Raw genomic sequence first — 49914 nt, 5'->3', positions numbered from 1 at the left:
GTGTGTCACTTTGGGTGGAAAGTGACACACTTTTTCAGACCCCATACCCCACCCCCCCTCTCCCCGCTCGATGGTCGTCCCGGGCCGGGAAGCCGCACCGCGCCCCGGGGCAGATACAGCAGGCCGCTCCTGCTTACCCCCTGGAGACCTGGCGGGCGCAGCCTGCTCGCCCCGCTCGCTCCCGAGGGGATCCATCCACTCGGGGTTGGCCGCTGAGGCGGCGTGGCGTGCTGGCGAGACGCTGACGCGCATCCTCTCCGCTGGTTGCGTACGCAGCCGACGTGAGGGGTCGGCATGCCTCGGCCCCCCATTCCTCTGGGCCGCTCGCTCGCTTCTCAAACGGGCTGGAGCGGACCTAGTCAAGGGTGGCCCGCAGGGCCATCGGCGAAGCCGACGCGGAGCGAAGCGCAGCGCCCTTTACTCGGTCCGCGGAAGCCCGACACTGACAAGAAGCGAGTGGCCAACCAGCACCGTCAAAACTCCGCCGGCACGAACACCGGCGTCAGTGCACATCCCCCATAAGCTCCCGCACCTTCTTCCGGTACATCCACACCGCCGCACCAGCAAGCACCGCAAGAACAGCCTGCAACGCGACAATGCCCGTCTTGTTCAGGTCCACCCCGGCGATCGACAGCAGACCCGTCGTCGCGTCGCCCGCCGTGACCGCGAGGAACCAGACGCCCATCATCTGGGAGGCGTACTTGGCCGGAGCCATCTTCGTGGTGACGGAGAGGCCGACGGGGGAGAGGGTCAGTTCGCCGACCGTCTGGACGAAGTAGATCGCCACGAGCCACATCGCCGCCGCCTTGTGACCGCCGTCGGCGATCGCGAGCGGGGCCAGGAAGAGGAAGAAGGACGCGCCGATGAGGATCAGGCCCATCGAGAACTTCGTGGCCGTGCTCGGCTCCTTGCCGCGGCGGGCCAGGGCCAGCCAGGCCCAGGCGAAGACCGGGGCGAGGGCCATGATGAGGACGGGGTTGACCGACTGGTACCAGGAGACCGGGAAGTCCCAGCCGAAGACGGTGTTCTTCGCGGAGGAGTCGGCGAACAGGGACACGGTCGAGCCGCCCTGGTCGTAGATCATCCAGAACACGGCCGCGGCGACGAAGAACCAGATGTACGCGGACATCTTCGACTGGTCGGCGCGGTCGAGGGTCTTGTCGCGCTTGATGCGGGCGATGACCAGGACCGGGATGAGCAGGCCGGCGACGGTGATCGGGACGAGCAGCCAGTTCAGCGTGTAGTGGCCGGAGAGGCCGACGACCGCGTAGAAGACGATCGCGACGGCCGCCCAGAGGCCGGACTTGCGGAGCGTGGCGGACTTTTCCTCGGCGGACAGCGGCGTGGGGACGACGTCCGAGCGGGAGCTGAGGTGGCGGGTGCCGAGCAGGTACTGGGCGAGGCCCAGCGCCATGCCGACCGCGGCGAGCGCGAAGCCGAGGTGCCAGTTGACGTTCTCGCCCACGGTGCCGATGACCAGCGGTGCGGCGAACGCGCCGAGGTTGATGCCGATGTAGAAGAGGGTGAAGCCGCCGTCGCGGCGCGGGTCGTCGGGGCCCTCGTAGAGGTGGCCGACCATCGTGGAGATGTTGGCCTTGAGGAGACCCGAGCCGATCGCGACCAGACCGAGGCCCGCGAAGAACGTGCCCGAGGTGGGGAGCGCGAGCGTGAGGTGGCCGAGCATGATGATCACGCCGGCGACCGCGACGGTCCTGCGGGGGCCGAGGACGCGGTCCGCGAACCAGCCACCGGGCAGGGCCAGCAGGTACACGAGGGACAGGTACACCGAGTAGATCGCGGTAGCGGTGGCCGCACTCAGGTGGAGGCCGCCGGGGGCGACCAGGTACAGGGGAAGCAGGGCCCTCATGCCGTAGTAGGAGAAGCGCTCCCACATCTCGGTCATGAAGAGTGTGGCCAGTCCGCGGGGGTGGCCGAAGAAGGTCTTCTCGGAACCGGGGGTGCCCGGAGTCACCGAGTCCTTCGTCAGGCTGGACGCCATGGTCGATCCTTGCTGGTCGGGCCTTGTTGGCCGGGGGCCGCACACAAAAAAGACCTTCAGCAGTAAATGCTCGCCAAAGGTCCCCGGTGTCACTACAAGCGGTCAGGTCACCATACGGCAGGACAGTGCCGGATATGGAAGGACTTGAGACACGGATCACAGGGAGAAGTAGAACCGCGGGCGCCGATTCGAAGGTGGATATCAGGATGACATCCCACAGGCACAGGTTCCGACCGCATCCTTCACCGAAGCACACCCGACTTGCCCCAAGGTAAGAATCACTCGTGGCGATCACACCCCGACCGCCGTCCGAGGCGGACTACCATCACCTCATGACCCGTGTACTGCTCGCCGAGGACGACGCGTCCATCTCGGAGCCGCTGGCCCGCGCTTTGCGACGGGAAGGTTACGAGGTCGAGGTGCGCGAGGACGGACCGACAGCCCTCGATGCCGGCATCCAGGGCGGCATCGACCTGTGTGTCCTGGACCTGGGCCTGCCCGGCATGGACGGCCTGGAAGTGGCCCGCCGACTGCGCGCCGAGGGCCACACCGTCCCGATCCTCATCCTGACCGCGCGCGCCGACGAGGTGGACACCGTCGTAGGCCTCGACGCGGGCGCCGACGACTACGTCACCAAACCCTTCCGGCTCGCCGAACTGCTCGCCCGTGTCCGGGCCCTGCTGCGGCGCGGCGCCGCCGAGCCCGCGCAGCCGCCCGCCACGCACGGCGTGCGGATCGACGTCGAGTCGCACCGCGCGTGGATGGGCGACGAGGAACTCCAGCTCACCGCCAAGGAGTTCGACCTGCTGCGGGTTCTGGTGCGGGACGCCGGGCGGGTGGTGACTCGTGACCAGCTGATGCGCGAGGTCTGGGACACCACGTGGTGGTCGTCCACCAAGACCCTCGACATGCACATCTCCTGGCTGCGCAAGAAGCTCGGCGACGACGCGGCCAACCCCCGGTACATCGCCACGGTGCGGGGTGTCGGGTTCCGGTTCGAGAAGAGCTAGCAGCCCGTGCGTCGTCGGCTCATCCAGTCCACGCTCGCCGTGGTGCTCGTGGTCATCGCCGTGTTCGGTGTGTCCCTTGTCATCGTCGAGACGCGCACGATCAGCAACAGCGCCCAGGAACGCGTGGATTCCGAGGCGCTCCGGCTGGCCAGCATCGTGGACAGCCGGATCCTCGGCGCGGAGATCGTCGACTCGGAGGTGCTGCGCACCCAGGTCACCGAGGATCGCTACGCCGTGATCCGCATCCCGGGCGACCCGGTGATCGAGGTCGGCACCAAGCCGGCCGGTGACGTCATCCGCTCCACCGCCAAGGGCGAGGAGAGCGAGACGGTCACCGTGATGGAGCCGCGCTCGACGGTGACCCGTGAGGTTGGGCGGACGCTGCTCATCATCGGCGCCGTGGCGCTGCTCGCCGTCGTGGCCGCCGTACTGCTCGCGGTACGGCAGGCCAACCGGCTCGCCTCGCCGCTCACCGACCTCGCGGAGACCGCCGAGCGGCTGGGGTCGGGTGACCCGCGGCCCCGGCACAAGCGCTACAGCGTTCCCGAACTGGACCGGGTCGCCGATGTCCTCGACTCCTCCGCCGAGCGCATCGCCCGCATGCTCACCGCCGAGCGCAGGCTCGCCGCGGACGCCTCGCACCAGCTGCGTACGCCGCTGACCGCGCTGTCCATGCGCCTTGAGGAGATCACCCTCACGGACGACCCGGACACGGTGAAGGAGGAGGCGACGATCGCGCTGACGCAGGTCGAGCGGCTCACCGACGTCGTGGAGCGCCTGCTGACCAACGCGCGTGACCCCCGTACCGGCTCCGCCGTCTCCTTCGACCTCGACGAGGTCATCCAGCAGCAGCTGGCCGAGTGGCGGCCCGCCTACCGCAGCTCCGGCCGCGCGATCGTCAGCTCCGGCAAACGGCATCTGCAGGCGGTCGGCACCCCGGGTGCCGTAGCGCAGGTGCTGGCCGCGCTGATCGAGAACTCGCTCATGCACGGCGGCGGTACGGTCGCCCTGCGCACCCGGGTCACCGGCAACCAGGCCGTCGTAGAGGTCACTGACGAGGGTCCGGGGGTTCCGACCGATCTCGGTGCGCGGATCTTCGAGCGGACGATCAGCGGCCGTAACTCCACCGGGATCGGTCTCGCGGTCGCGCGTGACCTCGCGGAGGCGGACGGTGGACGGCTGGAGATGTTGCAGGCGCAGCCGCCGGTGTTCGGGCTGTTCCTCTCGCGCACGCCGCCGACGAAGCGGCTGCCGGCGGACGAGGAAGAGCCCACGGTCCGCTGAAGAGCGAGGTCCGGTTCAGCTGACGCGCTGTTTGGGGCGGGGCAGCGGCTGCGGCTCCGCCGGCTTAGGGAAAGCGTCGGCCTCCACGACCGGCTCCTCGGCCGGCAGCGCCTTGAACACCCAGGTGCGGTACGACCAGAAGCGGAACAGCGTCGCGATGCCGATGCCGAGCACCTTGAAGACGTTGCGCTGCAGCGAGCTGTCCCAGCCGAAGCCGTAGATCGCCGCGAACAGGACGCCGTTCTCGATCACCAGGCCGACCAGGCTGAACGCCAGGAACAGGGTGAGTTCCTTGGTGCGGGCGCTCTTGTCGCGGTCACGGTAGGTGAAGTAGCGGAAGCCGATGTAGTTGCACCCGATGGCGACGATCGTCGCGATCACATTGGCGCGCACGGCCTGCAGGCTGGTCAGATGCCACAGCAGGTTGGAGACCGCGAAGTTCACCACGGTGCCCACGATGCCCACCGCGCCGAACTTGGCGACCTCGCGCGAGAGCCGTTTGAAAGGCCCTTCGGAACCACGTTCCATGGGTGTGCAGGCCCCTGTCATCTCGGATGTCATCGCGGATTCGTCGACCCGGCCATGCTAACCATCGCTTTCCCCCGGCGCTCGTGAAGGGGCTCACAGGTCGGGAAGAGACCCGGAAAAGAACGGTAAGAGGTACGGAAATCGGGCCGCCGGCGCGTGACCGATACCCTGGGGGAGTGACGTTCCCGGTAGTCGGCATGGTCGGCGGGGGGCAGCTCGCTCGTATGACACACGAGGCGGGCATCCCGCTCGGCATCAGATTCAAGCTCCTCAGTGACACCCCTCAGGATTCCGCGGCGCAGGTCGTCGGCGATGTCGTCATCGGCGACTACCGCGACCTCGACACGCTGCGTGACTTCGCGCGGGGCTGCGACGTGATCACCTTCGATCACGAACACGTACCCACCGAGCATCTGCGCGCCCTGGAGGCGGACGGTATCCCCGTGCGCCCGGGCCCGGACGCGCTCGTGCACGCCCAGGACAAGGGCGTGATGCGGGCCAAGCTCGTCGAGATCGGTGTGCCGTGCCCGAGGCACCGCATCGTCGCCGACCCGGCGGACGTGGTCGCCTTCGCGGCGGAGGGGGACGGTTTCCCGGTCGTCCTCAAGACCGTGCGCGGCGGCTACGACGGCAAGGGTGTGTGGGTCGTCGAGTCGGCGGAGGAGGCGGCCGACCCCTTCCGTGCCGGTGTCCCCGTGCTCGCCGAGGAGAAGGTCGACTTCGTACGGGAGCTGGCGGCGAACGTCGTCCGCTCCCCGCACGGCCAGGCCGTCGCCTACCCGGTCGTGGAGTCCCAGCAGGTGAACGGCGTCTGCGACACCGTCATCGCACCCGCCCCCGACCTCGACGAGTCCCTCGCCCTCCAGGCCGAGGAGATGGCGCTGCGCATCGCCAAGGAGCTCGGTGTCGTCGGCCATCTCGCCGTCGAACTGTTCCAGACCGGCGACGGCCGCATCCTCGTCAACGAACTCGCGATGCGCCCGCACAACTCCGGTCACTGGACCCAGGACGGCGCGGTCACCAGCCAGTTCGCCAACCACGTCCGCGCGGTCCTCGACCTCCCGCTGGGCGACCCGCGCGCCCGCGCCCCCTGGACCGTCATGTGCAACGTCCTGGGCGGCGACTATCCGGACATGTACTCCGCGTACCTGCACTGCATGGCCCGCGACCCCCAGCTGAAGATCCACATGTACGGCAAGGACGTGAAGCCCGGCCGCAAGGTGGGCCACGTCAACACCTACGGCACCGACCTGGCCGACGTCCTGGACCGCGCCCGCCACGCAGCCGGCTATCTGAGAGGCACGATCACCGAATGAGCCCCGTCGCAGGACCCGTCGTCGTTGGAATCGTTATGGGGTCGGACTCCGACTGGCCCGTCATGGAGGCCGCCGCGAAGGCGCTCGACGAGTTCGAGATCGGCTACGAGGTCGACGTCGTCTCCGCGCACCGCATGCCGCGCGAGATGATCACCTACGGCGAGCAGGCCGACGGCCGCGGCCTCAAGGTGATCATCGCGGGCGCGGGCGGCGCCGCCCACCTCCCGGGCATGCTCGCCTCGGTGACCCCGCTGCCGGTGATCGGCGTCCCCGTACCGCTGAAGTACCTGGACGGCATGGACTCGTTGCTGTCGATCGTGCAGATGCCGGCCGGTGTCCCCGTCGCCACCGTCTCGGTCGCCGGCGCGCGCAACGCGGGACTGCTCGCCGCCCGCATCCTGGCCACCCACGACGAGGAACTCCTCGTCCGGATGCGGGAGTTCCAGCAGGAGCTGAACGACCAGGCCACCGAGAAGGGCAAGCGGCTGCGTGCCAAGGTCGAGAGCGGCGCGGGCGGCAGCGGCTTCGGCTTCGGGAAGTGACCGGCATGACCTCGCTGGACCGGGCCCGGGAACTGCTCCGCGAGTTCCCGGTCGTCGACGGGCACAACGACCTGCCCTGGGCGCTGCGCAAACAGGTCGGCTACGACCTCGACGCCCGCGACATCGCCGTCCACCAGAACGCGCATCTGCACACCGACCTCCCGCGCCTGCGCGAGGGCGGTGTCGGTGCGCAGTACTGGTCGGTGTACGTCCGCTCGGACCTGCCCGACCCGGTGCCGATGACGCTCGAACAGATCGACTGCGTACGGCAGTTGCTCGCCCGCTATCCGCAGGAGCTGGCGCCCGCGCTGACCGCCGCGGACATGGAGGCGGCGCGCGCGGAGGGCCGTATCGCCTCGTTGATGGGTGCGGAGGGCGGGCACTCGATCGCCAACTCCCTCGGCACACTGCGGGGGTTGTACGCCCTCGGGGTGCGCTACATGACGCTCACCCACAACGACAACGTGGCGTGGGCGGACTCGGCTACGGACGAACCGGGGGTCGGCGGGCTGTCGGCGTTCGGCCGTGCGGTCGTGCGGGAGATGAACCGCGAGGGCATGCTCGTCGACCTCTCGCACGTGGCGGCGACGACGATGCGTGACGCGCTGGACGCGTCGACGGCCCCGGTGATCTTCTCCCATTCGTCGGCGCGGGCCGTCTGCGACCATCCGCGCAACATCCCGGACGACGTGCTGGAGCGGCTGCCGGGCAACGGCGGTATGGCGATGGTGACGTTCGTGCCGAAGTTCGTGCTCCAGGCCGCCGTGGACTGGACGGCCGCGGCCGACGACAACATGCGGGCGCACGGGCTGCACCACCTGGAGACCACCGAAGAGGCGATGAAGGTCCACCGCGCCTTCGAGGAGCACCACCCGCGCCCGGTCGCCACCGTCTCCACGGTCGCCGACCACCTCGACCACATGCGCGAGGTCGCGGGCGTCGACCACCTCGGCATCGGCGGCGACTACGACGGCACGGCCTTCACGCCTGACGGCCTGAACGACGTCTCCGGCTACCCGAACCTCATCGCGGAACTGCTGGACCGCGGCTGGTCCAGGGCCGACCTGGCCAAGCTGACCTGGCAGAACGCCGTACGGGTGCTGGGCGCTGCGGAGGACGTGGCCCGGGACATCCGGGCCACGCGGGGGCCGTCCAACGCCACGATCGAGTCGCTGGACGGCTGAACGACGGGTGAGCTGCGCGGCGCGGGAGCGCCCACTCCCGCGCCGTACCCCGAACGCCCCGCCCACCAGGAAGCCCCTACGTCGGCGTGCGACGGTGACCGTACTGCCGTAACGACGTACGGAGCCCGCCATGGCCGACCTCCAGGACCAACTGCACGCGACGACCGAGGTCGGCGAGCTCGACGACTTGGTCCACGAGCCCTTTCCCGCCGGGCCCTTCCCGCCGGACAGCGCGGAACCGTACGACCCCGTCTCCGACCCGGCGGCGGAGCCTCTGGAGCGCGCGCACGCCATCCTCGCCGCGCACCCGGTCGCCGACGGCTACAGCGGGCTGCCGTGGGCGCTTCGGCATCTGCCGTGGTTCGACCTGGAGCTGGGGGAGAGTTCCGTGGACACCGATGTGCCGCGGCTGCGGGAGGGACATGTCGGCGCGCTGTTCTGGTCGCTGCATCTGCCGGAGGGGCTGGCCGGGGACCGGGCGGTCGGCGCCACGCTGGAGCAGCTCGACCTCGTGAACACCGTGGTCCGCGCCCACCCGGAAGGGCTGCGGCTGGCGTACACCGCCGGGCAGACCACCGACGTGCGCAACTGCGGCCGTATCGCCGTGCTGCTGGGCCCCGCCGGAGCGCCCGCGCTCGGCGACTCGCTGGGCATCCTGCGTTCGCTGCACGCGCTGGGGCTGCGGGTCCTCACACTGTCCGGGGTGTCCTGGGCGAGCGAGGCGGGTCTTACCCGGTTCGGCGAGGAGGTCGTGCGGGAGATGAACCGGCTCGGCGTGCTCGCCGACCTCTCCGGCGCCTCCGAGGAGACGATCCGCCGCGCGCTCGCGGCGTCCAAGGCGCCGGTGCTGTTCACCCGTTCCGCCGCCCGCACCCTGCGCCCGCACCCGGCGAACCTCTCCGACGGACTCCTCGCCGCGGTCGGCGCCGCCAAGGGCCTGTGCATGGTGCCGCTCACCGCCGAGCAGACCGGGCCGTCCGTCCGGGACGTTGCCGACCACCTCGACCACGTCCGCCGGATCGCGGGCCCGGAGTCCGTCGCCCTGTCCGGCACCTACGACGCCGGCACCGCCCACCCGCAGGACCTCGCCGACGCCTCCTGCTACCCGAACCTGTTCGCCGAGCTCCTCCACCGCGGCTGGTCCGAGCCCGACCTCGCCCTGCTCAGCTGGGGCAACGTCCAACGCGCCCTGCGCAGCGCCGACTTCACGGCCCGCGCCGCACAGCAGCGCCGCGAGCCGTCGACGGCGAAGATTGCCGAGCTGGACGGATAGATCTCCGGTCAGTGGTCGATCCGGCAGAGGCAGAACGGATGCCCTGCCGGATCGGCGTACACCCGGAAGTCCTCCTTGTCCTGCCGCTCCAACAGCCGCGCGCCGAGCGCCAGTACGGCCTTCTCGGCCGCCTCGATCTCCTCCCACGTCGACCCGGCGTCGAAGTCGAGGTGGAACTGCTGCGGCCGGTCCGCGCCCGGCCACTCCGGCGGGGTGTACCGCTCCACCCGCTGGAAGGCGATGCGCGGGCCGTCGGGGATGTCGAGGACGACCCACTCGTCGTCGGCGGCCCGGGGCGTGCCGCCCAGGACGCCGGCGTAGAAGCCGGCGAGCGCGAGCGGGTCCGGGCAGTCGATCACGGTGGAACGGAAGCGAATGGCAGTCACGAAGACCTCCTGAGTCAGCAGGCGCAGAGGCAGAACGGGTGCCCCGCCGGGTCGGCGTACACCCGGAAACTGCGCGAGCGGTTCTCGGTGTCCAGCGGGGTCGCGCCCAGCGCCAGGACGCCCTTCTCGGCCGCGTCCAGGTCCTCGACGGTCAGATCGAGGTGGAACTGCTGCGAGTCGCCGGGCGCGGGCCACTTCGGCGGTACGTGCCCGGGTGCCTGCTGGAACGCCAGCGACTGTCCGCCGGGCACCTTCAGATCCACCCACTCTCCCTCGCCCTCCACTTCGACCGTGCCGCCCAGGACCCCGGCGTAGAACGCGGCGAGCGCGCGCGGGTCGGGACAGTCCAGGACGACGACACCCAGCTCGGCGATGGCCATGACGGACTCCTTCGGGTTACCCATATGTGGCGTCAGCCGGTAACGGTTACCTCATGCTCCCGCATTGGAGGTAACGTCGCAAGCATGAGTGAGAGAGTTCCCGCGCCCGGCGACCTGGCCCTGATCGAGGCCCTGGTGAACACGCTGGACATCGAGGCGGGCGCCGACGCACTCGACACGGAGGACGGCCGGGCCCCCTTCGGACTCACGGCGCACGACGTCCCACAGGCCCGCGAACTCCGCGAGTCCCTGCGTGCCACCCTGCTCGCCCACGCGGGCCACCCCGCGCACCAGGACGTGACCCCGCTCGGCGAACTCCTCGCGCGCGCCCCGCTGTTGATCGCGCTCGACGCCCGTGACGGCTCTGCCCGCCTCACCCCCGCCGACGCGGAACCCCTGCTCTCCCGCGTCGCGGCGGCGATCGCCCAGTCCCTCGTCGCGGGCACCTGGCCGCGCCTGAAGGCCTGCGAGGCGCCGACCTGCCACTGGGCGTACTACGACCGCAGCCCGGCGGGCCGGGGCCGCTGGTGCTCGATGGCGGTGTGCGGGGCGCGCGCGAAGATGCGGCGTTACCGGGCCAAGTAGCCCTCGTCGGGGGCGACTTGAGTGGTCCTCGCGCCGAGCACGGCCCAGTGGTGCAGAATGCAGCAAGACGCCGGTCCGGCCGACTGAGCCTCGGCCGGACCGGCGTCGCCCGCCTGCGTGAGTGTTGTGCGGTGGTACGCGTGGGTCAGGCGGTGGGGCGGCCCGCCGATCTAGCCTCGGCCGGATCGGCATCCCCCTGCCCGGCCTCGTGCCCCGCGTCGCGGTGTCGCCCCCGCCTCGTCCGCCCCCCCGATCGCCTGCTACGCGGTGGGACGTCCCATCGCGCGGAACGTCCAGCCCGCCTTCCGCCACAGCTGCGGGTCGAGCGCGTTGCGTCCGTCGAGGACCACCCGGGCGCGTACGGCCTCGCCGAGCTCCGCCGGGTCCAGCTCGCGGAACTCCCGCCACTCCGTCAGGTGCAGGACGACATCGGCGCCCCGCACGGCCTCTATGGCGGTGTCGGCGTAGCCGAGCGTCGGGAACAGCCGCCGGGCGTTGTCCATGCCCTTCGGGTCGTAGACCGTGACCTGGCCGCCCTGGAGGTGGATCTGGCCGGCCACGTTCAGCGCGGGGGAGTCGCGGACGTCGTCCGAGTCGGGCTTGAAGGCCGCGCCGAGGACGGCGACCCGCTTGCCCAGGAAGGAGCCGCCGCCGAGCGCCTCGCGCGCCATCTCGACCATCTGTCCGCGCCGCCGCATGTTGATGGAGTCGATCTCGCGCAGGAAGGTGAGGGCCTGGTCGGCGCCCAGTTCGCCGGCGCGCGCCATGAACGCCCGGATGTCCTTGGGCAGGCAGCCCCCGCCGAAGCCGATCCCGGCCCGCAGGAACTTGCTGCCGATCCGCTCGTCGTGCCCGATCGCCTCCGCCAGCTTCACGACATCGCCGTCGGCGGCCTCGCAGACCTCGGCCATGGCGTTGATGAAGGAGATCTTGGTGGCGAGGAAGGAGTTCGCGGCCGTCTTCACCAGCTCGGCGGTCGGGAAGTCGGTCACCACGAACGGCGCCCCGGCCCCGACCGGCACCGCGTACACCTCGCGCAGCAGCTTCTCGGACCGCTCGCTGCGTACACCGACCACGATCCGGTCCGGACGCAGCGTGTCCTGGACGGCGAAGCCCTCGCGCAGGAACTCCGGGTTCCAGGCCAGCTCGGCATCCGCGCCGGCGGGCGCGTGCTCGGCGAGATAGGCGGCCAGCCGGTCCGCCGAACCGACCGGCACGGTGGACTTGCCGACGACCAGCGCGGGGCGCGTGAGGTGCGGGGCGAGCAGTTCGAAGGCCCGGTCGACGTACGACATGTCGCAGGCGTACTCGCCGTGCTTCTGCGGGGTGTTCGTGCACATGAAGTGGACGTCGCCGAACTCCGCGACCTCCGCCCAGTCCATGGTGAACCGCAGCCGCCCGCTGGATCCCTCGATGCCCGCGACGTGCTTGCGCAGCAGCTCCTCCAGCCCCGGCTCGTACATCGGGACCTCGCCCCGCTGGAGCATCGCGATCTTCTCGGGAACGACGTCAAGACCCAGCACCTCGAAGCCCAGCTCGGCCATGGCCGCGGCGTGCGTGGCGCCGAGATAGCCGGTGCCGATCACGGTGATCTTGAGGGCCATGGATGCTCCAGAAGGTCTACGGGCGGATGCGCGCCCGAGCATAGTCGGACGCTCTGACGGGCAACTTTCCCCCTGTCGCCAAGCTCACGTATCACTCCCGTGGGCGGGCCCCTAAAATTTGGGTTACTTAACAGTAATTAGCACCGTCATCACAGCGTCCTTGGAGCGTGAGAGACCTTGGCCGGATCGGCTGACTTCGACCTGTACCGCCCGTCAGAGGAGCACGACATGCTCCGCGACGCGATCCGCTCACTGGCCGAGGCGAAGATCGCGCCGTACGCCGCAGCGGTGGACGAGGAGTCCCGCTTCCCGCAGGAGGCGCTCGACGCCCTCGTCGCGAACGACCTGCACGCCGTGCACGTCCCCGAGGAGTACGGCGGCACCGGCGCGGACGCCCTGGCCACGGTGATCGTGATCGAGGAGGTGGCCCGCGTGTGTGCCAGCTCCTCCCTCATCCCGGCGGTGAACAAGCTGGGCTCGCTCCCGGTGATCCTCTCCGGCTCCGAGGACCTGAAGAAGAAGTACATGACCCCGCTCGCCAAGGGCGACGCGATGTTCTCGTACGCCCTCTCCGAGCCGGACGCGGGCTCGGACGCGGCCGGCATGAAGACGAAGGCGGTCCGCGACGGCGACCACTACGTCCTCAACGGCGTGAAGCGCTGGATCACCAACGCGGGCGTCTCCGAGTACTACACGGTGATGGCGGTGACGGACCCCGAGAAGCGCTCCAAGGGCATCAGCGCGTTCGTGGTCGAGAAGTCCGACGAAGGTGTCTCCTTCGGCGCCCCGGAGAAGAAGCTCGGCATCAAGGGCTCCCCGACCCGCGAGGTCTACCTCGACAACGTCCGCATCCCGGCCGACCGCATGATCGGCGCCGAGGGCACCGGCTTCGCCACCGCGATGAAGACCCTGGACCACACCCGCATCACCATCGCGGCGCAGGCCCTCGGTATCGCGCAGGGCGCCCTCGACTACGCCAAGGGCTACGTCAAGGTGCGCAAGCAGTTCGGCAAGCCGATCGCCGACTTCCAGGGCATCCAGTTCATGCTGGCCGACATGGCCATGAAGATCGAGGCGGCCCGCGCCCTGACGTACCAGGCGGCTGCCGCCTCCGAGCGCGGCGACAAGAACCTCACCTTCCAGGGCGCGGCGGCCAAGTGCTTCGCCTCGGACGTGGCGATGGAGGTCACCGTCGACGCGGTCCAGCTCCTCGGCGGCTACGGCTACACCCGTGACTACCCGGTCGAGCGCATGATGCGCGACGCGAAGATCACGCAGATCTACGAGGGCACGAACCAGGTCCAGCGCATCGTCATGGCGCGCAACCTGCCGTAACAGCACATGAGGAAGGGGGCCCTTGTCCGACAAGGGCCCCCTTCCTCATGTCACCGGTCGCGTCAGTTGCCGGAGACCGTGACCTTCTGGTCGTTGTTCAGCTCGTTCACCAGCGTCTTGACCTTCGCCTTGTCCCACAGGAGGTTGCCGCCCGTGGAGCCCGAGATCGGCATGTTCATCGAGGTGCCGTCGCCGCCGCTGACGCCCTTCATCGCCCAGAACATGGACGCCAGGTCCCAGAGCGACATGTCCTTGTCGACGGACAGCGAGTCCAGGCCGGCGCCGAGCGTCGGGTAGAGCTTGAAGGGGTTCAGCAGGGTCCCCGGGGTCGCCACCTGGTGGGCCAGCGCGGACAGGAACTTCTGCTGGTTCTTCGTGCGCTGGAGGTCGGACGCGGCGAACGCGTGCCGGGTACGGACGAAGGCCAGGGCCTCCTCGCCGTTCAGCGTCTGCTTGCCCGCCTTGAAGTTGGCGCCCGAGTACGAGTCCTTGAAGCCCTTGTCGATGGTGAGCGTGACCCCGCCGACCGCGTCCACGATGTCCGCGAAGCCGTTGAAGCCGATCTCGACGTAGTGGTCGATGTGCAGGCCCATGTTGTACTCGACGGTGCGGACGAGGAGCGTCGGCCCGTCCTCCGCGTACGCCGCGTTGAGCTTGGTCTGCCGGCCCGTGTTCGGGTACGTCTTGCCCGAGGTGGAGCCCACGTACGACGGGATCGTGACGTTCGAGTCGCGTGGCAGCGAGATCAGCGTGTCGCCGCTGGAGCCCACGTGCAGGATCATCATCGAGTCGGTGCGCTTGCCCTCGGCGGAACCGGTGTGCAGCTTCTTCTTCTCGGCGGCCGTCAGCCCCTCGCGGCTGTCGGAGCCGACGATCAGGTAGTTCGTGCCGTCGCCGCCCGCCGGCCGGTCGATCACCTTCGAGAGGTCGACGTCGCGGTTCAGCTTGGAGTCGGCCCAGAAGTAGGTGCCGACGGTGGTCACGACCAGCACGGTGACCACGGTGATCGCGGTCCACTTGATACGACGGCGCCAGTTCGGCGCGCGCCGCGGACCGCGCCCGTCGTCCGGGCCCTCGGGGCCGACCGGGCCACCGCCGCCGTAGACCTGGCCGGTGTTGTAGCCGTCGTACCCGTTGTTGTCGTAGCCGCCCTGGCCGTAGCCGTTCTGGCCCTCGTCATAGCCCTGGCCGCCCGTGTACGACGGCTGCGGCGGGACTCCGGCGCCGTACGGCGGGGCCTGCGGGCCGCGTCGTACCTGGCGCATCACGCGTGCGCTCTCCGGCTGTGCGTTCGCGCTACCGCGTCCGTACTCGTTGCCGCGGTTGCCGCCGGACCATCCCTCGGGCCAATCGTTCATGGGGCCCAGTGTGCAGGTAGCGGCCATGTCGTTTACAAGGGTCGTAGGAAAATCAGGGCACTGCTGTTGCGAAGCCAACACAAAGTCCGCAGATGTCCACCCCGGCATAGGGTGGCGGCCATGACAGACCTGCCGGGCAAGCCGACGTCCGCCTCCCGGACCACCCTCAGCCACATCATGACGAACGCCGACACGAACCTGCTGGGGACCGTGCACGGCGGTGTGATCATGAAGCTGGTCGACGACGCGGCGGGCGCGGTCGCCGGGCGGCACAGCGGCGGACCGGCCGTGACCGCGTCGATGGACGAGATGGCGTTCCTGGAACCGGTCCGCGTCGGCGACCTCGTCCATGTGAAGGCCCAGGTCAACTGGACCGGCCGGACCTCGATGGAGGTCGGCGTGCGGGTCCTGGCCGAGCGCTGGAACGAGTCGACCCCGGCCACCCAGGTCGGCTCCGCGTATCTGGTGTTCGCCGCCGTCGACGCCGACGGCAAGCCCCGGGCCGTACCACCGGTGATCCCCGAGACCGAGCGCGACGAGCGCCGCTACCAGGAGGCCCAGATCCGCCGCACCCACCGGCTGTCCCGCCGCCGCGCCATCATGGAACTGCGCGAGAAGCGGGCGGCGGAGGGCCTCGACGACTGAGGCCCGCCCGCCGACGCTGTTACAAAACACCCCACTTCACTACGAACACCCCACCTCGTCCCCGGTCACCACCCCGAACTCGCCCTGCTGCACATCCGCCGCCCGCACCCGGGTGACCTGCTTGAAGTCGCTCCCGGCGATCACCTTCAGCAGCGGCCCCTGCCCCTTCACCGCCCGCAGCTCGCTCCCGGGCAGCGCCGCCGCGAGGGACTTCGCGGACCGGTCCCAGCGGGGGTCGTAGGCGATCACCGTCCGTCGTACGGCGTGGTCGGCGGCGCTCACCGGCTGGTGCGTCGTACGGAAGCCGGTCGCCGCCAGTGCCGCGTCGACGCGCTTGCCGAGGCCGGCGGTCGCCGTCCCGTTCTCCACCTGGACCTGGATCTGCTGCGGGGCCACGTCCACCTTCACGGCATTGGCGCGCGGCGCCCGGTGCACGGTCAGCGGCTTGTCGTCGCGCAGGGACTCGAAGAGCTTCGCCGCCTTCGGCTCGTCCCACTTGAGGGTGGAGCCGATGCCCTTCACGACGTAGCCCAGCTGCCCGATGGGCACGGTGGTGAACTCGGAGGAGGACGGCGAGAAGGAGCGCATCGCGCGGCCGAGGTCGAGGAGTTCGTCGGTGCCGAAGCCCTGGTCCGCGCGGACCGAGCCGAGCACGGCGTGGGTCACGTCGCGGAACTTCAGCGGGTTCAGCAGCACCCCGGAGGAGGTGGCCTGGTCGATCAGCGCCGCCAGGAAACGCTGCTGGCGCTTCATCCGGCCGAGGTCGGAGGCTCCGTCGACGTGCCGCGAGCGGACGTACTGGAGTGCCTGACCGCCCATCAGGGTGTGCGAACCGGCGGGGAGGTCGAGGCCGGTGTAGGAGTCCTTCAGCGGTTCGGCCGTGCAGATCTTGACTCCGCCCAGCACGTCGACCGTCTTCATGAAGCTGGTGAAGTCGACCTCCAGGTAGTGGTCGATCTTCACGTGGGTCATGGACTCGACGGTCTGGACGGTGAGGTTGGGGCCGCCCTCCGCGTAGGCCGCGTTGAGCTTGATGGGGTGCGCGGGACGGCCCTGGACCCCCGGTACCTCGGCGTAGGAGTCACGCGGCAGGCTGACCACGCTGGCCCGCTCCCGGTCCTCCGAGATGTGCACGATCATGATGGTGTCGGTGCAGTGGCAGGGGGCGCCGCCGAGGTGGTACCTGTGCCGCTCCGCCTCGGTGATTTTGTCCCGCCCGTCGGTGCCGACCAGCAGGACGTTCATGCCGTTGCCCGCCCGCGGCCGGTTCTTCATGTCCTTGAACGGGTCGACGCGGGCGATGTCCGCGTCGAGGCTGCTGACCACCGCGTGCCCGATCCCGGCGGACGCGAGCACCACCACGGACAGCGTCGTCGCCGCCCGCATGGCCCAGCGCGGCTTCTTCGGCCGTACGGGGGGCCGCGGGCGGCGCTGTGGGGGACGGGCGGCGGGGGAGCGGCGGGGCGGCGTGGGCATGGGGGACACCTCCGCGAGGGCCGTACGTGGGATCTTGAGCACCGTAGGCCCATACGATCTGATACCGCCGCAGCCGCCCGGGCGGGGCGCGTCCGTGTCCCCCGTTCGCGGTAACGTGAGCCCTCTATGAACGCCAAGCCCGACGTGCGGCTCCCCGCCGTTTCTGTGATCATGCCCGTCCTCGACGAGGAGCGGCATCTGCGTGGAGCCGTCCAAGCGATCCTCGCGCAGGAGTACGCCGGCGAGATGGAGGTCGTGCTCGCCCTCGGTCCCTCGAAGGACCGCACGGACGAGATCGCGGCCCAGCTCGTGGCCGAGGACCCTCGCGTCCACACCGTCCCGAACCCGGCCGGCCGCACCCCCGCCGCCCTCAACGCCGCGATCAAGGCCTCCCGCCATCCGATCGTCGTCCGCGTCGACGGCCACGGCATGCTCTCCCCGAACTACATCGCCACCGCCGTACGGCTCCTGGAGGAGACCGGCGCGCAGAACGTCGGCGGCATCATGCACGCCGAGGGCGAGAACGCCTGGGAGGACGCGGTCGCCGCCGCGATGACCTCGAAGATCGGCGTGGGCAACGCGGCCTTCCACACGGGTGGAGAGGCCGGGTCCGCCGAGACGGTCTACCTCGGTGTCTTCCGCCGCGAAGCCCTCGAACAACAGGGCGGCTACAACGAGGAGTTCATCCGCGCCCAGGACTGGGAGCTGAACTTCCGCATCCGCGAGGCCGGCGGCCTGATCTGGTTCTCGCCGGAGCTGAAGGTGTCGTACCGCCCCCGCCCGTCGGTGAAGGCCCTCGCCAAGCAGTACAAGGACTACGGCCGCTGGCGGCACGTCGTCGCCCGCTACCACGAGGGCTCCATCAACCTGCGCTACCTCGCCCCGCCGACCGCCGTGTGCGCGATCGCGGCCGGTTTGGTGATCGGCGCGGTCCTGACGCCCTGGGGCTTCCTGATCCCCGGCGGCTACCTCGCGGCGATCGCGCTCGGCTCCCTCCCGGCGGGCAGGGGCCTCTCCCTGAAGGCCCGCCTGCAGATCCCGGTCGCCCTCGCCACCATGCACATGTCCTGGGGCTACGGCTTCCTCACCAGCCCCAAGTCCCTTGCACGCAGGGTGATCGCGTCCCGGCGCCCCGCGGTACTCAGCCCGACCGGCAGCTGAGCACCGCGGGCGTCCCGCCCGAGAACCGCTCAGCCCTCCTGGGCCCTACGACGCCGCTTCCGCGACCTGACGACGGCGACTACCGAGGCCACGACGACGAGCATCACCATGTCCTCGGCCAGCGTCTCCAGCGCGCTCGCGACGGAGTGGCCGAAGGCGACGGCGGTCGCGAAGTGCGCGATCGCGACGGCGACGAGCCCGAGGACGACCTCGGTCCCCCAGGGCCGCCCCGGCAACGGTCCGCTCACCAGACGTAGTTCGGGTCGACGTGCATACAGGCCGTGGTGTCCGAGCCGTTGAGGGCGTCGGCCGATGTCGGGGTCGTGTCGTCCGAGGCCGGTGCCTTGTACTTGGTGCCGGTGCTCCAGTCCGCGCCGACGACCAGGGTGACCCCGGAGACGCTCGTCGACTTCTTCACCGCGCTCGTCGGGATGCCGAGCGCCTTGGCGACCCGCTGGGCGTCGCCCTCCAGATCGGCGCTCGGATAGCGGACGACCGTCGTGGCCTCGCTGAGGATCGCCGACGAGTCCGCCACCGCCTCCTTGAAGCCCTTGCCGACGAGGAGTCCGGCCACCGCGGTCGCCCGGCCGCGCACCGCGCCCGTCGTGCTGGTGCGGGTGCCGTTCTCCACCTGTACGGCGATCTTGTCGTCGGCGGCGGCCGGATCGGTGGACGCCTGCACGGTCGTGGTCTTCTTCTTGTCCTTGCCGTCCAGCGCGATGTCCTCGCGGACCAGCCGGAACAGCTGCTCCGCGTCCGTCGCCTTCGGCACCACCCGGCCACTGCTGCCCGAGTACACCCACGGCATCGTCGTCATGGTGATCCGCTTGGTCGGAACCTTCTTCAGTTCCTTGCTCAGGTCGTAGAGCTTGGCGACCGTCCCGAGGTCGTTGTCGACCGTGATCGCCTTCGTGGCCGTCTCGGCGAGGCTGCGCAGCTTGGCCGGGTTGCTCAGCGTGGCGTTCTCGCGCAGCTGGCGGACCATCGAGTTCATGTACTGGTGCTGCGCCTTGGTGCGGGCGATGTCGGTGTCGTCCTCGAAGCCGTAGCGGGTGCGCAGCCACTGCAGGGCCTGCTTGCCCTTCACGGACGTGGTGCCCTTCTTCAGCTTCAGGCCCGAGCCCTTGCCGGAGGAGGTGTGCGAGTAGATGTTGGCGTCCACGCAGACCGGTACTCCGCCGATCGCGTCCGCCATCGACACCACACCCGAGAAGTCGACCATCATGAAGTGGTCGATGTGGATGTCGGTCAGCTTCTCCCAGGTCGCCACCGTGCAGCCGGGGCCGCCGCGGCCCAGGGAGTCGTTCGTGATGACGTTCGTCTCGGCCGCGTACGTCTTCTTGGTGTCCGGGTCCGTGCACTTGGGGATGTCCACCAAGGTGTCACGGGGCATGCTCACGACCGACATGTTGGAGCGGTCGGCGGAGACGTGCAGCAGCATCTGGACGTCGGCGCGGGCCGGTGTCCCGAAGGTGTCCTTCGCGCCGCCGAGCTTCTGGTTCTCCGCGGAGTCCCGCGCGTCCGAACCGATCAGCAGGATGTTCAGCGGGGTCTGCCCGGCCGCGTTGGCCTTGGACGCGGCGGCCCGGTCCTTCTCGTCCCCGAGGTTCAGGGGGTCTTTGTTGATGTTGTCGTTGAGGTGCTGGTAGTAGAGGTATCCGGCGCCGGCCGTCCCGAGTATGACCACCGCGAGAACGATCGCCGACCAGCGCAGCGCCCGGCGTCTGCCGCCCTTGCGTCTGCCCCCGCCGTCCGCCCGTCTCTTCCCGTCCGCCGGCGTGAGCGACATCGTGTCCTCAACCGCCGGCCCCTCCCCACGCACGCTGCTCTGAGTCAAGTCCCCACCCCTCCCACGCCGCGCCCCTGACGCACGGGTCCGCCCCGCGCCCTGTTAGACGCGGAACGGACCCGTGTGGTCACTTACTTGGCGCACTCAACCTTGTCCGCCGTGGACTTCTGGACCCCCTCCGGCGTCGACCCCGCGGTCGAGGTGAGCGGGACGCCGGCTCCCTTGAAGTCCTTGCCCAGGGTCAGCGTCATCGCCGGGAGTCCCTGGGAGTTCTGCACACTCTTGCCCGGCTTCATCGCGGACCCGGAGAGGCCCATGATGGCGGCGAGCCGTCGAGCCTGGTCCGCCTGGTCGGGTGCGTACTCAAGAGTCGTCTTCGCGAGCGCCGCCGGAGCGTTGCCCGCGTTCTCGGACTTGAGGACGCCCTCATCATTCTGCAGCCACGTAAGAGTTTCCTGTGCGCTGCCGGCGACGGCCCCTCCGTTGAGGATCCGCACCCGCACCGCGGAGGCGGCGGACTTGGTGCCCTTGAGCCGGGCGGCCACGGCGGCCTTCTCCTTCGCGGCCTTCTGCTTGACCGCGGTGAAGGAGGTGTCGCTCTTGATGAGGGAGAACACCTGCGGGGCGGTCGTGTTGTTGAGGACGACCGTCACCGGGGTCTTCTCCGCCGGGTTGTCGACGACCGGCACGGTGGTGAAGGTGAGGTTCTTCGGGTTGAGCTTGCCCAGTTCGAGACCGAGGTCCTTCAGCTTGCCGATGGAGTCGAGGTTCTCGTCGACGGTCAGGGCCTTGGTGCCGGCCTCGGCCAGCTTCAGCATCTTCGAGGGGCTGGTGAGCGTGGAGTTGGACTTCAGCTTCCGCATCAGCGCGCTGAGGAACTGCTGCTGGAGCGTGATCCGGCTCAGGTCACCGCCGAAGCCCACCGAGTGCCGGGTCCGCACGAAGGCCAGCGCCTGCTCGCCCGTGAGATTGTGCGTGCCCTTGGACAGCTTCAGGTGCGAGTCCGAGTCGTCGATGTTCTTCGCGAGACAGACCTCGACCCCGCCGACCGCGTCCGTCAGCGTCTTCACGGCGTTGAAGTCGGCCACCATGAAGTCGTCGGGCTGGATCCCGGTCAGCTCGGTGACCGTCCGCACCGTGCAGCTCGCCGTACGGCCGTCCTGGCCGAGGCTGGTGTTGAAGCGGACGCCCGTCGAGCCCGGGATGACCTTGGACGTGCCGTCCGACTGGGCCGTCTGGCAGTCCGGGACGTCGGTGATCAGGTCACGGGGGATGCTCAGCGCGGTCGCGTTCGAGCGGTCCTTGGACACGTGCAGCAGGATCGTGGTGTCCGCGTGGCCGACGCTGCCGGCGTCGCCGTAGCCCTCGTTGCCCGCGCCCGTGCGCTTGTCGGTGCCGATCACCAGCAGGTTGATGGCCTTGCCCTTGCTGAAGCCGCCGGTGCTCGCGCCGTCGTCGGAGACGGCCGTGATGTTGTCGTTGAGGTGCTTGATGTAGAGGTATCCGGCCGCCGAGACGGCGACCAGCACGAAGGCCAGACCGCCGCCGGTCCACATCAGGATCTTCTTGCCCTTGGCCTTCTTCTTCACCGGCCGGCGACCGCGCCGGGCGGGTGGTTCCTCGGGCGCGCCCCGCCGTCTGCGCGGCGCCGGCACCTCACGCCCGGGGCTCTTCGGGACCGTCTCCCGCTCCGGAGCCACCGTGCTGTTGCGCACAGTGGCTCTACGGGGCCCCGGCACCGCTGACTGCGGTGTGGAAGGAGTCAGTCGCAGTTCGTATTCACCAGTGTTCGGATTGAGTACCCACTGGTCTGCGGGGTCGATGTTGTCCGCCCGCCCACGGCCTTGCGCGTCCACGGTTTACCGAATCCTCCGTCGGGGCCACGCGGCGCCTTCCCCCTGCAGGCGCTCGGGTCTCGTTCATCCGATGCGCAAGCACACCGGATCGCTCACACTATCCGGCCAGTTGAGCGTCAAGTGACGGCGGTGACAAATTCCACGTCCCTACAACCGGTCAATCCGCCCTATTTTTCGGAACAAAAGTTCGTCGACTTGGTGCGCGCTTTACCCGCAGCCGTCTTCGGCGGCGGTGTTCCCGCGAAATGTCGGCGCGGGCGTGGCCCCCGAACCGGCCGCCGGAATAAGGGTGTTTGCACCGGAATCCCGTGGAACTTCGGGAACTTCCCCGGCCACCGCGACCGTCGCGTCCGTGCGAATCCGGGCGAACAGCTTTTCGGCCTCGGGCTCCACGAGTTGGTCGCGATTCGCGTTGTAGATGTACGACTCCCGTGGAACGGTAAGGAATTGCACATGTTCGGTGGGGATGTCCCGTACGCCGCGCACCAGTTCGTACAGACCGCGCAGACTCGCGAGATCCGGATCGGTCGTCAGCGACGAGGTGGCCGCGTCCAGCACCGGATACAACTTCGCCGGATTGAACAGCACATCGTCGCTCTGCACCTTGTTGACGAGCGCGCCCAGGAATCGCTGCTGACGGTCCATCCGGTCGGTGTCACTGCCGTTCCCCAGCGACTTCCGCGCCCGCACGTACCCCAGCGCCTGCTCCCCGTCGAGCGTGACCCGCCCCGCCGGCAGTCTCAACCTGGCGGCCTTGTCACGAATAGGAGCCTTGAGACAGACCTCCACCCCGTCCACGGCATCGACCATGTCCTTGAACCCATGGAAGTCCACCACCATGTGATGGTCGATCCGCACGTTCGTCAGCTTCTCCACGGTCCGGATCGTGCACCCCGAACCCCCCACCTGGAACGCGTAGTTGAACATCGCGAACATCGGCTCGGTCCGCGTCCCGTCCGGCCGCAGACACCCCGGCACGTCCACCATCAGATCCCGCGGCAACGACACCGCCGTGGCGCTGCGCCGGTCGGCCGCCAGATGCAACAGGATCGTCGTGTCCGACCGCTCGGTCCCCGAGTCCCGCCCGTACTCCGCGTTCCCGTCCCCGGACCGCGAGTCGGACCCGATGAGCAGAATGTTCTGCGCCCCCTTCACGAGGGCGGTCGGCCGCTCCTTCTCGTACCGGGCGAGCTCGGCCGCGGCGGCGTTGTCCGGCGTGATGTTCCCGTCGAGCTTCACGTAGACGGCCCACCCGGCCCCCACGGCCCCGAGAACGACCACCCCGACCCCGACCCCCACCCCGCGCACCCACCGCCGACGCCGCCGCCGTATCAGCCCCGCCCCGGACGCGGAAGCCCCCGCACCCGGCCCGAGAACCCGTCCTGCGGTGTCGTCGAACACGTGCGGTTCCACCCCTCATGGCCGTCGCGGGAGTGCGTGGTTCTGCTTCTACGACCATGGCGTGGATGGGGTGGGGGAGGCGGGCGTTACTGGCCCATCCGGGTGACTGGATGCACCTGGGGGCGCGGGGAACTGCGCGACCGGCCACAACGGACCCCCACCCGCCGTACGACCCCCGCTACCCCCTTCAGAGGCGCGTAACGGTCACCCGCTCACTCTCAACGCGCTTGGCCAAGGACTCCTCACCCAGCTGATCGAGATTCCGGCACAACACCACGGACCCCCCAGAGGCGAGCGGCCCGTACAACCCCGCGCTCAGCCCGTCCCACGTGTCGTACGGCAGCCCCGACAACACCCGGGCCCCCACCTCCCCATCGGCCCGAGCCCGCTCGACAACCTGCGCGCCCGTCAACTCGACCCCACCCACGACCAGCGCGGGCTCCTCGGCATCGACCGCCGAGAACGCGACGAACCGATCCCCCTGACTCGGCACCTCGACCGCATAGTCGGCAAACCCGGCCGGAGTCTGCGGAAACCGCCCCCCAAGAGGCCGCAACGCAAGAGCGACCCGCTCCCCACGACAAGCCCGAGCCGCGTCCAACGAGTCGGGCCCACTGACCACCACGTCGGCCGCCGCAGGATCCCCGCCCACGTCCGCGACAGCCCCCACCGACGAACAGGCCAGCAACCACACCGCCGTCTGCCAGTGCGCCGGCAGCAACAACGCGACCCGATCACCGGGCCCGGCACCGAGATCCCCCTGAAGGAGATTCGCGGTCTTGGCCACCCAATTGGCGAAGGTGGCCACGGACAATTCGACACGTTCCCCCGTGGCGTCGTCGTAGAAGGTCACCAGGGGGCGGCCGGGATCCGCGGCGAGCGCGGAACGCAGCAGGTCGGCAGGGGTGCGATCGGTGGCGTTCACCCGCGAAAGCGTACGCGGGCGCGCGACCGTGCGCGGAGCGCGGGACCACCGGTTCGGGCGAACGGCAGCCGACGGTCCGTCAGATCCCAAATAGACAGATATGTATGACTATGTTCAGGATCAGGGGCATGCGTGGATTTCTTGCTTCCTCGATCGGCGTCACCTGCGCCGCCGCACTGGCCCTCCCGCTCACCCTGCCCGCAGCGGCCGCGCCGACCAAGGCTCCGGCTCGGGCGGTACAGCCGACGAGCGGCGCGAGATCCGCGCCGACCGCCGCCGAACCGGACCTGCCCGGCAGCACCCAGTCGCTGCCCCTCGCCCCCACCACCCGCGACCGCACCCTGGGCGCGGCCCCCGAACAGGGCCTGACCCGGGACGACGTCCACCGCTTCTCCCTCGTCGGCGTCACCTGGACCGACCCGGACACCGAACTGCGCGGCCGGGTCCAGGTCCGCACCCGGGCCACCGGCACCGGTGAGTGGTCCGGCTGGCAGGACGTCGACACCCGCAACGAGGACCACGGCGCCGACCCCGGCACCGCCGAACGCGACTCGGGCCACGTCCACGGCTCCACGGCCCCGCTGTGGGTGGGCGACTCGGACGCGGTGGACGTACGCGTAAGAGCGGACCGCGCCACGACACGGGCCGTGGAACCCCAGGCGTCCGCGCTCCCCACCGGCCTGCACCTGGAACTCGTGGACCCGGGCGCCGAACCCCCGCCCGCGGGCGCCCGCCCGACCGCCCGCCGCGCCGCCGTGCTGCCCCTCGCCGCCGCCGAGCTCCCGGCGCTGAGCCGGGCGGCCACCGAGCGGGAGGCGGTCGCGATGTACGGCCGGTCCCAGCCGTACATCGGGCCGCGCCCGCGCATCATCACCCGGCGCGGCTGGGGCGCCGACGAGAAGCTGCGGGAGAAGGGGTTCGTGTACACGAAGAAGGTCAAGGCGGTCTTCGTGCACCACACCGCCTCCGGCAACAACTACAGCTGCTCGCAAGCCTCTTCAGTCATTCGTGGTATCTACCGCTACCACGTCGAGAGCAGTGGCTGGCGCGACATCGGCTACAACTTCCTCGTGGACAAGTGCGGAAACATCTACGAGGGGCGCGCCGGGGGAGTGGCGAAGCCGGTCCTGGGCGCGCACACCCTCGGTTTCAACACGAACAGCATGGGGATCGCCGTCCTCGGAACCTTCGGCACCGCCAAACCGTCCTCGGCGGCAGTGACGGCCATCGCCCGCCTCGCCGCGTGGAAGCTCGGGCTCTACGGAGTCAATCCGCGCGGCAAGACATACCTGAAGTCCGCTGGTGGCAATCTCTACCGAAAAGGAAAGAACGTACGACTCAACGCGATCTCCGGCCATCGGGACGGTTTCGCCACGGAGTGCCCAGGACGGCAGCTCTACGGCAAGCTCGGCTCGGCCCGTTCCACGTCGGCCCGGTTCCAGGGCCGCTGAGGGAGCGGACCGGGAGGGGAACCGGGGTTCTGCATAGACTGGCCGGCCGAAACGGACAGTTCGGCCGGTCCCGGCAGGAAGCAGAGACGACAGGTGACAGAAGCGATCCTCCTGGTCGGCGGCAAGGGCACCCGGCTGCGCCCCCTCACGGTGCACACCCCGAAGCCGATGGTCAGGGCGGCGGGGGTGCCGTTCCTCACGCATCAGCTGGCGCGGGCGAGAGCGGCGGGCGTGGAACACATCGTCCTGGCCACTTCCTATCTGGCGGAGGTGTTCGAACCGCACTTCGGTGACGGTTCGGCCCTCGGCCTCCACATCGAGTACGTCACGGAGGACGTGCCCCTCGGCACGGGCGGCGCGATCCGCAACGTGGCCTCGCGCCTCCACTCGGCCCCCGACGACCCGGTCCTGATCTTCAACGGCGACATCCTGACCGGCCTGAACATCAGGGCGCTCGTGGACACCCACGAGGCGACCGGCGCGGACGTCTCCCTCCACCTCACGAAGGTGACGGACCCGCGTGCCTACGGCCTGGTCCCGACGGACGACACCGGCCGAGTCCTGGCCTTCCTGGAGAAGCCCCAGACCCCCGAGGAGATCGTCACCGACCAGATCAACGCGGGGGCGTACGTCTTCCGCCGCTCGGTCATCGACACGATCCCGGCGGGCCGCCCGGTGTCCGTGGAACGCGAGACGTTCCCCGACCTCCTCGCCGCCGGCGCCCACCTCCAGGGCCTGGTGGACTCGACGTACTGGCTGGACCTGGGCACTCCCGCGGCCTTCGTCCGAGGCTCGGCGGACCTGGTCCTGGGCCGCGCCCCGTCCCCCGCGATCCCCGGCCGCTGCGGCGACCGCCTCGTCCTCCCCACGGCCCGCGTCGCCCCCGACGCCAAGCTGACCGGCGGCACGGTGGTGGGCGAGGGCGCGTTCGTCGCGGAGGGCGCGCGGGTCTTCGGCTCGACGATCCTCCCCGGCGCCGTCATCGAACCCGGCGCCGTCATCACCGACTCCCTCATCGGCACCCGAGCCGTCGTCGGCGAACGCTCCGTCCTCACCGGCACGGTCATCGGCGACGGCGCGATCATCGGCGCCGACAACGAACTCCGCGACGGCATGCGCGTGTGGTGCGACGCACGGATTCCGGCGGGGGCGGTGCGGTTCTCTTCCGATCAGTAGTTCGTGCGGGTGGGGAGGGGCGCCCTTCCAGGGGCTGAGCCCCCGGACCCCCACCCACCCGCACGCTCACAACTTCCCGATGTCCCCGCGAGGCATCTTCGGCGCCCGTCGCGCCGGAGTCCGCCCGCTCAGCAGAATCAACCGCGCCGCCCGATGCCGCTGCCCCGCATACGGCTCCAGCAACGACAACATCACCGCGTCGTCCGCGTCCCGGTCCCCGGCCAGCGCCCACCCCACGATCCCCGGCAGATGCAGATCCCCCACAGTCACCGCGTCCGCCGCCCCATGACTCCGCTGCACGGTCTCCGCGGACGTCCACGGCCCCACCCCCGGTACGACCTCCAGCCGGGCCCGCGCCTCCTCCGCCGGCATCGACACCGCCTGCTCCAGCCGCGCGGCGACCCGTACGACACGCAGGATCGTCGACGCCCGCTTGTCGTCGACCCCGGCCCGGTGCCACTCCCAGGACGGAATCAACGCCCACGCGCGCGGCGCCGGCATCACCCACATCCGCCCGCCGACGGGCCCCGGTGCCGGCGATCCGAACTTCCGCACCAGCGACCGCCAGGCCCGATACGCCTCGTCGGTCGTCACCTTCTGCTCCAGCACCGACGGAATCAACGACTCCAGCACCAGCCCGGTCCGCGTCAGCCGCAACCCCGGCCGCCGATGCTGAGCAACAGCGACCAGCCGATGCCGAGGCACGAACGCGTCCGGGTCGTCGGCGGCCCCGAGCATCTCCGGCAACCGCTCCAACAGCCACTCGCCCCCCGGCCCCCAGGCCTCCCCGCGCACCTCACCCCCGTGCGCGGCCACCCGCAGGGTCCCCGGCCCGACCGGCGTGAGACTGGCCCGCCACACCGACCCGTCCGCGTCCACCCGAAACGTCGGATCCCCGGGCCCCCGCCGCAACGGCCCTAGCACCAGCCCGAGATCGAGCGGCCACTCCGGCACCCACCTCCGCACCCGCCCAGGGGCAGCAACCTGCCGAGGTACACCGCCGGGTACGGCGACATGCCCACCCCGCACGGTCGTACGAGTGGGCCGAGGAGCGAAACGTCCGGCCACGGTGAGATCCAGGGGTGAGGTGAGTTACCTGAAGAGTCTGACGAGCCTAGACCTACAGGGGCGCGGGACTGTATCGATATGCGGCTCCGCCGCGTGGGCGTGCTCAGCAACAAACGACCCGCCCCGCAACCGGGACGAGCCCCCGCGGCGATTCACCGCACCTCGACAAAAGCCAACGCATCCCGCTCAGCCCGAGCCGGGGGCTCACCCGCCGCATGCCCCACAGCCACCGCCCCCATCGGATCCCACCCCTCCGGCAGCCCCAACACCTCCCGCACGACATCCCGGCAGAACATCGTCGAAGACACCCACGCCGACCCCAACCGCTCCCCGGCAAGCGCCACCAGGAAGTTCTGCACCCCCGCCCCCGCGGCCACCACGAACATCTCCCGCTCGGCCCCGTCCCGCCGCGCGTCCCCGTACGTGTGGGACCCGTCCATGACGAGACACGGCACCACGAGATACGGCGCCCCGCGCAACACGTCCCCGCGCCGCACCCGCTTCGCGATGGACTCCTCGGACTTCCCGTCCCGCCGCAGATCCGCGACCCACGCGTCCCGCATCGCGTCCAGCAACCGCGTCCGAGACTCGGCCGACTCCAGCAGCACGAACCGCCACGGCGTCGTGTGATGCGGCGCCGGCGCGGTCACCGCCGCGGCCACGGCCCGCCGTACCGCACCGGGGTCGACCGGCTCATCGGTGAAGGCCCGCACGGTACGACGCTGGGTCACCGCTTCGCGTACCGCCTCCGACGTCCCCAGCCGGAACATGTCGTCGCGCCCGCCCCGCACCATGGCCCGCGCCCCCGCCCCGTCGCCCTCGGAGGTCACGACGTGCGGCAGCCCCCGCACCACGGCGACCGGCAGCCCCGCGGCCTTGCCCTTCACCAGATCACCGGCGGCGGCCAGCTCGTCCGCCGTCGCCACGACCGTCGCGCTGAGCGGATTGCCGTAGGCATCCGTGCCTCCGCGCAGATCGTCCAGTACGTGTACGCCCGCGGCGCCGATCGCCACATCCGTGAGCCCCGTGCGCCAGGGCCGCCCGAAGGTGTCGGTGACGACGACCCCCACGTGGACGCCGAGCGAGTCCCGCAGCCCGTCGCGGATCGCGCGCGCGGACGCGTCCGGGTCCTCGGGCAGCAACAGCACTGTCCCGGCAGGGGTGTTGGAGGCGTCGACCCCGGCGGCGGCCATGATCAGCCCCTGCCGGTTCTCCACGATCCGCAGGGGACCGCGCCGCGCCACGACCCGTACGGTCTCGGCGTCGATCGCGGCCTCCCGGTCGGCCGCCTCGACGATCCGCCCCTCCGCCTTGGACACGATCTTCGAGGTGACGAGGAGCACGTCCCCGTCGACGAGCCCGGGCTCGGCGGCGGCGATCAGCTTGGCGAGGTCGTCCCCGGCCGCGACCTCCGGCATCCCGGGCACGGCCCAGACCCGGTATCCCTCCACGGGCGGTACCTCGCTCATGCGGCGCGCACCTCCTCCGCGAGCGCCAGCGCCTCCCGCGCCATCCGCGCGGTCGCCTCGGTGTCGGTCATCATCAGCGGTACGGCCCGGCAGCGGATCCCGGCCGCCTCGACGTCCGGTACGGAGGCGGCGTCCACGGTGTCGACGAGCCAGCCGTCGAGCAGCCCCGAGCCGTAGTGCTCGGCCACCGCGGTCGCCGTGGACTCCACGCCCACCGCCGCGAGCACCTTGTCGGCCATCCCGCGCACGGGCGCGTCCCCGACGATGGGGGAGAGGCCGACCACGGGCACCCCGGCCTCGGCGATCGCCTCCCGGATGCCGGGCACGGCAAGGATGGTGCCGACGGACACGATCGGGTTGGACGGCGGGAAGAGGATGACGTCCGCCTCCGCGATCGCCTCCAGGACGCCGGGCGCGGGCTTGGCCTGCTCGGCCCCGACCGGTACGACGGCCTCGGCGGCGACCGAAGCGCGCAGCCGTACCCAGTACTCCTGGAAGTGGATCACCTTGCGCTCGCCGTCCAGCTCGACGGCGACATGCGTCTCGACGCGGTCGTCCGTCATGGGGATCAGCCGCACCCCCGGCTGCCAGCGGTCGCACAGCGCCTCGGTGACCGCGCTCAGCGGATACCCGGCGCCGATCATCTGCGTCCGCACGATGTGCGTGGCGAAGTCCCGGTCGCCGAGCCCGAACCACTCCGGCCCGACCCCGTACGCCCCGAGCTCCTCCTTGAGGTGGAAGGTCTCGTCGGCACGGCCCCAGCCCTGCTCCTCGTTGATGCCGCCGCCGAGCGTGTACATCACCGTGTCGAGGTCCGGGCAGACCTTCAGCCCGAAGAGGTGGATGTCGTCCCCCGTGTTGCCGATCACCGTGATGTCCGCGTCCGGCACGGCCTGCTGAAGACCGCGCAGGAACCGGGCACCACCGATACCTCCTGCAAGAACCACAATGCGCATGGGCACAAGTCTTGCAGGCGGGTACGACAACGCGTCAGGCAGTCACGGCATCGACGGTCTCGGACCCGGTGCGGCGCGCGCAGGCGGTGTGCATCGGCATCTCGGTGAGGCCGGGGAAGTAGACGTGCAGGCTTATGGCCGGTTCGAGGGTGTCGTTGACGACCTCGTGGACGTACCCCGGCGCGAACACCCGCTGCGCGCCCGCCCCCAGCGCGCGCGTGCCCCGCTCGGTGCGCTCGGTCAGCGTGCCGTCCAGGACGGTCAGCACACCGGAGGAGGGGCCGTGGTCGTGCAGTCCGCTGCCCTGTCCGGGCACCCAGGACAGCAGCCACACCTCGTAGCCGGGGCCGGTGCTCAGCCGGTGGTACCAGCGGGTCGTCGCGTCGTACTCGACGAGGTGTTCCCACTGGGCGCGGTCGGCGGCGATCGAGCGCGCCAGGCCGACGAACTCGGCCACCGTGGCCGGGTGTTCGCGCCGGGCCTGGAGGAGGTGCGGGACTTCGAGGATGTCGCCGGCGATCTGGAGGTCGCTGTCGCTGTTCATGGGGGTGTGGTGGTTCCTCGGCGTAAGAAGTAACGGCGGGGGATGGGTGTCACCAAAAGAAGAGCAAGCAAGTGGGGCCGGAGCGCGTAGGGCTCAACAGCCGGAACAGCAACAACAGCTGCAGCGAGCGTGGGCAGCACCGAGGGACCCGGCGGAGCGGGTCGAGGTGAGTGCCAAGTTCGCGAGCATGCCCACAAGAACATCGGTTCACACCCGCACTGTCAACTCGACGCCCGGTATGTGGGACATGTTTCACCTCATCCGGTTCATCTGAGAGGTGAAAGGTTTGTTCAGGAGGCTATCGGGACACATGGCGCACAACCGGGCGCACAAACCCCGTGGAACGAGATCGAACTCCTGAGCGTCCTCCCCCGTACAGGCCCTGTCTCGGGGTAGGAGGCCCACGAGGGTCTCCGCTGCCTGTCAAGGTTTATGCCGATTTGAACACTTTCCGCTAGGCCTTGGTTCCGCAGAGTGAATAAGGGGCCCAATAGCAGATCTCGGCTTGACTCGCCCGGAGCAGCACACTTGTAATTTCACTCGTGTCGTTCAGCCGACATCGGTAACGGCTACATCACGGGGACGCGAAAGACAGACGAGGGGCGCACATGACCGAGCTGGTGCAGCAACTGCTGGTCGACGACGCGGACGAGGAACTCGGCTGGCAGGAGCGCGCGCTGTGCGCCCAGACCGACCCCGAGTCCTTCTTTCCCGAGAAGGGCGGCTCCACCCGCGAGGCCAAGAAGGTCTGCCTCGCCTGCGAGGTCCGCTCCGAGTGCCTCGAATACGCCCTCGCCAACGACGAACGCTTCGGCATCTGGGGCGGCCTGTCCGAGCGCGAACGCCGCCGGCTGAAGAAGGCCGCCGTCTGAAACCGCACGGCACACCTCGGGACATACCTCGGGACCTACCTCGGGACCTACTGAACGGCCCGTCGCGACTGGGTTATCCACAGGCGGCGGGCCGTCGCTGTGCCCAGCCGATAGTGTGGGCGCTCGTCCGAGACGTACCGCAGTCCCCTCGGGACGCATGCGTCCACCGCAGTCCATCGAACCGGGGCCCGTACCTCGATGTCCGTGCACAGCCACACGGCAGCCCAACACGACGCTGCCACTCCTGAGTTCCCGCGTCACGTAGTCACCGCGGTGCTCGTCTCCCACGACGGCGCCCGCTGGCTGCCCGACGCGCTCGCCGGGCTGCTCGGCCAGGAACGCCCCGTGCAGAGCGTCATGGCCGCCGACACCGGCAGCGCGGACGACTCCGCCCAGTTGGTCACCGACACCCTCGGCGCCGACCGCGTGCTGCACCTCGCCCGCCGCACCGGCTTCGGCCAGGCCGTCGAGGAGGCCAACCGCACCGCCCCTGTGCTGACCCCGGACGACCTGCCGTACCTGAAGCGCCCCAGCGGCTGGGACCCCGTCACGCGCACCTGGCGCGACGACGCCTACGACATGCCGGAGCTCCCGCACGGCGAGCCCGTCCAGTGGCTGTGGCTGCTGCACGACGACTCCGCCCCGGAGCCCGACGCCCTGGCCCAACTGCTGCGCGTGGTGGACCAGGAGTACGAACTCGGCCGCGAGGACGTGGCCGTCGTAGGGCCGAAGCTGCGCGGCTGGTACGACCGCCGGCAGCTCCTGGAGGTCGGCGTCACCATCGCCCACTCCGGGCGCCGCTGGACCGGCCTGGACCGCCGCGAACAGGACCAGGGCCAGCACGACCACGTACGGCCCGTGCTGTCCGTGTCCACCGCCGGCATGCTGATCCGGCGCGACGTCTTCGACGAACTCGGCGGCTTCGACCGCCGGCTGCCCCTGATGCGGGACGACGTCGACCTGTGCTGGCGCGCCACCGCCGCGGGCCACCGCGTCCTGGTCGCCCCCGAGGCGGTCGTACGGCACGCCGAGGCGGCCTCCCGCGAGCGCCGCGCGGTCGACTGCGCGGGCCGCACCGTCGCCTCCCCGCACAAGGTCGACAAGGCCGGCGCCGTCTACACCCTGCTCGTCAACAGCCGTACGGCCGTGCTGCCCTGGGTCCTCGTCAGGGTCGTCGTCGGCACCGTGCTGCGCACCCTCGGCTATCTCGTCGGCAAGGTCCCCGGACAGGCCCTCGACGAGATCCGCGGTCTCCTGGGGACCCTGCTGCGCCCCGAGCGGATCATCGCGGGGCGGCGCAGGCGCGGCACCCCGCAGATCGACAAGGCGGAGCTGCGGCCGCTCTTCCCGCCGCCCGGCGCGACCCTGCGGGCCACCTTCGAACAGGCCGCCGCCAGCTTCGTCGACACCTCCGACCCCGAGATCACCTCGGGGGCCGGCCGGCACGGCGGCGCGGTCGAGTCCGGACCCGGCGGCGACGACGCGGACTTCCTGGAGATCGAGCAGTTCGCGCGCGTGAAGCGCATCGCGCGCAAGCCCGGCCCGGTGCTGTTCCTGGTGCTGCTGCTCGTCTCCCTCGTCGCCTGCCGCGACCTGCTCGGCAGCGGCGCGCTCACGGGCGGCGCGATGCTGCCCGCGCCCGGCGACTCCGGCGAACTGTGGTCCCGCTTCCTGGACTCCTGGCACCCGGTCGGCGCCGGCGGCACCCCGTCCGCGCCGCCGTACCTCGCGTTCGTCGCGATGCTCTCCTCGCTGCTGTTCGGCTCGACCGGCCTCGCGGTCACGGTCCTGCTGGTCGCCTCGGTGCCGCTGGCCGGGTTCACCGCCTACTTCGCCTCCCGCCCGCTCGTCGAGTCCCGTCTGCTGCGCGCCTGGGCGGCCGTCGTCTACGCCTTCCTGCCCGCCGCCACCGGCGCCCTCGCGGGCGGCCGCATCGGCACCGCCGTACTCGCCGTGCTGCTCCCGCTGGCGGCCCGCGCGGGCATCGCCGCCAGCGGTCTGACGCACTCCTCGGGCGCCCGCGGCAGCTGGCGCGCCACCTGGGCCTACGCCCTGCTCCTGACGGTCACCACCGCTTTCACGCCGATCATCTGGCCCATCGCCCTGATCCTCGGCATCGCGCTGCTGGCCGTGCGCAGGAGCGACATCACCGCCTACGGCCTGCGCTTCCTGGCCCAGCTGGGCACCCCGCTGCTGATCCTGGCGCCCTGGTCGCTGACGCTGCTCCCGTTCGGCTTCTTCCAGCAGGCCGGCCTGGAGTACGGCTCCGGGTCCGCGTCCCCGCTCGACCTGCTCGGCGCCAGCCCCGGCGGCCCCGGCACGGTCAACGGCCTGATGCTCATCGGCATCGTGCTGGCCGCCCTCGCCGCCCTGCTGCGCAGCGAGCGCACCTTCGGCATCCGGGCAGCCTGGGGCGTCGGCCTGGTGGGCCTCGTCTTCGCCGTCCTGTCCAACAGCTCCACCTGGGCCGGCCCGGCGACCCTCGTCTACGGCCTCGCCCTCCTCGCCGCCGCCGCGCTCGGCGCCGACGGGGCACGCGCGCGTGTCGCCGAGCAGAGCTTCGGCTGGCGCCAGCCGGTGGCCGTCCTGATCGCCTTCGCCTCGGCCGCAGGACCGCTGCTCGTCGCCGCCGGCTGGATGCTCGGCGGCGCCGACGGCCCCCTGGAGCGCCGCGACCCGACACAGGTGCCCGCGTTCGTCGCCGAGGAGAGCGACACCCAGGACCAGGCCCGCACCCTCGTCCTCGACAGCGACTCCGCCGCCCACGTCGGCTACATGCTGGTGCGCGGCTCCGGCGCCCGCATGGGAGACGGCGAGTTCGCCGCGGCGGACGGCGAGAACAGCAGGCTCGACAAGGTCGTCGCCAACCTCGTCGCCGGCTCCGGCGCCGACCAGGCCGACGAACTCGGCGGCTTCGCCGTGCGCTACGTCCTCGTCCACAAGGGCGCGCCCCGCGAGGTCAGCCGCGTCCTGGACGCCACCCCCGGCCTCAGCAGGCTCAGCCAGGCCGACGGCAGCGCCCTGTGGCGGGTGAACGCACAGGTCTCCCGCGCGGCGATCGTCGCCGGGACCGCCGCCCCGAAGCCGGTCGCCGCGGGACCCGTAGACATCCACACCACGATCCCGTCCGGCGCCACCGGCCGCGTCCTGCGCCTCGCCGACTCGGCCACCGCCGGCTGGACGGCCACCCTGGACGGCAAGCCGCTCACCCGCACCACGGTCGACGGCTGGGCACAAGGCTTCCAACTCCCGTCCTCGGGCGGCAGGTTGGACGTCACCTACGACGACCCGATCGGGCACACCGCCTGGCTGTGGACCCAGGGCGCGCTCGCCCTCGTCCTCGTCGTGCTCGCCCTGCCGGGCCGCCGCCGTGACGTCGACGACGACCTCCCCGAGGAGGAGCTGATCCCGGCCGAGGCGGTCGCGGGCGAGGGCCGCAGGGCCCGCCGCCTGCGCGCCCAGGCGGAGACCGAGGCCGCCGACCAGGCGGACGAGGCGGCGGACATCGCGAGCACCGGGGAGTTCGACGCGTTCGGCTCGGGCACCACACCTCCTCCTGCGGAGGAGGAGGCCGCCGCCGCGATCCCGCAGCAGCAGTCCTACGGAGAGTGGGACGCCGCGAGCTACGCGGGCGCCGAGTACGGCACCTACGGCGGTGATCAGTACCAGGCCAACGAGCAGTACCCGGCGGGCACTTACGACCAGTCGTACCAGGCGGACCCCTACCAGGGCGGCCAGTACGACCCGTACGCGTACGGCGGCCAGCCCCCGGCACCGGGCTACGACCCGGCGTACGACCAGGGCTACGACCAGAACCAGAACCAGGGGCAGGGGCAGAGCCAGGGCTACGACCCGAACTACGACCCCGCCTACGACCCGGCGTACGACCCCGCCCAGCAGCATCCGCACGGCAGTGAGCGCCCCGACGGGAGCCAGCAGTGAACCGCACCACCCTGTCCTTCCTCGCCGGCGTGGCCGCGCTCGCCGCCGTCACCGGGTTCGCCGAGCTGAAGACACCGGCCGCGCCCGGCGCGCACACCGCCGAGGCGGCCGCCCAGCTGCCCGTGGAGCGCACCAGCCTGCTCTGCCCGGCGCCGAGCACCTCCGACCTCGCCGACACCTCGTACACGTCCTTCACGCCCGTCACGACGGGCACGGACGACAGCGGCAAGGCCGAACTCCAGGCCGCGGGCGCGCAGTCGGGCGACGGCGCGAGCAGCAAGGGCAAGAAGAAGGCCGCCAAGCCCGTCCTGGCCCCCAAGGCCCCCGGCACGCCGGCCACGGGCGACAGCTCCGGCGCCGACTCGCCCGCGCTGCTCGGCACCGCCGAGGGCAAGTACGCGCCCGGCTGGACCGTCCAGGAGACCACCGAGGTCGCCGCGGGCAACGGACGCGGCCTCCAGGGTGTCAACTGCACCGCCCCGGACACCGAGTTCTGGTTCCCGGGCGCCAGCAGCTCCGCCGACCGCACCGACTACGTGAACCTCACCAACCCGGACGACTCCGCCGCCGTCGTCGACATCGACCTCTACGGCAAGGACGGCGACCTCAAGTCGACGGTGGGGGAGGGCATCACGGTCGAGCCGCACGCCGACGAGCCGATCCTGCTGTCCACGCTCACCGACGACCAGGAGACCGACCTGACCGTGCACGTGGTCGTGCGCAGCGGCCGGGTCGGCGCGGCCGTGCAGGCCCTCGACGCCAAGCTCGGCGGCGACTGGCTGGCCGCGTCCACCGACCCGGCGGGCAGCCTGGTCATGCCGGGCATCCCGAAGGACGCCACCTCGGTACGGCTGATCGCCTTCACGCCGGGTGACTCGGACGCCGACCTGAAGGTGCGGCTCTCCTCGCCCACCGGGATGATCACGCCGGCCGGGCACGAGACCGTGCACGTCAAGGCGGGCATGACGGTCGGCGTCGACCTCGGTGACGTCACCCGCGGCGACCCGGGCTCCCTGGTCCTGACGCCGACCGACCAGTCCGTGCCGGTCGTCGCCGCGCTGAAGGTCGTACGGGGCAAGGGCAGCAAGCAGGAGACGGCGTTCATTCCGGCGACCACCGCGGTCGGCACGCGCGCGACGGCCGCCGACAACAGCTCCAAGGGCTCCACGCTGTCCCTGGTGGCGCCCACCCGCACCGCGACCGTCAAGGTCACCGCGTCCGCCGGCAGCGGCGGCGGTACGCCGGTCTCCAAGACGTACACGATCAAGGCCGGCACCACACAGGACGTCGAACTCCCGGTCCCCGGCGGCCTGAAGGGCACCTACGCGCTGACCGTCGAGCCGCAGTCGGGCGGCCCGGTGTACGCGGCCCGGACCCTCTCGGCGACCGAGGAGGGCGTGCCGGGCTTCACGATCCAGACACTGCCCGACGACCGGGGGACGGTGTCGGTGCCGCAGACGGACGAGGACCTGTCGGTCCTCCAGAAGAAGTAGCGGCCCGCGGCCCCACGCGCGCGGGGAGGGTTCAGTCCTCCCCGTAGCGCGGATCGACCGTCTCCGGGGTGAGGCCCAGCAGTTCGGCGACCTGCTCCACGACGATCTCGTGGACCAGGGCCGCGCGTTCGTCGCGCCCCTTCGTGCGGATCTCGACCGGCCGCCGATAGATCACCACGCGCGCGGGATGCCCCTCACGGGCGGCGATCGTGCCCCCCAGGGGCACCGACTCGTCGTTCCAGCCCTCGCCCGCACCACCCAGTCGAGGGACTTCGAGGACGAGGAAATCGATGTCTGCCAGCTGCGGCCAGCGTCGCTCCAGACGCTCCACGGAGTCCTGCACCAGATCCGCGAACGCCTCGGCCCGGCTCGCGGCCAGCGGAACCTGCGGCGGTGCGATCGGGCCGCGCATGCCCCGGCCGTGGCGATCGCGGCGGCGGGGCCCGGGGCCGGCGGCGGGGGGCGGTACGGGGGTGTCCATCACTGGTGAAGCGTAGTCCCCGTCAGCTCCCGCCGCCGGACTCCACTCGCCGTCCGGGCGCTCGGGCGCCATGTCGCCGGATGACCATTCCGGCCAAGGTTGGGCTCGATTCCGTATGTCTCCAAGACCGTCGCTCTCAAGGCAATTGACGGTGTTTGTGCCGAGTGATGACCGGACCCGACCCTGTTCGAGATCCCGAGAAGGGGTGTTCGCGCAGGTCAGTGGTGTGTTGCCGGAGAGGTGTGTGGGGCGTTTCACACCCCGACACGGTGGAGTGACCTGGGGGAGAGTCGTCGCGGCCCGCTCAAGAGTGCGGTACCGTCCAACGTCGTGAGCCCTGTACGTCGCTGTTCGCGCACCGCTTGCGGCCGGCCCGCCGTCGCGACGCTGACGTACGTCTACGCCGACTCGACCGCGGTCCTCGGCCCGCTCGCCACCTACGCCGAACCCCACTGCTACGACCTGTGCGCCGAGCACTCCGAGCGCCTCACCGCGCCCCGCGGCTGGGAGGTCGTCCGCCTCCTCGACAGCTCCGCTCCGGCCCGCCCGAGCGGCGACGACCTGGAAGCGCTTGCCAACGCGGTCCGCGAGGCGGCTCGTCCGCAGGAGCGGGCGGCCGGGGCCGGCGGAGGGGGCATGGGTGGGGCTCGTACGGCGGATCCGATGGAGGTCGCGCGCCGGGGGCATCTGCGGGTGCTGCGCTCGCCGGACAACTGACGGGGCCTGTCGGGGAGTTCGTTCAACGATCCCCACCGTGCCCGTGCCCCTGAGAGGGGCCCGCCGTGCGTGGCGTTGCCCAGAGCTCAGGTAAGAGTCTGTGGACGGCTCAGTTTCCGCGCGTCGCGCTGTCGGTCCCTGCGGGTAGTTTGGGGCGACCGATAGGACTTTCCGGAGGGATGGCCGTGTCTGCTGATTTGTCGCAGCTCGTGAAGGCGTACGACGTACGGGGCGTCGTCCCGGACCAGTGGGACGAGTCCTTGGCCGAGTTGTTCGGGGCGGCCTTCGTCCAGGTGACCGGCGCCAGTGCGATCGTGACCGGGCACGACATGCGGCCCTCGTCCCCCGGCCTGTCCGCCGCCTTCGCACGCGGGGCGGCGGCGCGCGGCGTCGACGTGACCGAGATCGGCCTGTGCTCCACGGACCAGCTGTACTACGCCTCGGGCGCGTTCGACCTCCCGGGTGCCATGTTCACGGCCTCGCACAACCCGGCGAAGTACAACGGCATCAAGATGTGCCGGGCGGGCGCGGCCCCCGTCGGCCAGGACACCGGCCTCGCCGAGATCCGCCAACTCGTCGAATCCTGGCTGGACTCGGGCGCCCCGGAGGTCTCCGGCCCGACGGGAACGATCACGAAACGGGACACGCTGGAGGATTACGCGGCGCACCTCCGCGGCCTCGTCGACCTGACCTCCATCCGCCCCTTGAAGGTCGTCGTCGACGCGGGCAACGGCATGGGCGGCCACACGGTCCCGACCGTGTTCGCCGGCCTGCCGCTCACCCTGGTCCCGATGTACTTCGAGCTGGACGGCACCTTCCCGAACCACGAGGCCAACCCGCTCGACCCGGCCAACATCGTCGACCTCCAGGCGCGCGTCCGCGAGGAGGGCGCCGACCTCGGCATCGCCTTCGACGGCGACGCCGACCGCTGCTTCGTGGTCGACGAGAACGGCGACCCGGTCCCGCCGTCCGCGATCACCGCCCTGGTGGCCGCCCGCGAGCTGGCGAGGAACGGCGGCTCGGGCGTGATCATCCACAACCTGATCACCTCCTGGTCGGTCCCCGAGGTCGTAAGGGAGAACGGCGGCACACCGGTACGCACGCGCGTGGGCCACTCCTTCATCAAGGCCGAGATGGCGAAGTCCGGCGCGATCTTCGGCGGCGAGCACTCCGCGCACTACTACTTCAAGGACTTCTGGAACGCCGACACGGGCATGCTGGCCGCCCTCCACGTCCTCGCCGCGCTGGGCGGCCAGGACGGCCCGCTCTCCGCCCTCGTGGCCCAGTACGACCGCTACGTGGGCTCCGGCGAGATCAACTCCACGGTGGATGACCAGGGGGCCCGCCTCGCGGCGATCCGCGCCACCTACGAGGGCCAGGACGACCTGACCCTCGACGAACTCGACGGCCTCACCGTCACCTCCGCCGACTGGTGGTTCAACGTCCGCCCCTCGAACACGGAACCGCTGCTGCGCCTCAACACGGAGGCACGGGACGAGGCGACGATGGGGAAGGTGCGGGACGAGGTGCTGGGGATCATCAGGGGCTGACGGTTTCCTCTCGATGCCGGTCGGGAGGTTTCCGTTCGTCCGGCGTTCGAGGACGATGCCGTTCAGGCCGACGGGGGCCCGGGGGCGCAGCCCCCGGGGACGTCCTCCCCAACCCCGGCGCACACCTCCCACCGGCGGTACCCTGACCAGGCACATCCGCCAAAGCGTCGCAGACAGTCGAAGACACCCCCTCGGAGGGACACCCCATGCCGCTCGAAGCCGGCCTCCTGGAGATCCTGGCCTGCCCGGCCTGCCACGCCCCCCTCAAGGAGCAGGACACCGAGCTGATCTGCACCGGTGAGGACTGTGGCCTGGCCTACCCCGTACGGGACGGCATCCCCGTCCTCCTCGTCGACGAGGCCCGGCACCCCGCGTAACCGACGACGACGCGATCGGAGGCCGCCGCCCATGCTCGACGAATCGCTGCTCGACTCCCCGGACGCACTGGCCGAGGCCGACCGCCGGGCCCTGCTCCGCGGTGCCGCCGAAGCCGGTGCGAGGGTGCGCACAGCCGCCCGGCACGCCGCCGAGGCCGGCGTCAACGACCTGAAACCGGACGGCCGCCCCCGCGCCATCCTGATCGCGGGCCCCGGAGCTGCCGCCACCTGCGTCGCCGACCTGCTCGGCAAGCTCGCCGGCGCCAGCAGCCCCGTCACCCGCCTGGCGCCCACCGGCGTGGCCCCTGCGGCCGGCGCCCTGCGCTGGGAACTCCCGGGCTGGGCGGGCTCCGTGGACCTGCTGCTGATCACCACCCCGGACGGCAGCGAACCCGGCCTGTCCCTGCTCGCCGAACAGGCCTACCGCCGCGGCTGCACCGTCGTCGCCGTGGCCCCGTCCCGCAGCCCCCTCACGGAGGCCGTGGAAGGCGCCCACGGCCTCTTCGTACCGATGGCGACCGCACCGTACGAGCACGACGAGCCGCTGGCCGCCTCCGCCCCCGGAGTCCTCTGGGCGCTGCTCACCCCACTGTTCGCGATCCTGGACCGCACCGGGCTGCTCAGCGCGCCTCCGGAGGCCCTGGAGAAGGTCGCCGACCGTCTCGACCAGGTCGCCGAGCGCTGCGGGCCCGCCGTCGTGACGTACAGCAATCCCGCCAAGACCCTGGCCGCCGAACTCGCCGACTCGCTCCCGGTGATCTGGACGGAGGGTGCGTCGGCAGGTCCGGCGGGCCGTCGATTCGCCGCCGCGCTCGCCGAGTTGGCCGGCCGCCCCGCGCTCGTCGCCGAACTGCCCGAGGCGCTCGCCGAGCACAACGCCCTGCTGGCCGGCCCGCTCGCCGCGAGCGCCGACCCGGACGACTTCTTCCGCGACCGCGTCGACGAGGCACCCGCGCTGCACGCGCGCGTGGTGCTGCTCCGGGACCGTCCGATCGGCGGCCTCACCGCCGCCCCGACCGCCCGTGACCTGGCCCTCAGCCACGACACGCCGATCAGCGAGCTGGAGCCCGAGGACGGCGGCGAGTTGGAGACCCTCGCGGAGCTGATCGCCATGACGGATTTCGCCGCCGTTTACCTGGCGCTCGCTTCAGGCGCCTGATCTTGTCGTCGAAGCCCTGAGCGCCGTAGAACGGCGTCCGGGGTGCGAACCCACGTCATACCCCAGTCGTACGCAGAGAGAACCGGTAGAGACTCGTATGGACCGCCTCGACAACACGATCCGCACCTACGCCTGGGGTTCCACCACCGCCATCCCCAGGCTGCTCGGGGTGGAGCCGAGCGGTGAGCCGCAGGCGGAGATGTGGATGGGCGCGCACCCGGGCGCACCCTCGCGCACCGCGCGCGGGACGCTCGTCGAGGTCGTCGAGGCCGCTCCGGAGCGGGAGTTGGGCGAGAAGGCGGTCGCGAAGTTCGGCCCCCGGCTGCCCTTCCTGCTGAAGATCCTCGCCGCCGGCGCCCCGCTCTCCCTCCAGGTGCACCCCAACCTGGAGCAGGCGAAGGAGGGTTACGCCGACGAGGAGCGCCGGGGCATCCCCGTGGACGCCCCGCACCGCAACTACAAGGACGCCAACCACAAGCCCGAACTGATCTGCGCGCTCACGGAGTTCGATGGCCTGTGCGGCTTCCGCGACCCGCTGGAGGCCGCCGAGCTGCTCGCCGGCCTCGGTGTCGACTCCCTGAAGCCGTACGTCGACCTCCTGCACGCGCACCCCGAGGAGGCCGCCCTGCGCGAGGTCCTCACGGCGATCCTCACCGCAGACCCCGAGGAGATGCGCCACACGGTCACCGCGGCGGCGGCCGCGTGCACCCGCTTGGGCGGCGACTACGCGCCCTACGCCGAGATCGCCCACCACTACCCGGGCGACCCCGGCGTCATCGCCGCGATGCTCCTCAACTACGTCCGACTCCAGCCCGGCGAGGCCCTGTTCCTCGGCGCCGGCATCCCGCACGCCTACCTCAACGGGCTCGGCGTCGAGATCATGGCCAACTCCGACAACGTCCTGCGCTGCGGCCTGACGCCCAAGCACGTCGACGTCCCCGAGCTCCTGCGCGTCGTCCGTTTCGAGGCGGGCGACCCCGGAGTGCTGCGCCCCGAGGCGTCCCCGGACGGCGAGGAGGTCTACGAGACCCCCATCGACGAGTTCCGGCTGTCCCGGTACGTCCTTCCGGCGGGCACAGGCGTCCACGACCTCACCCTCGACACCCCGCAGATCCTGCTCTGCACGGCCGGTGCGGTGACGGCGGGCGAGTTCGAACTCGCCCCCGGCCAGTCGGTCTTCGTCGCGGCCGGCGACAAGGCCGAGGTGTCCGGAGTCGGCACGGTCTTCCGGGCCACTGTGATCGTATGACCGGGCCTGTGGATACCTGACGAGCCGCCGCCGGGCAGGGCTGCAAGAATGGCCCACCGGCAAAGGACGGGCAAAGACGGCCGGACGACCCATCCGGGCAGGTGTCCGGGGCAGACGTCCGACGTGGATGTCCGACCTGGACGCCCGGCACAGACGTACGAAGGCGAAGGGACACCGCGAACACATGAGCGCGTCAGGCGGCACCAGGGCGATCGTGGCGGCACTCGGCGCCAACCTCGCGATCGCGGCATCGAAGTTCGTGGCGTTCGCCTTCAGCGGCTCGTCCTCGATGCTCGCCGAGGGCGTCCACTCCCTCGCCGACTCCGGCAACCAGGCACTGCTCCTGATCGGCGGCAAGAAGGCCCAGCGCGAGGCCACCCCGCAGCACCCCTTCGGCTACGGCCGCGAGCGGTACATCTACGCCTTCCTCGTCTCGATCGTCCTCTTCTCGGTCGGCGGCATGTTCGCCGTCTACGAGGGCTACGAGAAGATCAAGCACCCGCACCAGATCGAGCACTGGTACTGGCCGGTGGGCGTCCTCGTCTTCGCGATCATCGCCGAGGGCTTCTCCTTCCGCACGGCCATCAAGGAGTCGAACGAACTGCGCGGCACGCACTCCTGGTCGCAGTTCATCCGCCGTGCCAAGGCACCCGAGCTGCCGGTCGTCCTCCTGGAGGACTTCGGCGCGCTCATCGGCCTGGTCCTCGCCCTCGGCGGCGTCGGCCTGGCCCTGCTCACCGACGACGGCGTCTGGGACGGCATCGGTACCCTCTGCATCGGCATTCTGCTCATCCTGATCGCGCTGGTCCTGGCCGCCGAGACCAAGTCGCTGCTGCTCGGTGAGTCCGCCGGCATCGAGGACGTCCAGAAGATCGAGGCCGCGATCGTCGACGGCCACACCGTCACCGGCATCATCCACATGCGCACCCTCCACCTCGGCCCCGAGGAACTCCTCGTCGCCGCCAAGATCGCCGTCCAGCACGACGACACGGCCACCGAGGTCGCCACCGCGATCAACGCCGCCGAGTCCCGTATCCGCGAAGCCGTCCCGATCGCCCGCGTCATCTACCTCGAACCCGACATCTACAGCGAGTCCGAAGCCACCAAGGGCCCCGACCGCGAAGCCACCCCCGGAGGCCCGGCCCAGCACCCGGCGCCCGGACACTGACTCCCCGGCGCCTACGACAGCAGGGCCCGCCGGGACATTCGACGGACGGGCCCTCCCCGTCCCGCTACCCCTGCTGCACGGGCCACGGCGCGACCGGGGCCGCCCTCCGTCGCCGTACGACGAACGCGGCGATCCCCAGGCCGATCCCGACCAGGGCGAGTACGACCCCGGCGATGACGGCCGACCCGATGACGAAGGCGACCGTACGGTCGTCGGTCACCCGGTCCCGGACGGCGGACTCGGCCACCGTCCCGTCGTGATCGCTCGCGAAGAATCGCGAGTCCATCGCGTTGGAACGGTTGTCGCCGAGCAGGAACAGCCGCCCCTCCGGGACCTTCACGTCGTACGTCTTGTGCACACCGTCGACATCGCCCTGGTCGACATACGGCTCCGACAGCGGCTTTCCGTTCACGGTGATCCGCGCGTCCGTGCCCGAGCCCGTGCAGCACACCACCTCGTCGCCGCCCACCCCGATGACCCGCTGCACCACACTCCCGCTGAACCCGTAACGGTCCGGCGCCGAGAACAGCACCACATCACCGCGGTGCACCTCGCTGCCGCCCACCTTCTCGAAGATGATCCGGTCACCCGGCTTGTACGTCGGCGCCATGCTCTGGCTGCTGATGGTGGAACTCCCGTAAGAGTTCCGCGCGTACACGGTGGAGCCGAGCGCCAGCACCACCCCCAACAGCCCCACCAGCACTGCCGCGATCCCCAGTCCCCGCCCTTTGCCCGACATCGTTTCCCTCCCCGTGCGGCACTTCCGCGGCGCAGAGAGTAGCGGGCGACTGTGAACAGGCTGTGCGTGTCCGCGACCTGCCACAGCCGCGGGCCCGCCGCCACTGACCGACCTCGCTCAGCACACCGACCGCGGCCGCCTCCGGTACGGCGATCATGAACACCAGCCGGGCCTTCGTACCGTCCGGCGAGCTCCACCCAACCCCCTCCGCCGACCGCGCGAACCCGACGACCGGCGCACTTACCGCATCCGTCCTGGCATGCGGAATCGCGATCTGCTCCGCGTCCGCGCCCTTCCCCCCGACGTTCGTACGCACCCCGTCGGCGGGCTCCCCGAAGCCCGGTCCGATGCCGGGCGGCCGCTCGGTTCGGCTGGAACTGTCCGGAGCGGACTGGGGCCGCCGGTCCTACCGGTGTAACTTGGGACGGAGCCAGACGTCGCTGCTGATGGCGGTCGGGCGGTCCCACCGCGGACCGGCCGAGGGAGAGAGGGCCTCCGACGGACTGCGCTGCGCGCACGCGGGCATGCCTGTGTCCTCCTTGGGGCACCCCTGTGTCCGCCGCCGCGCAGACCAGCCGTACCCACCTCGCCCCAACCCCGAGGAGTACCTCGCAATGACGACTGTCGACAACCGACAGGACTTCAAGGTCGCCGATCTCTCCCTGGCCGAGTTCGGCCGCAAGGAGATCACCCTCGCCGAGCACGAGATGCCCGGCCTGATGTCGATCCGCCGGGAGTTCGCCGCCAGCCAGCCGCTGGCCGGCGCCCGCATCATGGGCTCTCTGCACATGACCGTGCAGACCGCCGTCCTCATCGAGACCCTGGTCGCCCTGGGCGCCGAGGTCCGCTGGGTGTCCTGCAACATCTTCTCCACCCAGGACCACGCGGCCGCCGCTATCGCCGTCGGCCCGAACGGCACCCCCGAGAACCCCCAGGGCATCCCGGTCTTCGCCTGGAAGGGCGAGACCCTGGAGGAGTACTGGTGGTGCACGGAGCAGGCGCTGACCTGGCCGAACACCCCCACCGGCGGCCCGAACATGATCCTGGACGACGGCGGCGACGCCACCATGCTCGTCCACAAGGGCGTCGAGTACGAGAAGGCCGGCAAGGTCCCCTCCCTCGACACCGCCGAGTCCGACGAGCACCGCGTCGTCCTCCAGGTCCTGCAGCGCACCATCAGCGACGGCTCGCAGAAGTGGACCCAGCTCGCCTCGGAGATCCGCGGCGTGACCGAGGAGACCACGACCGGTGTTCACCGTCTCTACGAGATGCACCGCGACGGCACCCTCCTGTTCCCGGCGATCAACGTGAACGACGCCGTCACCAAGTCGAAGTTCGACAACAAGTACGGCTGCCGCCACTCCCTGATCGACGGCATCAACCGCGCCACCGACGTCCTCATCGGCGGCAAGACCGCGGTCGTCTGCGGCTACGGCGACGTGGGCAAGGGCTGCGCGGAGTCCCTGCGCGGCCAGGGCGCCCGCGTGATCATCACCGAGATCGACCCGATCTGCGCACTGCAGGCGGCGATGGACGGCTACCAGGTCACGACGCTGGACGAGGTCATCGACAAGGCCGACATCTTCGTCACCACGACTGGCAACAAGGACATCATCATGGCCGCGGACATGGCCAAGATGAAGCACCAGGCGATCGTCGGCAACATCGGCCACTTCGACAACGAGATCGACATGGCCGGCCTCGCGCAGATCCCGGGCATCGTCAAGGACGAGGTCAAGCCGCAGGTCCACACCTGGACGTTCCCCGACGGCAAGGTCCTCATCGTGCTGTCCGAGGGCCGCCTGCTGAACCTGGGCAACGCCACCGGCCACCCCTCGTTCGTGATGTCCAACTCCTTCGCGGACCAGACCCTGGCCCAGATCGAGCTGTTCACCAAGCCCGAGGAGTACCCGACCGACGTCTACGTGCTGCCCAAGCACCTCGACGAGAAGGTCGCCCGCCTCCACCTGGACGCGCTCGGCGTGAAGCTGACCACGCTCCGCCCCGAGCAGGCCGCGTACATCGGCGTAGAGGTCGAGGGTCCGTACAAGTCCGACCACTACCGCTACTGAGCCGACGACACCGTCCGCTGTGACCGCGTCCGTGCACTGACGCGGTTCTCAGCGGCGGGTCCTCAGCAGCAGATCCTCCGAGGCAGGCCCCCGCACCCCCGTGTCGGGGGCCTGCCCCTTTGGTTCCTCTGGCCGGACCGGCCCGTCAAGACCCAGGACCCCGATGCCCCGCGGCCGATATTCGCTCCACGATCCGCACGATCACACCCCCTTCGCAGACGAGCACTTCCAGTGCGCCCCCGGCCCTTCCGGCTGGCGCTACGTCTCCCAGCTCACCGCCCACTCCGGCGATCACCACGGCTCCGTCGACCTCACCCTCGACGAACTCGGCCGCCCCATCCGACTGGAACTCCACGCGGCGGGCTGGCAGGTGCGCGGCGCCGCCCTCGACGGCGTCACCTGGGTCCGCACCGACCCCACCGGCACCGATGCCGCCGAAGGCAATGTGCGCGCCCACGCCTTCACCGGCACCTCCCCCGCGTTCCTCATCGCCACCGCTCGTCTCCTGCGCCTCACCCCTTCCTCCGCCGCGACCCGCGTCCGCCTGGTCACCTTCACGGACCCGGTCCTCGCCCCGCGCACCGTGGACCAGTCCTGGACTCTGCTGAAAAGAGAAACACACGGCACTGACAACGGCCCTCTGACCCTGGACGAATACCAGGTCACAGCCCTGGACACGGGCGAGCAGCACGCCGTGCACATCGCCGGCGACGTCGTGCTCGCGGCCCCCGGCATCGAGTTGGAGGAGCTGGAGTCGCCGCCGTCCGTCTTCGGCTGAGCGACGCCGTTCCCCGTCGGCCGCGGAGATTCCGGTCCGGCTGGTGAGGTGGCTCAGGCGGGCGGCGCGAAGCCGCTGGAGGGCCGAGGCTCGGCGGGCGATGCCTTCTGCGGCGCCGGGGGCTGCGGACCGGGCGCGGGCGGAACCGGATCGGCTCCCGTGCCGCCTGCGGAGGGCGAAGGAGGAGTGGTTGGGGCCGACCAGCCAACGGGAGCAGAGCCGGAAGGCTGAGGGGGAGCCGACGACGGTTGAAGCGCCGAGTTGCCGAAGGCGCCCGGCACACCGGTACCCGGCCTGAACCCGCCGGCCCGTGCGCCCCCGAACGCCTGAGTCGCTGAATAGGCGCCCGCCCCACGGTTCCCGAAGGTCCGCCGCATGTCCCGCTCCTGCCGCTCCTGCACAACTGCCGCCAGATACGCGGCCGGCGGAACACCCTGCGGCGCCGGGGCTCCCGTACGAGCCACGAGATCCGTGGCAAGCCGCTCGGCCATGGCCCAACCCACCTGCGGATCCAACTGCTGCATCCGCGTCAGGTACTGCCGGATGGCCAGCCACAATCCATCGGGAACGGCGGACAGATCAAGCTCGGCGAAACGTCCCGTCAGCCATATCGGCGGAGGCGGCACAAAGGACGTCTGCCCGGCGGGAACCCTTTCCCGTACGACCAAAGTGCCCGCGAACACATCTCCGAGCCGTCGGCCACGTGCCGAAACCAGCGAGGCGATACAGGCGACGGTCCCGAACGTCATCAGGATCTCGACCACACCGATCGCACCCCGCACCAGCGCGTGCCGGAACCGGATCGGCCCGCCGTCGTCCCGCACCACACGCAGCCCGAACGCCAGCTTCCCGAGCGAACGCCCATGACTCAGCGTCTCCACCGCTATGGGCGCGCCCACCAGCACCAGAACAAAGGCCGCGATCGAGAGCGCGATCTGCGCCGCGTCGTCCAAAGAGGCCGTGGAGAACATCAGGGCCACGCTCACACCGATGTAGGCGGCCATCGCCACGATCAGATCGAGCAACACCGCCAGCGCCCTGCTGGGCAGCCTCGCGGGGCGCAACTCCAGCGCCACCGCCTCGCCCGTCACCAGCTCACTCACGCCCGCCGCCCTTCCCCTGCCCTGCCCCTGGAACTGCCAGTCTGCCAAGCTGAGGGCACATCGCGCCCCAGTACGACAAGCTGATCCCCAACGAGCAGTCGACGAGCAGCCGAGGAGCAGGCAACCAGATGGACCTCGACGTCTTCGTCTCGGCCCACCGAGCCGAGTGGGACCGCCTCGACGCGCTGCTCGGCCGCCAGCGTCGCCTGAACGGCGCCGAGGCCGACGAACTCGTCGCCCTCTACCAGCGGACGGCCACCCATCTCTCCCTGATCCAGTCCAGCGCCCCGGACCCCCAGCTCACAGGTCGGCTCAGCCAACTCGTGGCACGCGCGCGTAGTGCGGTGACAGGAACCCGTCGCGCCTCCTGGCGTGATGTCACGCACTTCTTGGGGCACAGTTTTCCGGCCGCGGTCTACAGGGCACGCCACTGGTGGGTCCCCACCGCGCTGCTGTCGACGGCAGTCGGCATCCTCCTGGGCTGGTGGATAGGCACCCACCCCGAGGTGCAGTCCTCCATCGCGGCCCCGAGTCAACTGCGCCAACTCACCCGTCCCGGGGGCGAGTACGAGACCTACTACTCCAGCCACCCGGCAGCCGCCTTCTCGGCGCAGGTCTGGACGAACAACGCCCAAGCCGCCGCGATGTGCCTGGTCCTGGGAGTCTTCCTGGGCCTACCGGTCCTCTGGATCCTCTTCGAGAACATGCTCAACCTCGGAGTCGGCATCGGCCTGATGTCGTCGGCCGGCCGACTCGACACATTCCTCGGCCTGATCCTCCCGCACGGCCTGCTCGAACTGACGGCAGTCTTCGTAGCGGCGGGAACGGGGATGCGCCTCGGCTGGACCCTCATCGACCCCGGCCCACGCTCGCGCCGCACGGCCCTGGCGGAAGAGGGCCGAGCCGCCGTGGGCATGGCCATCGGCCTGGCCCTGGTCCTGTTCGTCTCCGGCTGCATCGAAGGCTTCGTCACCCCTTCGGGCCTCCCCACCTGGGCCCGCATCGGAATCGGCGTCATCGCCGAAGGCGCCTTCCTGTCATACGTCTACGTCCTGGGCGGCCGTGCCGTACGAGCTGGTGAGACGGGCGACGTCGAGGCAGCCGAACGCAGCTCGACCGTCCCTACGGCCGCCTGATGTGCGGGTACTCCCGCTGAGCTGCTAGTCTCCTCTTCGCCCCAAAGGAGCCGTTGACACGGACCGGTCGGGGAGGTAGATTCGAACAGTTGCCTAGAACTGGATCTGATCCGGTCGGCAGCAGTGAGTGTCTGTCTGCTTCTGGGAACTTCGATTCCCAAAGAAGCCACACTCCCGATGAATCGGAAAAGAGCGGCCGGTAAGTCCGGCCCGGAACTTCTGATAAAGTCGGAGTCGCCGGAAAGGGAAACGCGGAAGCGGGAACCTGGAAAGCACCGAGGAAATCGGGACCGGAAACGGTCTGATAGAGTCGGAAACGCAAGACCGAAGGGAAAAGCCCGGAGGAAAGCCCGAGAGGGTGAGTACAAAGGAAGCGT

43 protein-coding genes and 1 pseudogene are annotated in these 49914 nt (G+C 70.5%); 24 read left to right on the top strand and 20 right to left on the bottom strand.

Annotation, left to right across the window (positions count from 1 at the left end):
* Nucleotides 1–502 precede the first annotated feature (502 nt).
* Entirely contained in the window at nucleotides 503–1999 is a 1497-nt protein-coding gene (locus tag ACFXC1_RS49610; RefSeq protein WP_381256653.1) for an oligopeptide:H+ symporter, read from the bottom strand.
* Nucleotides 2000–2331: 332 nt separating this feature from the next.
* On the opposite strand from ACFXC1_RS49610, the gene ACFXC1_RS49605 reads away from it, so the two are divergent.
* Together ACFXC1_RS49605 and ACFXC1_RS49600 are read left to right on the top strand one after the other, a co-directional pair.
* Nucleotides 2332–3009 (top strand): response regulator transcription factor, encoded by a 678-nt coding sequence (locus tag ACFXC1_RS49605; RefSeq protein WP_174447603.1) that lies wholly within the window; start codon nucleotides 2332–2334, stop codon nucleotides 3007–3009.
* 6 nt (nucleotides 3010–3015) lie between these two features.
* Nucleotides 3016–4293 (top strand): ATP-binding protein, encoded by a 1278-nt coding sequence (locus ACFXC1_RS49600; RefSeq protein ID WP_381256650.1) that lies wholly within the window; start codon nucleotides 3016–3018, stop codon nucleotides 4291–4293.
* Between the two features lie 15 nt (nucleotides 4294–4308).
* Here the strand turns inward: ACFXC1_RS49600 and ACFXC1_RS49595 are convergent, their stop codons facing one another.
* Nucleotides 4309–4821 carry a GtrA family protein gene (locus ACFXC1_RS49595; RefSeq protein WP_381256647.1) on the bottom strand — a complete coding sequence of 171 codons (513 nt, stop codon included), beginning with the start codon at nucleotides 4819–4821 and terminating at the stop codon, nucleotides 4309–4311.
* A gap of 176 nt (nucleotides 4822–4997) precedes the next feature.
* Between ACFXC1_RS49595 and ACFXC1_RS49590 the strand changes: the two genes are divergently transcribed.
* The 4 genes from ACFXC1_RS49590 to ACFXC1_RS49575 all read left to right on the top strand — a co-directional run bounded on the left by ACFXC1_RS49590 (nucleotide 4998) and on the right by ACFXC1_RS49575 (nucleotide 9136).
* Nucleotides 4998–6137: a 5-(carboxyamino)imidazole ribonucleotide synthase gene (locus ACFXC1_RS49590; RefSeq protein WP_381256644.1), complete on the top strand. Its 1140-nt coding sequence runs from the start codon at nucleotides 4998–5000 to the stop codon at nucleotides 6135–6137.
* Nucleotides 6134–6679 (top strand): 5-(carboxyamino)imidazole ribonucleotide mutase, encoded by a 546-nt coding sequence (gene purE / locus ACFXC1_RS49585; protein ID WP_381256641.1) that lies wholly within the window; start codon nucleotides 6134–6136, stop codon nucleotides 6677–6679. Before ACFXC1_RS49590 ends, purE begins: the two co-directional genes overlap by 4 nt.
* Nucleotides 6680–6684: 5 nt before the next feature.
* Nucleotides 6685–7863, top strand: coding sequence for a dipeptidase (locus tag ACFXC1_RS49580; protein ID WP_381256639.1), 1179 nt, complete (start codon nucleotides 6685–6687; stop codon nucleotides 7861–7863).
* Between the two features lie 130 nt (nucleotides 7864–7993).
* Entirely contained in the window at nucleotides 7994–9136 is a 1143-nt protein-coding gene (locus tag ACFXC1_RS49575) for a dipeptidase (RefSeq protein ID WP_381256636.1), read from the top strand.
* A gap of 8 nt (nucleotides 9137–9144) precedes the next feature.
* Here the strand turns inward: ACFXC1_RS49575 and ACFXC1_RS49570 are convergent, their stop codons facing one another.
* Both ACFXC1_RS49570 and ACFXC1_RS49565 read right to left on the bottom strand, forming a co-directional pair.
* Nucleotides 9145–9522, bottom strand: coding sequence for a VOC family protein (locus ACFXC1_RS49570; RefSeq protein ID WP_381256634.1), 378 nt, complete (start codon nucleotides 9520–9522; stop codon nucleotides 9145–9147).
* Between the two features lie 14 nt (nucleotides 9523–9536).
* Nucleotides 9537–9902, bottom strand: coding sequence for a VOC family protein (locus tag ACFXC1_RS49565; protein ID WP_381256631.1), 366 nt, complete (start codon nucleotides 9900–9902; stop codon nucleotides 9537–9539).
* A gap of 84 nt (nucleotides 9903–9986) precedes the next feature.
* On the opposite strand from ACFXC1_RS49565, the gene ACFXC1_RS49560 reads away from it, so the two are divergent.
* Nucleotides 9987–10487, top strand: coding sequence for a CGNR zinc finger domain-containing protein (locus tag ACFXC1_RS49560; RefSeq protein ID WP_381256628.1), 501 nt, complete (start codon nucleotides 9987–9989; stop codon nucleotides 10485–10487).
* A 260-nt stretch (nucleotides 10488–10747) separates the two neighbouring features.
* Here the strand turns inward: ACFXC1_RS49560 and ACFXC1_RS49555 are convergent, their stop codons facing one another.
* On the bottom strand, nucleotides 10748–12091 hold the full coding sequence (locus ACFXC1_RS49555; protein ID WP_381256626.1) for a UDP-glucose dehydrogenase family protein: 1344 nt from the start codon (nucleotides 12089–12091) through the stop codon (nucleotides 10748–10750).
* Between the two features lie 177 nt (nucleotides 12092–12268).
* Between ACFXC1_RS49555 and ACFXC1_RS49550 the strand changes: the two genes are divergently transcribed.
* A complete protein-coding gene (locus ACFXC1_RS49550) occupies nucleotides 12269–13426 on the top strand; it encodes an acyl-CoA dehydrogenase (protein ID WP_381256623.1) in 1158 nt (385 codons plus the stop codon).
* A 62-nt stretch (nucleotides 13427–13488) separates the two neighbouring features.
* Here the strand turns inward: ACFXC1_RS49550 and ACFXC1_RS49545 are convergent, their stop codons facing one another.
* The gene (locus tag ACFXC1_RS49545) at nucleotides 13489–14784 is read right to left on the bottom strand and encodes an LCP family protein (RefSeq protein ID WP_381256620.1); all 1296 of its coding nucleotides are present in this window, start codon (nucleotides 14782–14784) and stop codon (nucleotides 13489–13491) included.
* Nucleotides 14785–14904: 120 nt separating this feature from the next.
* Here ACFXC1_RS49545 and ACFXC1_RS49540 point away from each other — a divergent pair, with 120 nt between their 5' ends.
* A complete protein-coding gene (locus ACFXC1_RS49540) occupies nucleotides 14905–15429 on the top strand; it encodes an acyl-CoA thioesterase (RefSeq protein WP_381256617.1) in 525 nt (174 codons plus the stop codon).
* 39 nt (nucleotides 15430–15468) lie between these two features.
* Here ACFXC1_RS49540 and ACFXC1_RS49535 read toward each other — a convergent pair whose 3' ends face one another.
* On the bottom strand, nucleotides 15469–16905 hold the full coding sequence (locus ACFXC1_RS49535; protein WP_381256614.1) for an LCP family protein: 1437 nt from the start codon (nucleotides 16903–16905) through the stop codon (nucleotides 15469–15471).
* Nucleotides 16906–17031: 126 nt separating this feature from the next.
* Between ACFXC1_RS49535 and ACFXC1_RS49530 the strand changes: the two genes are divergently transcribed.
* Nucleotides 17032–18066: a glycosyltransferase family 2 protein gene (locus ACFXC1_RS49530; RefSeq protein WP_381256612.1), complete on the top strand. Its 1035-nt coding sequence runs from the start codon at nucleotides 17032–17034 to the stop codon at nucleotides 18064–18066.
* A gap of 29 nt (nucleotides 18067–18095) precedes the next feature.
* Here ACFXC1_RS49530 and ACFXC1_RS49525 read toward each other — a convergent pair whose 3' ends face one another.
* The 5 genes from ACFXC1_RS49525 to ACFXC1_RS49505 all read right to left on the bottom strand — a co-directional run bounded on the left by ACFXC1_RS49525 (nucleotide 18096) and on the right by ACFXC1_RS49505 (nucleotide 24037).
* A complete protein-coding gene (locus tag ACFXC1_RS49525; RefSeq protein ID WP_381256609.1) occupies nucleotides 18096–18314 on the bottom strand; it encodes a hypothetical protein in 219 nt (72 codons plus the stop codon).
* Nucleotides 18311–19855 carry an LCP family protein gene (locus tag ACFXC1_RS49520; protein WP_381256606.1) on the bottom strand — a complete coding sequence of 515 codons (1545 nt, stop codon included), beginning with the start codon at nucleotides 19853–19855 and terminating at the stop codon, nucleotides 18311–18313. The genes ACFXC1_RS49525 and ACFXC1_RS49520 overlap by 4 nt, the downstream gene beginning before the upstream one ends.
* A 131-nt stretch (nucleotides 19856–19986) precedes the next feature.
* Nucleotides 19987–21711, bottom strand: a complete 1725-nt coding sequence (locus tag ACFXC1_RS49515; RefSeq protein ID WP_381256603.1) for an LCP family protein — start codon at nucleotides 21709–21711, stop codon at nucleotides 19987–19989.
* Nucleotides 21712–21918: 207 nt separating this feature from the next.
* Nucleotides 21919–23112, bottom strand: a complete 1194-nt coding sequence (locus ACFXC1_RS49510) for an LCP family protein (protein ID WP_381256600.1) — start codon at nucleotides 23110–23112, stop codon at nucleotides 21919–21921.
* A gap of 187 nt (nucleotides 23113–23299) precedes the next feature.
* The gene (locus ACFXC1_RS49505; protein WP_381256598.1) at nucleotides 23300–24037 is read right to left on the bottom strand and encodes a TIGR03089 family protein; all 738 of its coding nucleotides are present in this window, start codon (nucleotides 24035–24037) and stop codon (nucleotides 23300–23302) included.
* 128 nt (nucleotides 24038–24165) lie between these two features.
* Between ACFXC1_RS49505 and ACFXC1_RS49500 the strand changes: the two genes are divergently transcribed.
* Both ACFXC1_RS49500 and manB read left to right on the top strand, forming a co-directional pair.
* On the top strand, nucleotides 24166–25488 hold the full coding sequence (locus ACFXC1_RS49500; protein ID WP_381256595.1) for a peptidoglycan recognition protein family protein: 1323 nt from the start codon (nucleotides 24166–24168) through the stop codon (nucleotides 25486–25488).
* Nucleotides 25489–25581: 93 nt separating this feature from the next.
* The gene (gene manB / locus ACFXC1_RS49495; RefSeq protein WP_381256592.1) at nucleotides 25582–26664 is read left to right on the top strand and encodes a mannose-1-phosphate guanylyltransferase; all 1083 of its coding nucleotides are present in this window, start codon (nucleotides 25582–25584) and stop codon (nucleotides 26662–26664) included.
* Between the two features lie 66 nt (nucleotides 26665–26730).
* Here the strand turns inward: manB and ACFXC1_RS49490 are convergent, their stop codons facing one another.
* The 4 genes from ACFXC1_RS49490 to ACFXC1_RS49475 form a co-directional block, all read right to left on the bottom strand.
* Nucleotides 26731–27732 (bottom strand): DNA-3-methyladenine glycosylase family protein, encoded by a 1002-nt coding sequence (locus ACFXC1_RS49490; RefSeq protein WP_381256589.1) that lies wholly within the window; start codon nucleotides 27730–27732, stop codon nucleotides 26731–26733.
* A gap of 152 nt (nucleotides 27733–27884) precedes the next feature.
* Nucleotides 27885–29201, bottom strand: a complete 1317-nt coding sequence (locus ACFXC1_RS49485) for a coenzyme F420-0:L-glutamate ligase (protein WP_381256587.1) — start codon at nucleotides 29199–29201, stop codon at nucleotides 27885–27887.
* Nucleotides 29198–30157 carry a 2-phospho-L-lactate transferase gene (gene cofD, locus ACFXC1_RS49480; protein WP_026179079.1) on the bottom strand — a complete coding sequence of 320 codons (960 nt, stop codon included), beginning with the start codon at nucleotides 30155–30157 and terminating at the stop codon, nucleotides 29198–29200. Before cofD ends, ACFXC1_RS49485 begins: the two co-directional genes overlap by 4 nt.
* Before the next feature lie 34 nt (nucleotides 30158–30191).
* Nucleotides 30192–30701 carry a cysteine dioxygenase gene (locus tag ACFXC1_RS49475; RefSeq protein ID WP_381256584.1) on the bottom strand — a complete coding sequence of 170 codons (510 nt, stop codon included), beginning with the start codon at nucleotides 30699–30701 and terminating at the stop codon, nucleotides 30192–30194.
* Between the two features lie 608 nt (nucleotides 30702–31309).
* Here ACFXC1_RS49475 and ACFXC1_RS49470 point away from each other — a divergent pair.
* From ACFXC1_RS49470 to ACFXC1_RS49460, 3 genes are all read left to right on the top strand, one after another.
* On the top strand, nucleotides 31310–31573 hold the full coding sequence (locus ACFXC1_RS49470; protein ID WP_003975777.1) for a WhiB family transcriptional regulator: 264 nt from the start codon (nucleotides 31310–31312) through the stop codon (nucleotides 31571–31573).
* A gap of 198 nt (nucleotides 31574–31771) precedes the next feature.
* Entirely contained in the window at nucleotides 31772–35515 is a 3744-nt protein-coding gene (locus tag ACFXC1_RS49465) for a glycosyltransferase family 2 protein (RefSeq protein ID WP_381256582.1), read from the top strand.
* Nucleotides 35512–37008: a DUF5719 family protein gene (locus ACFXC1_RS49460; protein ID WP_381256579.1), complete on the top strand. Its 1497-nt coding sequence runs from the start codon at nucleotides 35512–35514 to the stop codon at nucleotides 37006–37008. The genes ACFXC1_RS49465 and ACFXC1_RS49460 overlap by 4 nt, the downstream gene beginning before the upstream one ends.
* A gap of 31 nt (nucleotides 37009–37039) precedes the next feature.
* Here ACFXC1_RS49460 and ACFXC1_RS49455 read toward each other — a convergent pair whose 3' ends face one another.
* The gene (locus ACFXC1_RS49455; RefSeq protein WP_262064244.1) at nucleotides 37040–37489 is read right to left on the bottom strand and encodes a metallopeptidase family protein; all 450 of its coding nucleotides are present in this window, start codon (nucleotides 37487–37489) and stop codon (nucleotides 37040–37042) included.
* Nucleotides 37490–37768: 279 nt separating this feature from the next.
* On the opposite strand from ACFXC1_RS49455, the gene ACFXC1_RS49450 reads away from it, so the two are divergent.
* From ACFXC1_RS49450 to ACFXC1_RS49425, 6 genes are all read left to right on the top strand, one after another.
* Nucleotides 37769–38206: a DUF3499 domain-containing protein gene (locus ACFXC1_RS49450; RefSeq protein ID WP_381256656.1), complete on the top strand. Its 438-nt coding sequence runs from the start codon at nucleotides 37769–37771 to the stop codon at nucleotides 38204–38206.
* 179 nt (nucleotides 38207–38385) lie between these two features.
* Nucleotides 38386–39756: a phosphomannomutase/phosphoglucomutase gene (locus ACFXC1_RS49445; RefSeq protein WP_381256576.1), complete on the top strand. Its 1371-nt coding sequence runs from the start codon at nucleotides 38386–38388 to the stop codon at nucleotides 39754–39756.
* A 206-nt stretch (nucleotides 39757–39962) separates the two neighbouring features.
* Nucleotides 39963–40133 (top strand): Trm112 family protein, encoded by a 171-nt coding sequence (locus ACFXC1_RS49440; protein WP_019072213.1) that lies wholly within the window; start codon nucleotides 39963–39965, stop codon nucleotides 40131–40133.
* A gap of 31 nt (nucleotides 40134–40164) precedes the next feature.
* Nucleotides 40165–41292 carry an SIS domain-containing protein gene (locus ACFXC1_RS49435; protein ID WP_381256573.1) on the top strand — a complete coding sequence of 376 codons (1128 nt, stop codon included), beginning with the start codon at nucleotides 40165–40167 and terminating at the stop codon, nucleotides 41290–41292.
* A gap of 97 nt (nucleotides 41293–41389) precedes the next feature.
* Entirely contained in the window at nucleotides 41390–42541 is a 1152-nt protein-coding gene (gene manA / locus ACFXC1_RS49430; protein WP_381256570.1) for a mannose-6-phosphate isomerase, class I, read from the top strand.
* Between the two features lie 184 nt (nucleotides 42542–42725).
* Nucleotides 42726–43709: a cation diffusion facilitator family transporter gene (locus tag ACFXC1_RS49425; RefSeq protein WP_381256568.1), complete on the top strand. Its 984-nt coding sequence runs from the start codon at nucleotides 42726–42728 to the stop codon at nucleotides 43707–43709.
* A 64-nt stretch (nucleotides 43710–43773) separates the two neighbouring features.
* Here ACFXC1_RS49425 and lepB read toward each other — a convergent pair whose 3' ends face one another.
* Together lepB and ACFXC1_RS49415 are read right to left on the bottom strand one after the other, a co-directional pair.
* Nucleotides 43774–44448 carry a signal peptidase I gene (gene lepB, locus ACFXC1_RS49420; RefSeq protein ID WP_381256565.1) on the bottom strand — a complete coding sequence of 225 codons (675 nt, stop codon included), beginning with the start codon at nucleotides 44446–44448 and terminating at the stop codon, nucleotides 43774–43776.
* A gap of 130 nt (nucleotides 44449–44578) precedes the next feature.
* A pseudogene (locus ACFXC1_RS49415) lies at nucleotides 44579–44728 on the bottom strand (PTS sugar transporter subunit IIA); the annotation flags it as partial.
* A 334-nt stretch (nucleotides 44729–45062) separates the two neighbouring features.
* On the opposite strand from ACFXC1_RS49415, the gene ahcY reads away from it, so the two are divergent.
* Nucleotides 45063–46520: an adenosylhomocysteinase gene (ahcY, locus tag ACFXC1_RS49410; protein ID WP_381256562.1), complete on the top strand. Its 1458-nt coding sequence runs from the start codon at nucleotides 45063–45065 to the stop codon at nucleotides 46518–46520.
* Between the two features lie 163 nt (nucleotides 46521–46683).
* On the top strand, nucleotides 46684–47298 hold the full coding sequence (locus ACFXC1_RS49405; RefSeq protein ID WP_381256559.1) for a hypothetical protein: 615 nt from the start codon (nucleotides 46684–46686) through the stop codon (nucleotides 47296–47298).
* Nucleotides 47299–47351: 53 nt separating this feature from the next.
* Here the strand turns inward: ACFXC1_RS49405 and ACFXC1_RS49400 are convergent, their stop codons facing one another.
* Entirely contained in the window at nucleotides 47352–48401 is a 1050-nt protein-coding gene (locus ACFXC1_RS49400) for an RDD family protein (RefSeq protein WP_381256556.1), read from the bottom strand.
* A gap of 128 nt (nucleotides 48402–48529) precedes the next feature.
* Here ACFXC1_RS49400 and ACFXC1_RS49395 point away from each other — a divergent pair, with 128 nt between their 5' ends.
* Nucleotides 48530–49537: a stage II sporulation protein M gene (locus ACFXC1_RS49395; RefSeq protein ID WP_381256553.1), complete on the top strand. Its 1008-nt coding sequence runs from the start codon at nucleotides 48530–48532 to the stop codon at nucleotides 49535–49537.
* The last annotated feature ends 377 nt before the right edge of the window (nucleotides 49538–49914 follow it).

Source organism: Streptomyces hokutonensis (assembly GCF_042751305.1).
GTDB classification, from domain to species: Bacteria; Actinomycetota; Actinomycetes; order Streptomycetales; family Streptomycetaceae; genus Streptomyces; species Streptomyces hokutonensis_A.
The sequence above is the reverse complement of the archived record's forward strand: the minus strand, read 5'-3'. Positions and strand labels throughout refer to the sequence as shown.

What these genes read in the sequence shown, in the direction of transcription:
- ACFXC1_RS49595 (WP_381256647.1), bottom strand. Translation starts at nt 4,821, where the DNA reads ATGGAACGTGGTTCCGAAGGGCCTTTCAAACGGCTCTCGCGCGAGGTC.
- ACFXC1_RS49455 (WP_262064244.1), bottom strand. Translation starts at nt 37,489, where the DNA reads ATGGACACCCCCGTACCGCCCCCCGCCGCCGGCCCCGGGCCCCGCCGC.
- ACFXC1_RS49565 (WP_381256631.1), bottom strand. Translation starts at nt 9,902, where the DNA reads ATGGCCATCGCCGAGCTGGGTGTCGTCGTCCTGGACTGTCCCGACCCG.
- manA (WP_381256570.1), top strand. Translation starts at nt 41,390, where the DNA reads ATGGACCGCCTCGACAACACGATCCGCACCTACGCCTGGGGTTCCACC.
- ACFXC1_RS49520 (WP_381256606.1), bottom strand. Translation starts at nt 19,855, where the DNA reads ATGTCGCTCACGCCGGCGGACGGGAAGAGACGGGCGGACGGCGGGGGC.
- ACFXC1_RS49465 (WP_381256582.1), top strand. Translation starts at nt 31,772, where the DNA reads ATGTCCGTGCACAGCCACACGGCAGCCCAACACGACGCTGCCACTCCT.
- ACFXC1_RS49445 (WP_381256576.1), top strand. Translation starts at nt 38,386, where the DNA reads ATGGCCGTGTCTGCTGATTTGTCGCAGCTCGTGAAGGCGTACGACGTA.
- ACFXC1_RS49405 (WP_381256559.1), top strand. Translation starts at nt 46,684, where the DNA reads ATGCCCCGCGGCCGATATTCGCTCCACGATCCGCACGATCACACCCCC.
- ACFXC1_RS49440 (WP_019072213.1), top strand. Translation starts at nt 39,963, where the DNA reads ATGCCGCTCGAAGCCGGCCTCCTGGAGATCCTGGCCTGCCCGGCCTGC.
- lepB (WP_381256565.1), bottom strand. Translation starts at nt 44,448, where the DNA reads ATGTCGGGCAAAGGGCGGGGACTGGGGATCGCGGCAGTGCTGGTGGGG.
- ahcY (WP_381256562.1), top strand. Translation starts at nt 45,063, where the DNA reads ATGACGACTGTCGACAACCGACAGGACTTCAAGGTCGCCGATCTCTCC.
- ACFXC1_RS49485 (WP_381256587.1), bottom strand. Translation starts at nt 29,201, where the DNA reads ATGAGCGAGGTACCGCCCGTGGAGGGATACCGGGTCTGGGCCGTGCCC.
- ACFXC1_RS49470 (WP_003975777.1), top strand. Translation starts at nt 31,310, where the DNA reads ATGACCGAGCTGGTGCAGCAACTGCTGGTCGACGACGCGGACGAGGAA.
- ACFXC1_RS49530 (WP_381256612.1), top strand. Translation starts at nt 17,032, where the DNA reads ATGAACGCCAAGCCCGACGTGCGGCTCCCCGCCGTTTCTGTGATCATG.
- ACFXC1_RS49435 (WP_381256573.1), top strand. Translation starts at nt 40,165, where the DNA reads ATGCTCGACGAATCGCTGCTCGACTCCCCGGACGCACTGGCCGAGGCC.
- ACFXC1_RS49560 (WP_381256628.1), top strand. Translation starts at nt 9,987, where the DNA reads ATGAGTGAGAGAGTTCCCGCGCCCGGCGACCTGGCCCTGATCGAGGCC.
- ACFXC1_RS49545 (WP_381256620.1), bottom strand. Translation starts at nt 14,784, where the DNA reads ATGAACGATTGGCCCGAGGGATGGTCCGGCGGCAACCGCGGCAACGAG.
- ACFXC1_RS49500 (WP_381256595.1), top strand. Translation starts at nt 24,166, where the DNA reads ATGCGTGGATTTCTTGCTTCCTCGATCGGCGTCACCTGCGCCGCCGCA.
- ACFXC1_RS49575 (WP_381256636.1), top strand. Translation starts at nt 7,994, where the DNA reads ATGGCCGACCTCCAGGACCAACTGCACGCGACGACCGAGGTCGGCGAG.
- ACFXC1_RS49425 (WP_381256568.1), top strand. Translation starts at nt 42,726, where the DNA reads ATGAGCGCGTCAGGCGGCACCAGGGCGATCGTGGCGGCACTCGGCGCC.
- ACFXC1_RS49395 (WP_381256553.1), top strand. Translation starts at nt 48,530, where the DNA reads ATGGACCTCGACGTCTTCGTCTCGGCCCACCGAGCCGAGTGGGACCGC.
- ACFXC1_RS49555 (WP_381256626.1), bottom strand. Translation starts at nt 12,091, where the DNA reads ATGGCCCTCAAGATCACCGTGATCGGCACCGGCTATCTCGGCGCCACG.
- cofD (WP_026179079.1), bottom strand. Translation starts at nt 30,157, where the DNA reads ATGCGCATTGTGGTTCTTGCAGGAGGTATCGGTGGTGCCCGGTTCCTG.
- ACFXC1_RS49580 (WP_381256639.1), top strand. Translation starts at nt 6,685, where the DNA reads ATGACCTCGCTGGACCGGGCCCGGGAACTGCTCCGCGAGTTCCCGGTC.
- ACFXC1_RS49535 (WP_381256614.1), bottom strand. Translation starts at nt 16,905, where the DNA reads ATGCCCACGCCGCCCCGCCGCTCCCCCGCCGCCCGTCCCCCACAGCGC.
- purE (WP_381256641.1), top strand. Translation starts at nt 6,134, where the DNA reads ATGAGCCCCGTCGCAGGACCCGTCGTCGTTGGAATCGTTATGGGGTCG.
- ACFXC1_RS49605 (WP_174447603.1), top strand. Translation starts at nt 2,332, where the DNA reads ATGACCCGTGTACTGCTCGCCGAGGACGACGCGTCCATCTCGGAGCCG.
- ACFXC1_RS49540 (WP_381256617.1), top strand. Translation starts at nt 14,905, where the DNA reads ATGACAGACCTGCCGGGCAAGCCGACGTCCGCCTCCCGGACCACCCTC.
- ACFXC1_RS49475 (WP_381256584.1), bottom strand. Translation starts at nt 30,701, where the DNA reads ATGAACAGCGACAGCGACCTCCAGATCGCCGGCGACATCCTCGAAGTC.
- ACFXC1_RS49610 (WP_381256653.1), bottom strand. Translation starts at nt 1,999, where the DNA reads ATGGCGTCCAGCCTGACGAAGGACTCGGTGACTCCGGGCACCCCCGGT.